Source organism: Streptomyces sp. NPDC126497, from assembly GCF_040302425.1.
GTDB lineage: Bacteria > Actinomycetota > Actinomycetes > Streptomycetales > Streptomycetaceae > Streptomyces.
In genome coordinates this window covers 1-56,585 of the sequence record NZ_JBEORT010000028.1, presented here as the reverse complement: position 1 = coordinate 56,585, position 56,585 = coordinate 1, and the positions used below count along the sequence as shown (strand labels likewise).

Below are 56,585 nucleotides of genomic sequence, written 5' to 3'. Positions count from 1 at the left end.
CGCGCTGACCACGGTGCTGCTGGCCCGCGCCGCGGCCCTGGCCCGGCCGGAACCGGCACCGGCTCCGGCCACCGCGGGCTGGAGCCGGCCCGAACGCATACCCCACCACCGCGACCCGCGGGGCCGATGGGCTCCGGGACGAGGGCGCTGACCCGAAGCCGAGAGGAAGGGGACCACGATGGACACCGAACCCCCCGATCCGCCGGGCGACACCGGCTCGGCACCGCCCCTGCTGCTGGCCGGTGAGCAGGAGGACCCCACCGAGCCGCACATCATCCGCAGCATCGACTGACACACCCCGGGGGGACTGGCCGATGACAGTGCCGACACACGCGCACCCCGTGTCCGCCGGCGTACGCCGCGTCACGCTGCTCCACGCGGGCATTCCGCTCTCCGGACTGCTGGCCGAACCGCGACACGGCCGGCCGCGCGCGGCGGTGGTGTGCCTGCACGGCGGCGGGATGAGCGCCGCCTACTTCGACGGCCAGGCCCACCCGGATGTCTCCCTGCTCGCGCTCGGGGCCCGCCTGGGCTACAGCGTCCTCGCCCTGGACCGCCCCGGCTACGGGGCGTCGGCCGTCACGACGCCGCAGGGCCAGACCCTGGCCGAGCAGTCCGCGACCCTGAGCGCCGCGCTGCGGGGCTTCGCCGCCGACCACGACATCGGGGCCGGGATGTTCCTCCTGGCGCACTCCTACGGCGGCAAAGTGGCGCTCACCATGGCCGCCGACATGGCCGAGGGCGAACTGATCGGCCTCGACGTCTCCGGCTGTGGGAACCGGCACGCCGCGGAGGCGGCGCGCTACGCCGCCGCGCCCGGGGGCAGGGTCGGCCACCGGCTGAACTGGGGACCACTGCACCTCTACCCACCGGGCACGTTCCGTGCGAGTGCGTCCGTGGTCGCGCCCCTGCCGGAACGGGAGCGGCTCGAGTGGAGCAGCTGGCCGGAGCGGTACGGCCGGCTCGCCCCCCGCCTGCGGCTGCCCGTGCGGCTGACCTTCGCCGAGCACGAGGCCTGGTGGCGCCACGACGATGCGGCGATCACCGACCTGACGCGCTCGCTCGCCGTGCCGCACACCGTGGACCGCCTGCCGGGCGCGGGTCACAACATCAGTCTCGGCTGGTCGGCCCGCACGTACCACCTGCGGGCCCTGGCGTTCTTGGAGGAGTGCCTCGCCCGGCACGGGACGGGCTCCTTGCTGCCGTTGTAGGTCACTTCAACTGCGGCCGTCCGAAAGGGATTTGACGAGTCGATCTCCGACTGTCACGCTTCTTCGGACAGCACAGGTGTGTCTTCTTCCCCGTGCTGCCCCCGTCGGCCGCATCTCCGCCGCCGACGGTCCTTCCCGCTGGGCGCAGCCCTTCGCCGTCGGCCTCGGACCGTGCCGACGGCTGCGTGCCTCAGCCCCGTCCGAACGCCCTGCCGTGTGCGGTGCGCATTCATGCCCTATTCAGGAGGACTCACGTGGCCACTCGACGTACCGCACTCGGTGCCGGACTGGGCGTGGTCGGTGCGACGCTGGTGACCGGCGCCGCACTGACCCCGGTCGCCACCCGACAAGCTGCGGCCGCCGAGCCCGCGGGCGCCGTGGTGAAGGCGTCGGACGACGCCATGACCGTCTCCGACAGGTTCAGCGTCGCCATGCCCGTTCCGCCCGTGCTCCGGCCGGTCTCGACCGCGGGGGGATGGGACGTGTACGACGTCACCATGCGTCCCGCCGAGTGCGAGATCATCCCCGGCGTGCGCTCCAGCGTGCTCACGTACAACGGAAGCTTCCCCGGCCCCACGATCATGGCGCGGTCGGGGCGTCCCGTGATCGTCCGCCAGCGCAACGCGCTGACGATGCCCACCTCCGTCCACCTGCACGGGGCGTCCGTCGCCCAGGAGCACGACGGCGCCCCGATGGACACGATCGCCCCGGGGGCGAGCCGCACCTACTTCTACCCCAACCGGCAGCCGCACGCGTCGCTCTGGTACCACGACCACGCCCACCACATGGAGGCCGAGCACGTCTACCGCGGCCTGTCCGGCTCCTACCTGCTCACCGACTCCGTCGAGCAGGCGCTGCCCCTGCCCTCCGGGGCCTACGACGTCCCCATCGCCATGAGGGACGTGCACATCGACGGCGAGGGCAACCTCGCCTACACGATGGGCGACCCGGAGCGGACGACCATCCTCGCCAACGGGAAGGCGTACCCCTACTTCCGGGTGGCCGCCCGGAAGTACCGCTTCCGGCTGCTGAACTCGGCCAACATCAGGGCCTTCGACCTGCGTCTCTCGGACGGTTCGGAGATCGTCCGGATCGGCTCCGACGGCGGGCTGCTGCCGCGTCCGTACACCACCGACAGGATCTTCCTGTCGGCCGGTGAGCGTGCCGACGTGGTGATCGACTTCTCCCGGTACCCCGTGGGCACCGGGATCGTCCTGGAGAACAGCGCGCCTCCGGGGGACCTGGCGAAGATCGGGCAGGTGCTCCGGTTCGAGGTCGACCGCACGGCGCGCGACGACAGCGAGATCCCGGCCGTCCTGCGCTCCCTGCCCCGGCTGCCCGAGCCCACCGGGGAGCGCACGATCAAGCTCACCATGCAGCCGCCGAACGCGTTCATCGACGACAAGGTGTACGACCCCGACCGGGTCGACGCCTTCGTGCGCCACGGCGCCAGCGAGGTGTGGACCGTCGTCAACGCCAATGAGGTGTTCCCGCACAACTTCCACATGCACCTGGTGCAGTTCCGGGTCCTGGAGCGCAACGGCCAGACCCCGCCCCCCTCCGACGCGGGTCTCAAGGACACGGTCAACCTGATGCCGGGGGAGACGGTCAAACTGCAGGCCACGTTCGACACGTACCGGGGTTCGTACGTCTACCACTGCCACATGCTCGACCACTCCGCCATGGGCATGATGGCCACCATGAAGATCGGTTAGGTGGTCCGCGGACCATCGGCGGACCGTGCGACACCCGAGGCCCGCGTCCTGACGGACGCGGGCCTTTTTTTCATGGAGGGGCGGGTGGAGGACCGTTCACCCCGTGGAGGGGCGGCCACCGGCCGTGCGACCCGGCGGGCGGGACGACGGGGCCCCGGCCGACGCCCCGGTCACTTGGCGTCCGCGTAGCACTCCACCACCGCCGTCGTGAACGGGAACCGCACCGGTGTCTGTCCGAAGGTCAGCCGGCCGGCCAGGTCCGCGGCCTCCCGGATCGCCGCCACCACCGTCTCCGCCTCCTCCTCGGGACAGTGCACGATCACCTCGTCGTGCTGGAAGAAGACCAGCTCGGCCGCCATGCCGCTCAGGGTCCGCCGCAGCGCGGCGAGCAGCAGCAGGGCCCAGTCGGCGGCGCTGCCCTGCACCACGAAGTTGCGGGCGAAGCGGCCGCGGGCGCGGGCGTCGGTCGAGGCGTGGCCCGGCACCCACGGGCGGGCGTCGGACTCCTGTTCCTCCTCCGCGACCGGGATGCCCGCCTCCTCCGCCGCGTCGTCCGTCGTACGGACGGCCGGCGGGCAGGTGCGGCCCAGCCAGGTCCGTACGAGCCGGCCCTCCTCGCCCGCGCGGGCGGCCTCGTCGACGTAGGCCACCGCCCGGGGGAAGCGGCGGCGGAGCGCGGCGAGGTTCTTCAGGCCGTCGCCGGAGGTCTGGCCGTAGACCGCGCCGAGGACGGCGAGTTTGGCCTGTGCGCGGTCGCCGGAGAAGGCGCGGTCGGACACCGACTGGTACAGGTCGCCCTCCCGGCCCGCGACCTCCATCAGACCGGGGTCGCGGGAGATGGCCGCCAGGACGCGCGGCTCCATCTGGTCGGCGTCGGCGACGACGAGCCGCCAGCCGGGGTCGGCGACGGCCGCGCGGCGGATCACCCTGGGGATCTGCAGGGCACCCCCGCCGTTGGTGACCCAGCGGCCGGTCACCGTCCCGCCGGCGAGGAACTCGGGCCGGAAGCGGCCGTCGCGCACCCAGTCCTGGAGCCAGGACCAGCCGTGGGCGACCCAGATCCGGTACAGCTTCTTGTACTCGACCAGGGGCGTGACGGCCGGGTGGTCGACGGACTCGATCTCCCAGCGGCGGGTCGAGGTGATCCTGACGCCGGCCTGCGCGAACGCCTTCACCACGTCGGCCGGCAGGTCGGGCCGGACCCGGCGGCCGAAGGCGGCGGACACCTCGTCGGCGAGCTCGGCGAGCCGGCGCGGCTCCCCGCCGCCCGCGTACCGCTCGCCCAGCAGGTCGCGCAGCACCGCGCGGTGCACGTCCGCCCGCCAGGGCAGTCCCGCGCGGTTCATCTCGGCGGCGACCAGCGTCCCCGCGGACTCGGCGGCCGTCAGCAGCCGCATCCGGTCCGGGTGCGCGGTCCGGTCGGTGCGCCGCTGCTGCTCGGCGTAGACCGCGAGGAGGTCCGTCAGCGGCAGCCGGACGCCCCGGGGCTCGAAGAGGGAGGGCTGGGCGCCCGGATCGGCCTGGCGCTGCGGCGGGTCGGGCGGTACGGGGCCGCCGCGCAGCCGGGCCAGCGCGGCCGCGGCCGAACGGGGTTCCCCGTGCCGCCCCTCGTGGCCGAGGAGGAGGGTCTCGGCGGCCTCGACGTCGTAGGCCCGCTCCACCCGCACCCCCGTGGCGAGCAGGCGCGGGTAGACCTCGGCGGTGGACCGCCACACCCACCGCGTGACCCCGGGACGGCTCCGTACGGCCTCGGCGGGGTCCGCCTCCCGCAGCACGGGACCGGCGGGCAGCCCGTCGGGGCCGAGGGGGGCGACGTCCACGCCACCGTCCTCGGCCGGAGCGAGCGCCCACCGGCCGGTCATGCCGCGAGTGTGGCAGGGGGGTCTGACAACGCCCCCGGTCAGCCCTCCCGGCCGGGCTCGTCCTCCGTCCGGGTCTCGACGTACTGCGCCAGCACCTCGGCGACGTACCGCTCGGTGGCGGACTTGGTGACGCCGAGGCCGTTGAGGAGGCCCTCGCCGTTCTCGTGCTCCAGCAGGGCGAGCAGGATGTGCTCGGTGCCGATGTAGTTGTGGCCGAGGCGGAGGGCCTCGCGGAAGGTGAGTTCCAGGACCTTCTTGGCCGCCGGTCCGTACGGCACCAGCTCGGGGGCGTCCTCGACGGCCGGCGGGAGCGCCGCGCGGGCGGCCGCGCGGACCGCCTCCACGGTGACGCCCTGCTCGGTGATCGCCTTGACCGCCAGGCCCTGCGGCTCGGCCAGCAGGCCGAGGACCAGGTGTTCCGGGAGACCCTCGGCGTTGTGCGCGGCCTGGGCCTCGCCGTGCGCGGCCATGACCGTGTTGCGGGCGCGGGGCGTGTAGCGGTCGAAGCCCTGGCTCGGGTCGAGGTCGTTGCCCTCCTTGGGCACGAAGCGCTTCTGGGCCGCCTGCCGGGTGACGCCCATGCTCTTGCCGATGTCCGTCCAGGAGGCGCCCGAACGCCGGGCCTGGTCCACGAAGTGGCCGATCAGGTGGTCGGCCACGTCGCCGAGGTGCTCACCGGCGAGCACCGCGTCCTGGAGCTGTTCCAGGGGCTCCTCGTGGACCTTCTTGATGGCCGCGATGAGGTCGTCGAGACGCACGGATGACTTGATGGTCGGGTTCGTCGTCATGTGTCAACCGTAAGTTGACAGTCGGAGGGTGTCAACTCGCAGTTGACACCTGTGGGTGAATTCCCGGGACGTGGCACGATCGGCCCGTGAGTACGTCCAGCACCGTCGACCGGGCCTTCCGGGCCGCCCTCTACGACACCGGCGACGCCGCCCTCGACGCCGGCGCGTCCCTGCTCGCCGCCGATCCGGCGGCCGACGCCGAACTCGACCGACGGGGCGAGGAGTTCGTGGCGACCGCCTGGCGGCGCGGCTGGCAGCCCGCCGACGTGGTGCGGATCGTCCGGCGCGAGCTGGACGACGTCCACGTACGGCTCGTCTCCGCGCTGATCCGCGCGCAGGCGCCGTGCGACGACCGGCCGCGCGGGCCCCGCTGGAAGGCGCAGCTCGACGGGCTGAGGACGGACGGCGCCCCGCGCGGTGACCGCTTCTCGCACGTCACGGCGGTCCTGGAGCTGTACCGCCTGCTGCTGCGCCTGCCCGTCCTCGAACCCCTCGACGAGACGGCCGCGCCGGGCCCGCGGGACCGGCGGCCGGAGTCCCGCGTGCTCGGCCGCGTCCGCGCGCTGCTGGCCAAGGCGGAGGCGACCGGGTTCCCGGAGGAGGCGGAGGCGCTCAGCGCCAAGGCGCAGGAGCTGATGGCGCGGCACAGTCTCGACGAGGCGCTGCTCGCCGCCCGGGAGCCCTCGGCGGAGGCGCCGGGAGCCTGCCGGATCGGGGTGGAGCCGCCGTACGAGCAGGCCAAGGCGGTGCTGCTGGACGCGGTCGCCGGCGCGAACCACTGCCGGGCCGTGTGGAACGAACCGCTCGGCTTCTCCACCGTGGTCGGCTTCGCCCCCGACCTGGAGGCGGTGGAACTCCTCTACACCTCACTGCTCGTGCAGGCCACCACGGCGATGGCCGGGGCGGAGGCCGCGCAGCGGGCGGGTGGACGCAAGCGGACCAAGACCTTCCGGCAGTCCTTCCTCGCCGCCTACGCGCACCGCGTGGGGACGCGGCTCGCGGCCGCCGCCGAGACCCGGGTGAGCGACGACCTGCTCCCGGTCCTCGCCTCCCGCGCGGTGGCGGTCACCGAGCGGACGGACCGCCTCTTCCCGGAGACGACGACCACCCGGCTGCGCGGGGTGAGCGACGCGGCGGGCTGGGAGGAGGGCGCCCGCGCGGCGGACGACGCACAGGTCGGGTCCCGGCCGCGCCTCCCCTGAGCGGTCAGTCCCCCGCCTGCTGGTAGGCGCTCACGGAGATCCTGTGACCGGCCGGGCCGCCGGCCGCGACCGGGCCGTACGTCCAGCGGAAGCTCCGGGCGCCGGAGAGCTCGACCCGCAGGTCCTCGGCGTCGAAGGCGCCGTCGCCGGCCGTGCCGCGTTCGTAGGTGAGGGTGAACGACGCGGAGTCGCCCTTGGCCAGGGTCAGCTTCTGGGCCGTGGCGCCCTCGGTCGGCGGCACCTCGACGGCGACGGAGTCACCGGCGCCGACCAGCCGCACCTCGGGGAAGCCGTCCAGGGTGCAGGTGGCGCTCCGGTTGGTGAAGCCGACGGGGACCTCGCCGGTGTCCCCGGCGGCCGGCGCGATGCTCGCGGGTCCGACCTCCATGCTCACCGTGTCGACCGAGCAGGTGGTGCTCTCCCGCTTCCCGTCGCCGCCCCCGTCCCCGCCCGCGCCGCCGCAGGCGGCCAGCAGGAGGAGCGCGGCGAGGGCGGCGGGGACGGCGGCCGGCGTGGTGCGCATGACGGGTCCTCTGGGTCCGTGGAGGTCTTCACCGGCCATCATCACGCACCCGCCGCCGGTCCGTCCCGGGGACACTCCTCAGGAGCCCGATCCCACCGCCGGCAGCCCCGTCGGGAGCGAGCCGCCCTCGGCCCTGGTGTACGTCTCGGTGCCGAGGGCGCCCTCCCAGGTGACCTTCAGGGAGTCCTCGCCGACGCGGTCGACCGTGCCGCTCGCCCGGTCCTCGGTGCCGTCGTCGCACTTCAGACGGATCGAGTGGGTCCGGGCCCGCTCCCGCGCGGTGCCGCTGCACACGGGACCGCCGGTGGCGAAGAGGGCGGCGTCCCCACCGTGGACCATCAGGGCCACGGCCTTGCCGTCGGCCGTGGTGAGCCAGCTGCCCTCCAGCGCGCCAGCCGGGGCCGTGCCCGCGGCGGAGCCCCCGGTGCCGCCACCGGAGTCCGCGCTCGCCGCGGCGGACGGGGTGGGGCCGGCCGCGGAGCCGTCCGGGTCGCCGGAGCCGTCCCCGCTGCACGCGGTCAGCGCGAGCGCGCCGGCCAGGCCCACGGCCGCGGCTGCGACCCGTGCGCGTCGGGAGCGCCGGGAGCGCGACCCGCGCGATGACGGCGATACGGGCTGGTACGTCACCGGAACCTCCGAAGTCACTGCGGGCCCCCGCTGCGGCCGGCCCCGTCGGCCGGCCGGCCGCCGCCAGCTAACAGGACCCGCCCGGCGCCCCACCAGCCCCCGTGACGCACCTCGCACCGTGGGGGTGAGGCGCGCGACGGACCGGCGCGGGCCGGCGTGGGGGCCGCGGGGGGGCGCACGAGGGAACACAACGGCCTCCGCGTGCGTCTCTCAGGGGGCGGGGTCCGGGTGAAGCGTCCTCCGGAGCGGGGGACGTGGGGCCGGCAGGGCTGTGATGAGGGGAACACCCCGCGTGCACGTGCATCTGCTCATGCATTTGCACTTGAACAAAGCTATGATCCCGGTCAGTTGACCACTGCATCAATGGCCACACCAGCCAGTGCACCAGCGGGGAGCGACCTGTGGACCACGACGTGTACGACGGTGACGTGTACGACGGTGCCGACGCGTCCGGCGTGTACAACGGCATGGCGGCCACCAGGCTGGACGGTGTGGCCTGGCAGAAGAGCCGGCACAGCAACTCGCAGGGTTCCTGCGTGGAGTTCGCCCGGCTGCCCGGTGGCGAGGTGGCCGTGCGCAACTCCCGCTTCCCCGACGGCCCCGCGCTCGTCTACACCCGCGCGGAGATCGAGGCCATGCTGCTGGGCGTGAAGGACGGCGAGTTCGACCACCTGGTCGTCGGCTGACCGGCACTCCGGTCCGGGGACGCGTCCCCGGGCGCCCGGGAGGAGCCGTGCCTCCGGGGGACCGGAGCACCCGGGGCGGCGTCGACGCGCGTAGAACCGCGGCGCCGGGAAACGCCGCGGTCCGTCATGTGCCGGGACGGGAGCGGCCTGCGGGACACGCCAGCCGGAACAGGGCCCAGACCACCTTGCCGCCGAGCGCGCCGGCCACCGGGTGCCAGCCCCAGCCGTCGCTGAAGGAGTCGACCAGGAACAGCCCCCGCCCCGACTCGGCCGAGAAGTCGTCCGACGCGCGGGTGACGGGGCCGTCGTCACTGGGGTCGCGCACCGCGCACACCAGCCGCTCGGACCACCGCATCAGGTGCAGCCGCACCGGCGGGTCCGGCGCCGTCGGCCGCGGGGCGCCGGCCGGCAGCGCGTGCCGCAGGGCGTTGGTGACCAGCTCGGAGACGACCAGGCACACGTCGTCGAAACGGTCGTCCAGGTCCCACTGGCCGAGTGTCCCGCGGGTGAACCGCCGGGCCTCGCGGACCGCTTCGTAGCAGGCGGGGAGGGCGCAGGAGGCGGCGTCGGAGGCGGCCGCGAGGTTCAGCGGCGGAAGGCCCTGCCGTAACGGCTCGAGCATGGTCGATCCATTCGTCCCCATGCGAGGCACTCCCGGGAATTCGCGGTCGTAGCGAGGCGGCGGTGGTGCGGGGACCATGGTTTCGGATGCGTACAGCAGATGCAAGGGCAGATGCACGTGCAGCTGACCGAAATCAGCCCTCCCGTGGAGGTTTGTTGGTCAATTTTTCCGTCATCCTTCTGTTCCCTTCCGGCTGGTCCCTTGCCTCCTCCTTGTTCCTTCCTTCCCGCTCCGTGCCCGTTCCGTGCTCCTTCCCGACCGGGCCCCCGGCCGGATCCCGTTTCCGTAACCGGGTGAGTACTGCTCGAAGTGTTTTAGTGGCAGACTGCGGGCCCTGAGGACGTTGGGGAGGCTGGCGAACGTGAGCGCGGGAGAGCCGGGATCGGTGGTGCGGCGCATGCTGCTCGGATCACAACTGCGGCGACTGCGTGAGGCGCGGGGGATCACGCGCGAGGCGGCGGGTTATTCGATCCGCGCCTCCGAGTCGAAGATCAGCCGGATGGAGCTGGGCCGGGTGAGCTTCAAGACCAGGGACGTCGAGGACCTGTTGACGCTGTACGGCATCACGGACGAGCAGGAGCGCGCGTCGCTGGTCTCCCTCGCCAAGGAGGCCAACGTGGCGGGCTGGTGGCACAGTTACTCGGACGTGTTGCCGAGCTGGTTCCCCACGTACGTGGGCCTGGAGGGCGCCGCCTCGCTGATCCGGGTCTACGAGGTGCAGTTCGTGCACGGCCTGCTGCAGACCGAGGAGTACGCCCGCGCGGTGGTGCGGCGCGGCATGAAGGGGGCGAGCGAGGAGGACGTCGAGCGCCGGGTGACGCTGCGCCTGGAGCGGCAGAAGTACCTGGTCTCGGAGAACGCCCCCGAGTTCCACGTCGTCCTCGACGAGGCCGCCCTGCGCCGGCCGTACGGCGACCGCGCGGTGATGCGCGGCCAGCTCCAGCACCTCATCGACGTCTCCGAGCGGCCCAACGTCCGGCTGCAGGTGGTGCCGTTCAGCCTCGGCGGACACTCCGGCGAGTCGGGCGCGTTCACCATCCTCAGTTTCCCCGAGTCCGACCTGTCGGACGTCGTGTACCTGGAGCAGCTCACCAGCGCGCTGTACCTCGACAAGGCCGAGGACGTGGCCCAGTACGAGAAGGCGCTCAAGGAGCTCCAGCACGACAGCCCGGGCCCCGCGGAGAGCCGGGACCTCCTGCGGGGGCTGCTGCACATGTCCTGAGGAACCCTCAACTCGCATGAAACACAAGTACGATGACGCGTGATCAGACCGTGCGGTCGATCAGTGCTCCGCTGATGCGGCGAGGGATTGAGGGATCACATGCCGTCGTACTTCACCGACCTGGCTCAGCAGTACATCGACGGTGAGTGGCGCCCGGGCACCGGCTCCTGGGACATCATCGACTTCAACCCGTACGACGACGAGAAGCTCGCGTCGATCACCATCGCCACGGTCGACGAGGTCGATCAGGCGTACCGGGCGGCCGCCCGTGCGCAGAAGCAGTGGGCGGCGACCAACCCGTACGCCCGCCGCGCGGTGTTCGAGAAGGCGCTCGCGCTGGTCGAGGAGCGCGAGGAGGAGATCACCGAGGCGATCGTCGCCGAGCTCGGCGGCACGCGCCTGAAGGCCGCCTTCGAGCTGCACCTCGCCAAGGAGTTCCTGCGCGAGTCGGTCCACCTGGCGCTGCGCCCCGAGGGCCGGATCCTCCCCTCCCCGGTGGACGGCAAGGAGAACCGCGTCTACCGCGTGCCCGTCGGCGTCGTGGGCGTGATCAGCCCCTTCAACTTCCCCTTCCTGCTCTCCCTCAAGTCGGTCGCCCCCGCGCTCGCGCTCGGCAACGGCGTGGTGCTCAAGCCGCACCAGAACACCCCGGTCGTCGGCGGCTCCCTGATCGCCAGGATCTTCGAGGACGCGGGCCTGCCCGGTGGTCTGCTCAACGTCGTCGTCACCGACATCGCGGAGATAGGCGACGCCTTCCTGGAGCACCCGATACCGAAGGTCATCTCCTTCACCGGCTCGGACGCGGTCGGCCGCCACGTGGCCACCGTCTGCGCCTCCCTCTTCAAGCGCTCGATCCTCGAACTCGGCGGCAACAGCGCCCTGGTGGTCCTCGACGACGCCGACCTCGACTACGCCGTGGACGCGGCGGTCTTCAGCCGGTACGTCCACCAGGGACAGGTCTGCATGGCCGCCAACCGCGTCCTGGTCGACCGGTCGGTCGCCGACGCGTTCACCGAGAAGTTCGTCGCCAAGGTCAGGTCCCTCAAGGCCGGCGACCCGCGCGACCCGGAGACGGTCATCGGCCCGGTGATCAATTCCCGTCAGGCGGACGCCCTGTCCGGCGTGGTCGAGCAGGCCCTCGCCGAGGGCGCCACCGCCCTGGTCCGGGGCGGGCGCAGGAACAACCTGGTCGAGCCGTCCGTCCTCACCGGCCTGCCCGCGGACTCGGCCCTGCTGAGGCAGGAGGTCTTCGGACCGGTCGCCTTCCTCGTCCCGTTCGACGGTGAGGAGGAGGCCGTGCGCATCGTCAACGACACCCCGTACGGCCTGAGCGGCGCCGTGCACACCGGTGACGTCGAGCGCGGCGTGAACTTCGCCAAGCGGATCGACACCGGCATGTTCCACGTGAACGACGGCACCGTGCACGACGAGCCGATCGTCCCCTTCGGCGGCGAGAAGCACTCGGGCGTCGGCCGCCTCAACGGCGACACCATGCTGGACGCCTTCACCACGACCAAGTGGATCTCGGTGCAGCACGGCCGGAGCGGCTTCCCGTTCTGAGCGGACGGGGCGGCCGCCCGGGGCCGGCCCCGGGCGGCCTACGCTGGGCCCATGTCAGTGATCCGTCTCCTGGTGCTCGGCGCGGTGCGCCAGCACGGGCGGGCCCACGGGTACCAGGTGCGCAACGACCTGGAGTACTGGGGCGCGCACGAGTGGTCCAACGCCAAGCCCGGCTCGATCTACCACGCGCTGAAGCAGATGGCGAAGGAGGGGCTGCTGCACGCGCACGAGGTCGCCCCGTCCACGGCCGGCGGCCCGCCGCGCACGGAGTACGAGCTCACCGAGCGGGGCGCCGAGGAGCTCCTCCGGTTGCTGCGCCGGGCCCTGACCTCCTACGACCAGAAGCCGGACGTGCTCTCGGCGGGGCTCGGTCTCATGGTCGACCTCGAGCGTGCGGAGGTCCTCGAGCTGCTGGAACAGCGGATGCGTGCGATCGAGGAGTGGCGCCGGTCCGTCACCGAGTACTACACGCCCGAGGACGGTCCCGGGCAACTGGGCCACATCGGGGAGATCATGAACTTCTGGATCCACTCCGCCGACACCGGCGCCGAGTGGACCCGTGCCCTCATCGAGCGCGTCCGGGGCGGCGCCTACACCTTCGCGGGTGAGGGCGAGCCGTTCGTCGGCGTCCTGGCCGAGGGCGAGGAGAACCCGTACGGGACGGGGGAGCGCCATCCCGGGGACGACCGTTAATCAAGTTTGACCAGTGCGTGGCGGGGCATTACGCTCGGGCGGGTAGTCAAGTTTGACTAGCGAGGGAGGTCCAGTGGCCGACGCGGCGATCATCGTCGAGGGCGCGCGCAAGACGTACGGCGGAGGCGGAAGCGGCGGGAAGGACGGCGGACCCGCACTGGACGGGCTCGACCTGACGGTCGCGCGCGGCACGGTGCACGGGGTGCTCGGCCCGAACGGCGCGGGCAAGACCACCCTGGTGAGGATCCTGGCCACCCTGCTGCGGCCCGACGCGGGCCGGATCGAGGTGGCGGGACACGACGTCGTGCGCGAGGCGTACGCCGTACGGCTGCGCATCGGCCTGCTCGGCCAGCACGCGGCGCTCGACGAGGAACTCGGCGGCCGGCAGAACCTGGAGCTGTTCGGCCGGCTGCACCACCTGGGCGCGCGACGCGCACGCACGCGTGCCGACGAACTCCTGGAGCGCTTCGAGCTCTCCGGCACCGGAGGCAAGGCGGTCAAGCAGTACAGCGGCGGCATGCGCCGCCGTCTGGACCTCGCCGCCTCCCTGATCACCGAACCGGAGGTGCTCTTCCTGGACGAACCGACCACGGGCCTCGACCCGCGCGGCCGCGCGGAGGTGTGGGACTCGGTCCGCTCCCTGGTCGGCGGCGGTACGACGGTCCTGCTCACCACCCAGTACCTGGAGGAGGCCGACCAGCTCGCCGACCGCATCTGTCTGGTGGACGCCGGCCGGGTCGTCGCCGACGGCACGGCGGACGAGCTCAAGGCGGCCGTCGGCGGCGACCGCATCGACGTCGTGCTGCGCGACGCCGGGCAGCTGGGCGCCGCCGTCGCCCTGCTGCCCGTACCGGAGGACACGGTCACCGTCGACACCGACCGGCGGCTGCTGAGCGCCCCGGTCACCGACCGCATGACGGCCCTGGCCGGGGTCGTCCGCGCGCTGGAGGAGGCCGGCGTCGAGGCCGAGGACATCGCCCTGCGCAGGCCCACCCTCGACGAGGTGTTCCTGCGGCTGACCGGGCACGACCGAGCGAAGGAGGCCGCATGACCACCGCGGCGTACGCCCTGACCGACTCCTGGACCATGACCCGTCGCGAACTCGCCCGCTGGGGGCGGCAGCCGGTCGCGGTGGTGGTGAACCTGGTCTTCCCGGTGATGCTGCTGCTGATGTTCGGCTACCTGGTCGGCGGCGGCCGGGGCGTGAGCGGCGCGTACCTCGACTTCCTGGTGCCCGGCATGCTCGCGCTCACCATGGCCTTCGGCCTGGAGGGCACGATGGTCGCCGTCACCCAGGATCTGGACAAGGGCGTCATCGACCGCTTCCGCTCCATGCCGATGGCGAACGGCGCGGTCCTCGTCGGCCGTTCCGCCGCCGACATGCTCCAGTCGGCGCTCGGCCTGGCGGTGCTGCTCGCCGTCGCCGCCGCGCTCGGCTGGCGCGCCCACGGCGGCCCGGCCGGGTTCCTGGGCGCGGTGGGGCTGCTCCTGCTGTTCCGGTTCGCGATGCTGTGGATCGGCATCCACCTGGCGCTGGTGGCGGGCAGGCCGGAGCTGGTGCAGGCCGTGCAGATCCTGGTCTGGCCGGTCGGCTTCCTGTCCAACGCCTTCGCCGCCCCCCAGTCCATGCCCGACTGGCTGGGCACGGCCGTCCAGTGGAACCCCCTGTCCCACACCGCCACGGCCGTACGCGACCTGCTCGGCGCTCCCGGCGGCGAACCGGGCCACGTGGGGGCCGCCGTCCTGTGGCCCCTGGCACTGCTCGCGGTCTTCTTCCCGCTGGCGGTGCGCCGGTTCGCGCGGCTCAGCCGCTAGGGCCCGGCCGGCGGGCCGTGCCGGGGACGCGGGGCCCGGCACGCACGTCCGCGGCGTTGTCGTCGGTCGCCGGCTCCCCCGCGCCCGGCCGGACGCACCGGGTCCCGCCCACCCGGGCCATGAGGCACCGTCGGCTTCCCCCGACCCGATCCGCCGGACAGGCCCCGGGGCGTCAGTGGTGGAAGCCGGTGGCCGCGTCCCTGTCCCGGGTGAGGGGGCGCGGCTGCCGGCGCAGCTCCGGCAGCAGCCGGGTCAGGTCCTCGGCGAACAGGTCGGCGAGGTCCTCGGAGAAGCCGTTGCGGCACACCACCCGCAGTACCGACAGGTCCTCGCGGTTCGCCGGGAAGGTGTACGCGGGCACCAGCCAGCCCCGCTCGCGCATCCGCCGGGACACGTCGAAGACGTCGTACGCCGTCACGTCGCCGGCGGTCGTGAACGCGAACACCGGGAGCTGGTCGCCCCGGGTCAGCAGCCGGAAGTCGCCGAGCGCCCCGATCCGCGCGGACAGCCCCGTGGCCACGTCCCGCGCGGCCTGCTGCACCGCGCGGTAGCCGCCCCGGCCCAGCCGCAGGAACGTGTAGTACTGCGCCACCACCTGGGCGCCCGGCCGGGAGAAGTTCAGCGCGAAGGTCGGCATGTCGCCGCCCAGGTAGTTCACCCGGAAGACCAGCTCCTCGGGCAGCGCCTCCGCGTCCCGCCACAGCGCCCAGCCGACCCCCGGGTACACCAGCCCGTACTTGTGCCCCGAGGTGTTGATCGAGGCCACCCGCGGCAGCCGGAAGTCCCACACCAGGTCCTCGTCGAGGAAGGGCGCGACCATCGCACCGGACGCCCCGTCGACGTGCACGGGGACGTCGAGCCCGGTGCGCTCCTGGAGCGCGTCCAGCGCGGCGCACAGGTCGGCGATCGGCTCGTACGACCCGTCGAAGGTGGAGCCGAGGACGCCGACGACCCCGATGGTGTTCTCGTCGCACAGCCCGGCCGCGGCCTCCGGGTCCAGGTGGAAACGCTCGCCCTCCATGGGCACCTGGCGGGCCTCCACCTCCCAGAACGTGCAGAACTTCTCCCAGCAGACCTGGACGTTGACGCCCATGACGAGGTTCGGCCGGGCGTCCGGCGCGGGAGCGCGTCCGCTCCAGCGCCGCTTCAGCGCCATCCCGGCGAGCATGCACGCCTCACTCGACCCGGTCGTCGAACAGCCCACGGCCTCCGACGGGTCGGGCGCGTGCCACAGGTCGGCGAGCATCGCCACACAGCGCCGCTCCAGTTCGGCGGTGCGCGGGTACTCGTCCTTGTCGATCATGTTCTTGTCCCGGCACTCCGCCATCAGGGCCCCGGCCTCCGGCTCCATCCAGGTGGTGACGAAGGTGGCCAGGTTGAGCCGCGCGTTGCCGTCCAGCATCAGCTCGTCGTGCACGAGCCGGTACGCCGTCGAGGGCGCCATGGGGGCGTCGGGCAGCCGGTGCCTGGGCGGCGCCTCGGTCATGCCCCCGACCGGATCGGCCGGTCCCAGGAACGGGTTGACGTACACGGGGTGCTCGTCGCGCTGCGAGCCGGTGTGGAGCGGCACGGGTGACTCCTGATCTCGGGAACGACGGAGGAGGGGCGGGCGGGGAGGGGCGGGGGAGGGTCATCGCACGGCCGTCCCGTCGGCCCGGAGCTGCATGTGCGGGCGGCCGGTGACCAGCAGCCAGGCGGGCAGGGAGGCGACGCACAGCAGGGCGATCACCGACGGCGAGGCGACCAGGACGGCGGCGACGAACAGGCTCACCCAGCCCTGCCGGGTGACGGCCAGCAGGACGCCGAGCACTCCGGCCGACACGCCGACCGCCGGATGCACCCCCGGCACCAGCGCGTGCGCGCACAGTCCGAGCGCCGTGCCGACGAACACGGCCGGGAAGATCCGCCCGCCCCGGAAGCCGCAGGACGCGGCGACCAGCAGCGCGGCCAGCTTCACCACCGTCATCGTGGCGAACCCGCCCGCCGACCAGCCGCCGGGATCGCGCGCCAGCACCGCGATCTCGTCGAGCCCCTTGAACAGGGTCAGGTGCCCGCCCAGGGCCGCCAGGGCGCCCAGCACCACCCCGCCGGCCGGAAGCATCAGCATCGGGTGCCGCAACCGCGCGAACGCCCCGTGCACGAACGGGAAGGCGTACACGGCGCACAGGCCGAGCAGCGCGCCCGCCGGGGCCACCACGAGGGACGCCAGCAGGTCGCCCCAGCCGGGCCGTCCGAACGGCGGCAGGTGGAGGTCGAAACCCGGCCGCGACACCAGCGTGACGGTGAGCGCACCGGCCCCGGCGGCGGCCAGCGGCGCGAAGAGGCTGTCCCACAGCTGCCCCTTGACCCGCCGCCCGGCCAGCGCCTCGGAGATGACCAGTGCGGCCGCGACCGGCGTACCGAACAGCGCGCCGATCGTCCCGGCCTCCGCCAGCGCCGCCCAGTCGCGTTCCCAGGTCCGCGGGAAGACCCTGAGACCCGCCCAGACCGCCAGCGAGACGTTCACCGCGATGATCGGGTTCTCGGGACCCAGGCTGGGTCCGCCGGCCAGCACGAACGCGGTCGCCAGCAGCAGCCCCGGCAGCACCGCGGGCGGCAGCACGGGTGCGTCGAGACCGGTGGTCGCCGGATCGGGGCCCGCGTGGCCGGGTGCCTTCCACACCACCAGCCCGACGGCGATCCCGGTGGCGACGAGCACCACGAACATCCACGGCACGGAGTACCCGCCGATGCCGAGGGCGTCCGGTACGTCCTGCCAGAGCACGTCCTGCAGCTCCTCGGCCGCCGTGCTCACCCCCACCAGGACCAGGCTCGTCACCACCCCCACGAGCAGGGCGGGGACGATGGTCGGCACCAGGGCGCGTGCCGGGGCGGCGGGAGGTGCCTGCTGTGCGCTGTCCTGGGCCACGCGCACACGATAAACGGGCAAGTCGGGCAAATCGATTACCGGCTTGCACCTCACGTGGCGTGAGGACCCAGGCTGGGGCGCACACCCGGAAAGGAGCGGAAGTGAGCTACTCCGTGGGACAGGTCGCCGGGTTCGCCGGCGTCACCGTGCGCACCCTGCACCACTACGACGCGATCGGCCTGCTCGTCCCGAGCGAGCGCAGCCACGCGGGGCACCGGCGCTACGGCGACGCCGACCTCGACCGGCTGCAGCAGATCCTGTTCTACCGCGCGCTCGGCTTCCCGCTCGACGAGGTCGCCGTCCTGCTCGACGACCCGGACGCGGACCCCCGCGCGCACCTGCGCCGGCAGCACGAACTGCTGACCGCCCGGATCGAGAAGCTGAGGAAGATGGCGGCGGCCGTGGAACACGCCATGGAGGCACGCACGATGGGAATCAACCTCACGCCCGAGGAGAAGTTCGAGGTGTTCGGGGGCGACCCGGACCAGTACGAGGACGAGGTGCGCGAACGCTGGGGCGACACCGACGCCTATCGGCAGTCGAAGGAGCGGACCGCGTCCTACACCAAGGAGGACTGGAAGCGCGCCACCGAGGAGTTCGACGCCCTCCACCGGCGCATGGCCGACCTGATGGACGCCGGGTCCGCGGCCGACTCCGCGGAGGCCATGGACGTCGCGGAGGAACACCGGCGGTTCATCACGGGCGCGTACTACGACTGCGGGTACGAGATGCACACCTGCCTGGGCGAGATGTACGTCTCCGACCCGCGCTTCACCGCGATGTACGAGAACGTCCGCACCGGTCTGGCCGTCTACCTGCGCGACGCGATCCTCGCCAACGCCGCGCGGCACACCTCCTGAGCGTCGTGGCCCGGCTCACACCCGGGCCACGACCTGCGGATCCCTCCCGGGCCACGGCTTCCGGCTTTCTCCGGGACGGGTCACAGGGCATGCTGGGTACCCCCCGCGGAACCCGGGCCCCGACGGCTGCGTTCATAATTTGGGCAGCCAGCCCCCGCCCCGACCCCCAGCTGCAGGAGCCACATCCCCGTGACCACGCTTGCGCTCGGCCCTGAGTGGCTGAGCCCGGACTACCTGATCGAGACCTTCAGCCTCCCCGGCATCCTGTTGATCGTCTTCGCGGAGTCCGGACTCTTCGCGTTCCTGCCCGGTGACTCCCTGCTGTTCACGGCGGGTCTCTTCGTGGCCGAGGGCACCTACATCAGCCAGCCGCTGTGGCTGGTGTGCACGCTGATCGTGCTGGCCGCCGTCATCGGCGACCAGGTCGGATACATGATCGGCAAGTTCTTCGGGCCCAGGCTGTTCAGCCGGCCGAACTCCAAGCTCTTCAAACAGGAGAACCTGGAGAAGGCCCACGAGTTCATGGAGAAGTACGGTCCCAAGGCGATCGTGCTGGCCCGCTTCGTCCCGATCGTGCGCACCTTCGCCCCCATCGTGGCCGGCGCCGGCCGGATGAAGTACCGCACCTTCCTCACCTACAACGTCATCGGCGGTGTCGCCTGGGGCACCGGCGTCACCCTCGCGGGCTACTGGCTCGGGCAGATCGAGTTCATCAAGACCAACGTCGAGGCGATCCTCATCCTGATCGTCTTCGTCTCCGTGGTGCCGATCCTCATCGAGTACCTGCGCGAGCGCGGGAAGAAGAAGCGCGCCGCCGCCGAGATCCCGGCCGCCGCCCCGCAGCAGCCGCAGTACCCCCAGCAGCCCCAGCAGCCCCAGCACATGGTCATGGACGACGCCACGACCCAGCTGCGCCGCATCACCCCGGCCGCACCCCAGCAGCCCCGGCGGCAGCACTACGGCGACCAGGGCCACCCCCAGCAGCCGTACGGCAACCAGGGGTACCCGCAGCAGCAGCCCCAGCAGCCGTACGGCGACGAGCACTACAACCAGCAGCAGCCCTACAACCGCGGCTACTGAAGCGCACCGCGGGGGCGCGGGGCCGCGTCGACGTGCGGCTCCGCCGCGCGGGCGCGACAAGCTGCCGCCGGCCCGCGGCCGCCACCGCACCCGAGGCTCCGAGCCGGACGGCACCGGGACCCGGACGGCGCCCGCGCCCGGACCTCCGCGCTAGGGCCTCTCGTTTGGATCATGTCGGCGTCGCGGGGCTTGGCACGCGCATCTGCCGCGTTGTCATCAGTTGCCAACGCTCCGCGTTGGCGCCCTCCTCCGCCTTGCATCTGCACGCACCAAGCCCCGCTCGGGTCGGCCACGACGCACCGTCGGTCGCGGCCGACCTGATCCAAACGAGAGGCCCTAGAAGCCCCGCGTCCGCTTGGCCGCCCGCCGCTTCTCCGCGGACCCGATCCGCAGGAAGATCCGCGAGATCTCCGACCCGAGGTTCACCCCGATCGCGATGGCCATGGCCAGGGCCACGGCCTTCGTGAGGGACGTCAGCCCCGAGTCGACCTCGTTCTGGGCGATGCCCAGCAGACCGAAGTACGTGGCGGAACCGGGCAGCAGCGGTCCGATCGCCGCCGTGGTGTACGGCAGCGCGGACGCGAACCGGTACCGGGCCAGCAGTTGCCCGAACAGACCCACGAGGCCCGCCGCCGCGGTCGTGGAGACCACCGGCGAGATGCCGCCCGTGTAGTGCATCGCGCCGTACACCGCCCAGGCGACCCCGCCGTTCAGGGTCGCCATCAGCACGGTCGAGCGTTCCTGCTGGAGCAGCACCGCGAAGGCCAGGGACAGCAGCATCGACGCGGCGATCTGCCACAGCGGGTCGTCGGAGACGCCGAGCGCCGCGTCCGGGTTCAGCCGGGCGCCCAGCTGCACGCCGAAGTACAGCACCGTCAGCACCCCGGCCACGATGCCGACGAAGAAGTACAGGACCTCCAGCAGGCGCGCGGACGCCGTGATGTAGAAGCCGGTCAGGCCGTCCTGCACGCCGGCCACCAGCGCCCGTCCGGGCAGCAGGGCGAACAGCCCGCCGGTGATCACCGCGGACGCCTTCACGTCCACGTGCGCCAGCGTCAGCGCCACCCCGATCGCGGCCGGCGGCATCGCGGCCACCGTGAACTGGTAGAACTCCGGCAGCCCGCGCCCCGCGCACAGCCAGGCCAGCCGGTCGCCGAGCATCGCGCCGATCGCGGCCGCCACGAACACCGGGAGGCCACCGCCGACGAGCACCGAGGCCGCGCCCGCCAGCAGTCCGCTCGCCGCGGTCAGCGCCCAGCCGGGGTACGGGTGCCGGTTGCGGCGGATCTCCGCGAGCCGCCGGTAGGCCTCCTCCAGGGAGACGTGCGTCTCGTCGTCGCTGAGGTCGTCCACCAGCTGGTAGACGGCCGCCAGCCGGGTGTAGTCGGGGCTGCGGCGCCGCACCGTGCGCGACGCGGTCACCGGGTCGTCGACCAGGGAGGGCTGGTGGGAGATCGACAACAGGGTGAAGGTGACGTTGGGCTCGCAGCGGTCCAGGCCGTAGGAGCGGCACACGGCGAACATCGCCGCCTCCACGTCCTCGGCGCCCTCGCCGCCCGCCAGCAGCAGCTCGCCGATGCGCAGGGTCAGGTCGAGCACGCGTGGCACGGCGGGACCGGCCTCGTCGTGCCGCTGCACCGGTTCCGGGGCCGGCCGCTCGGTCACCGGCATGCGCAGCATGGTGCGCATCCGGTCCTGCCACGGCACGTCCTTGGCCAGGCTGACCAGCGGGATCCCGCTCGCCGGGGTGAACGCCGCGGTCTGCTTCGCGCTGTAGGTGCTCGGCGTGCTGAACGCCGACCCCTCCGTCCCGTCCGGGGGCTGCGGGGCCACGTCCAGCCCCGCCGGGAGGGCGAACTCGGAGGTCGTCTCGGACTCCGTACCGGTCCTCGGGACGGCCAGCCCCTCGGGGACGGCGAACTCGGACGTCGTCGACGACTCCGGCTCGGCCGGCGCCGCGACACCGGCGGGAGGCGCGAACACGCTCCTCGCCTCGTCCGGCTGCGGCTTGCGGCCCTCCGCGTCCGTCACCTGCTCCGCTCTCCCTTTACGACACCGTCCATGGGACCGTCCGTAAACCTGCCCCGTACAGCCTCAGTATGCGCACGCACGACAGAACGGGCCGCACGCGCGCGTGCGGCCCGTTCTGCGTCGCGCAGCGGGAGGACTCAGTGGCCGCCCGTCTCCTTGAAACGCTTGTAGGACCGCTCGATCTCCGCCTCGGCGTCCACCCGGCCCACCCAGTTGGCGCCCTCGACCGACTTGCCCGGCTCCAGGTCCTTGTAGACCTCGAAGAAGTGCTGGATCTCCAGGCGGTCGAACTCGGACACGTGGTGGATGTCGCGCAGGTGCTCCACGCGCGGGTCCGTCGACGGGACGCAGAGCAGCTTGTCGTCGCCGCCGGCCTCGTCCGTCATGCGGAACATGCCGATCGCGCGGCAGCGGATGAGGCAGCCCGGGAAGGTCGGCTCGTCCAGGATGACCAGCGCGTCCAGCGGGTCGCCGTCCTCGCCGAGGGTGTTCTCGACGAAGCCGTAGTCGGTCGGGTAGGCGGTCGAGGTGAAGAGGCGGCGGTCCAGGCGGATACGACCGGTCTCGTGGTCCACCTCGTACTTGTTCCGCGAACCCTTCGGGATCTCGATCGTGACGTCGAACTCCACCGGACGCTCCTCCATGATCAGCACATAGTTCTGGTGGTTAAGTGTCCCTCACGCAGGTGGGTGATCGCGAAAGGGGCTGGTGGTCGTGCCAGAGCTGAGGCCTTGGCGGGCCGCGGGACCGCACGTCGTGCGGATCGCGGACGCCGTACGGCCGCGTCTCGCGCGGGCCGCGGGGACCGTACGGCCGCGTCTGGCGCGCCTCGCCGCGGCCGCCGGGCCACGGTTCGCGCGGCCGGACCGGCCGGGGGCACCGCGGGTCCCACGGGGCGCGCGGCCGAAGACCCGGCGGTTCGCCGCGACCGCCGCCACCGCCGGTCTGGCGCTGGCCGCGGGTGTGGTGACCGCCGCAGGTCCCTGGGACTCCTCGGGTCAGCGTACGGCCGAGCGGGACCGGGCCGTGGCCCTGCAGGCCGCGCGTGGCGCAGATCACGGCGGCGCCCCCGCCCGCGCCGGCACGCCGCCCCGCGGGCCCCGGGGCGTCCCGCCGGCCGCCTCCGTGCTCACCGGCCTCGGCTCCACCGCCGCCACCGTGAAGTCGGCGCCCGGCGGCAAGGCCCTCGGCACCGTCCTCGACCCGCTGCTGAAGAACCCGGCGCTCGGCCGCCTCTCCGCCGCCGTGGTCGACGTGGCCACCGGCGAACGGCTCTACGGCGCCGGCTCCGGGGACGCGCTCGTCCCCGCCTCGACCACCAAGATCGCCACCGCCGTCGCCGCGCTCTCCGCGATGGGCGCCGACCACCGCCTCACCACCCGCACGGTGTACGAACCCGACACCGGGGAGGTCGTCCTGGTGGGCGGCGGCGACCCCACGCTCACCGCCCGCGAGGAGGCCGGGGGGTCCGCGAGCCTGCGCGACCTCGCGGAGCGGACCGCCGCCGCGCTGGCCGGACGGGGGGTGCGGGAGGTGACGCTGTCGTACGACACGACCCTCTACGAGGGCACCACGACCCACCCGATCGGGGTCAACCCGAACATCGCCGCCGTCACCCCGCTGATGGTCGACGAGGCCCGCACCGACGGCTCCACCAGCGGACCGGCCCCGCGGGCCGCGGACCCGGCGGCCGCCGCCGCGCGGACCTTCGGCGACCTGCTGGGGAAGCACGGCGTGAAGGTCACGCCCCCCGGCCCCTCGAAGGCCACCGCCCGCGCCGCCACCCTCGCCGCGGTCTCCTCGCCCCCGCTGTCCGCGCTCGTCGAGCGGATGCTGACCGACAGCGACAACGACCTCGCCGAGGCCCTCGCCCGCCACACCGCCCTGGCCACCGGCGGGAGCGCCGACTTCGCGGGCGCCGGCGAGGCGGTCACCGCCCGCCTGAAGCACCTCGGACTCCCCCTGGAGGGCGCCGGCGTCGAGATCAAGGACGGCAGCGGTCTCGACCGGCGCGGCAGGCTCACCGCGGACCTCCTCACCGCCCTGCTGGTCGAGGCCGGCGCCCCGGACCGTCCCGGGCTGCGCCCCGCCCTCACCGGCCTGCCCGTCGCCGGCTTCACCGGCACCCTGGCCGGCCGCTACGCCGACGGGGCGGCGGGCACCGTACGCGCCAAGACCGGCACGCTCACCGGCGTGAACACACTGGCGGGCACCGTCGTCGACAAGGACGGCCGCCTGCTGGCCTTCGCCTTCCTGGCGAACGGCACCACCGGACCGGCGGCGGCCCAGTCCGCCCTCGACAGGGCGGCCACGGCCCTGTCGGCGTGCGGCTGCCGCTGACCTTCGAAGCGGGCGGACCCAAAGGGGCGCGGGGAACCGCGCACGGGGGGCCGGGCGCGAAGCCCCCGGGGGCGATGGGGACACCTCCCGCTCGAGCGAAGCCGGGAGGGGGGAGGGAAGGGGCGGCGGGGACGGAGAACCGGGAGGCACACCGAACGCCCCGCACCCGTCCGCCGCGCCCCCGGGGCCGGTGCCCGGCCGCCCCCCCCCGGGGCACCTCGGTCACCTCGCCGTCCTGCCCGAAACCGGGGCACTCACGTACCGTTGACGCATGACGAGCATCGGCGGTGCTGCCTCTTCCGGGATGATCGACTGGAATCTCGCGGTCGCGACCGCGACCCGGCTCATGCGACCGGGCCCCGACGTGAGCCGCGACGAGGCCCGGGCCGTCGTCGCGGAGCTGCGCCGGCACGCGAAGTCCTCGGAGGAGCACGTCCGGGGCTTCACCGGTCTGGGCACCGAGGAGACCCACGACACGCCCCTCCTCGTCGTCGACCGCCCGGGCTGGGTCCGGGCCAACGTCGCCGGCTTCCGCGAACTGCTCAAACCGCTCCTCGACAAGATGCAGGAGCGGCGCGGGACCAGCCCCGGCAACATGGTCCTCGGCGCCGTCGGCGGCAAGGTCACCGGTGTGGAGCTGGGCATGCTGCTGTCGTTCCTGGCCTCCCGCGTCCTCGGCCAGTACGAGACCTTCGCCCCCGCCACCCGCGACCTCCCGGCCGGCGCGAACGGCGGCGGCCGGCTGCTGCTCGTCGCCCCCAACATCGTCCACGTCGAACGCGAACTCGACGTCGAACCGCACGACTTCCGCCTGTGGGTGACCCTCCACGAGGAGACCCACCGCACCCAGTTCACCGCCGTGCCCTGGCTGCGGGACCACCTGGAGGGCGAGATCCAGTCGTTCCTGGGGGAGACCGACGTCGACCCCATGACCCTCCTGGAGCGGATCCGCGAGACGGCCCAGTCCCTCGTCGGCGGCCGTCCCGAGGGCGAGGAGGGCGACGAGGGGCGCTCCCTCGTCGAGCTGGTGCAGACCCCCGCCCAGCGGGAGATCCTCGGCCGGCTCACCGCCGTGATGTCCCTGCTGGAGGGCCACGCCGACTTCGTGATGGACGGCGTCGGCCCCGCGGTCGTGCCGAGCGTCGCCGAGATCCGCGAGAAGTTCCAGCAGCGTCGCGCCAAGGGCGCCTCCCGCCTCGACACGGCCCTGCGCAAGCTGCTCGGCCTGGACGCCAAGCTCCGCCAGTACCGCGACGGCGAACGCTTCGTGCGCGCCGTCGTGGACGAGGTCGGCATGGACGGCTTCAACCGGGTGTGGACCTCGCCCAACACGCTCCCCACCAAGGCGGAGATCGCCAAACCGGCGGACTGGGTCACACGGGTGCACCGCAAGCCGGAAGCCTGAACCCCGCGCCCCGTCATGCGCCGCGCACGGCCGACGGCAGACGGACGCCCCTCCAATCACCCGTCCGAGGGACCGTGAGTCCGGAGTAGGCGTGCAATGCTCGGGGAACGGCCCGGTTCTGTCACCATCTACACACTCTGAGTGACCGGATCTCGGGTTCACCCCCCGACAACTTCATGAAGGGAACCGGACATGGGTCCCCATCCTGCGGTCGCGGCGATACGCCTGGCGGTCCGCCGCGTCCTGAACGACATCCTCGACGACCACGGCCGAGCCCCCGGCCGTCCCCCGGTGCACACGCGGCCCCCCTCCCCGCTCGTGCTCGTGGCCTGCTCCGGCGGCGCCGACTCCATGGCGCTCGCCTCCGCCCTCGCCTTCGAAGCCCCCCGCCTGGGCGTCCGCGCCGGCGGCGTCACCGTCGACCACGGCCTCCAGGCCGGCTCCGACCTGCGCGCCGCCGACGTCGCCTCACGCCTGCGCGAGCTCGGCCTCGACCCCGTCGAGTCCGTCGCGGTCACCGTCGGCCGCGACGGCGGGCCCGAGGCCGCCGCCCGTGACGCCCGCTACGCCGCCCTGGACGCCGCCGTCGAACGGCACGGCGCCGCCGCCGTCCTGCTCGGCCACACCCGCGACGACCAGGCCGAGACCGTCCTGCTCGGTCTCGCCCGCGGCTCCGGCATCCGCTCCCTGTCCGGAATGGCCGCGGTCTCGGGGGCCGGCGGCCGTTACCGGCGCCCCTTCCTCCGGCTCGACCGGCAGACCGCCCGCAAGGCCTGCATGGTCCAGTCCCTGCCCGTCTGGGACGACCCGCACAACGCCGACCCCGCCTACACCCGCTCCCGGCTCCGCCACGAGGGACTGCCCGCCCTGGAGAAGGCCCTCGGCAAGGGCGTCGTCGAGGCCCTCGCCCGTACGGCCCAGCTCTCCCGCGACGACGCCGACGCCCTCGACGCGTGGGCCGGCCGGGCCGAGGCCGGCGTCCGCGACGCCGACGGCCGCCTGGAGTGCGCGGCCCTGCAGGCCCTGCCGCCCGCCGTGCGCCGCCGTGTGCTGCGGCGCGCCGCCATCGAGGCCGGCGCGCCGGCCGGTTCGCTGTTCGCCCGGCACATCGAGGAGGTCGACCGGCTGATCACCGGTTGGCGCGGTCAGGGGGACATCAATCTCCCCGGCCGGGTCGTGGCCCGTCGGCAGGGTGGCAGACTGGTGATTCGGCAGGGCTGAATCCGGACCCCACCGACCCGTACGAGTCGCGGGGCGGACCGGACCGGCCGGTGGGACGACCGAAAGTGATGCGGGTGGACGCGAACGACATGGGTGCCGACCTCGAGAAGGTGCTCATCACCAAGGAAGAGATCGACGCCAAGCTGGCGGAGCTGGCCGCGAAGATCGACGCGGAGTACGAGGGCAAGGACCTCCTGATCGTCGGCGTGCTCAAGGGCGCGGTGATGGTGATGGCCGACCTCGCGCGGGCGCTGTCCACCCCCGTCACGATGGACTGGATGGCCGTGTCCTCGTACGGGGCGGGCACCCAGTCCTCCGGTGTGGTGCGGATCCTCAAGGACCTCGACACCGACATCAAGGGCCGGCACGTCCTGATCGTCGAGGACATCATCGACTCCGGACTGACCCTGTCCTGGCTGATCTCCAACCTCGGCTCGCGCGAGCCCGCCTCCCTCAAGGTGTGCACGCTGCTGCGCAAGCCCGAGGCCGCCAAGGTCGCCATCGACGTGGAATGGGTCGGCTTCGACATCCCCAACGAGTTCGTCGTCGGCTACGGCCTCGACTACGCCGAGAAGTACCGCAACCTCCCGTTCGTCGGTACGCTCGCGCCCCACGTCTACGGCGGCTGAACCCGGGGACCCGGTCCGCCGTGCGTGATCGGGAACCCCGGCGGGCTCCGCGGCGTTGGAGCATGCATGGACGCGATTGCCGGCTGTCCCCCGCAGCTTCGGGGGACAATGCTGGGGTACCGTCCGAAGAACAGCCTTTATCAAACTCACTATGGCAGGAGGGACGGGGCGGCACCGCTCCGTATGGATGGACGTGAAGCGATACTTCCGTGGGCCGGTCATGTGGATCGTGCTGGCCGTCCTCGCCGTGGTCGTGTTGATGCAGGTCGTCGGCTCGTCCGGCGGCTACAAGACGGTGGACACCGGCGAGGTCGTCCAGGCGATCAACGAGAACAAGGTCGAGTCGGCCAAGCTGACCACCGGTGACGAGCAGACCATCAAGGTCCAGCTCAAGGACGGCGTCGAGGTCAAGGACAGCTCGAAGATCCAGGCGAGCTACATCGGTGACCAGGGCGTCACCATCGCCAACACGCTGCAGGACAAGTTCCAGAACAAGCAGATTCCCGACGGCTACACGGTCTCGCCGTCCAAGCAGAACCCGTTCGTGAGCATTCTGCTGTCCCTGCTGCCTTTCGTTCTCATCGTGGTCGTCTTCCTGTTCCTGATGAATCAGATGCAGGGCGGCGGCTCCCGCGTCATGAACTTCGGCAAGTCCAAGGCGAAGCTCATCACCAAGGACACCCCGAAGACGACGTTCGCCGACGTCGCGGGATCGGACGAGGCGGTGGAGGAGCTCCACGAGATCAAGGAGTTCCTGCAGGAGCCGGCGAAGTTCCAGGCCGTCGGGGCGAAGATTCCCAAGGGCGTCCTGCTCTACGGCCCGCCCGGTACCGGCAAGACCCTGCTCGCGCGTGCCGTCGCGGGCGAGGCCGGGGTGCCGTTCTACTCGATCTCCGGTTCCGACTTCGTCGAGATGTTCGTCGGTGTCGGCGCCTCCCGGGTCCGTGACCTGTTCGAGCAGGCCAAGGCCAACGCCCCGGCGATCGTCTTCGTCGACGAGATCGACGCGGTCGGCCGTCACCGCGGCGCCGGCCTCGGCGGTGGCCACGACGAGCGCGAGCAGACCCTGAACCAGCTCCTCGTCGAGATGGACGGCTTCGACGTCAAGGGCGGCGTGATCCTCATCGCCGCGACGAACCGGCCCGACATCCTCGACCCGGCGCTGCTGCGCCCCGGCCGCTTCGACCGCCAGATCGCGGTCGACCGCCCGGACATGCAGGGCCGCCTCGAGATCCTCAAGGTGCACCAGAAGGGCAAGCCGGTCGCCCAGGACGTCGACCTGTCGGCCGTCGCCCGCCGCACCCCCGGCATGACCGGTGCCGACCTGGCCAACGTGCTGAACGAGGCCGCGCTGCTGACCGCGCGCAGCGATCAGAAGCTGATCGACAACAAGATGCTGGACGAGGCGATCGACCGTGTGGTCGCGGGCCCGCAGAAGCGGACCCGGATCATGTCGGACAAGGAGAAGAAGATCACCGCGTACCACGAGGGCGGACACGCCCTGGTCGCGGCGGCCTCCCCGAACTCCGACCCCGTCCACAAGATCACGATCCTCTCCAGGGGCCGTGCCCTCGGCTACACGATGGTCCTGCCGGACGAGGACAAGTACTCCACCACCCGCAACGAGATGCTGGACCAGCTCGCCTACATGCTGGGCGGCCGCGCGGCGGAGGAGCTCGTCTTCCACGACCCGACCACCGGTGCCGCCAACGACATCGAGAAGGCCACCGGACTGGCCCGCGCGATGGTCACCCAGTACGGCATGACCGAGCGGCTCGGCGCCATCAAGTTCGGCGGCGACAACACCGAGCCGTTCCTCGGCCGTGAGATGGCTCACCAGCGGGACTACTCGGAAGAGGTCGCCGCGCTGGTCGACGAAGAGGTCAAGAAGCTCATCGAGACCGCGCACAACGAGGCGTGGGAGATCCTCGTCGAGAACCGTGACGTCCTCGACAACCTGGTCCTGGCCCTCCTGGAGCGGGAGACGCTGGGCAAGGAGGAGATCGCCGAGATCTTCGCGCCGATCGTCAAGCGTCCGCCCCGGCCCGCCTGGACCGGTTCCTCCCGCCGTACGCCGTCCACCCGCCCGCCGGTCCTCTCCCCCAAGGAGCTGGCCCTGACGAACGGGGCGAACGGCGCGACGCCGGCCATCACCACCGCCAAGAGCACCGTGGCGGACCCCGCCCCGGCGCCGGAGCGGACCCCGGAGGAACGCCCCGAGAGCTGATCCCGAGGCTCCCGGCGGCCCCGCCGGGCCCGGAATGGATGCCGCGCCCCCCTGGTTCTAGCCTGGGGGCGCGGCATTTTCGCTCACCCGCAGTTGAGACGCGTGCCCCTCACGCGCGAAGGCACAGGAACGAGGCACCCATGACCGACCCCGTGACGCTGGACGGCATAGCCCCCATCGGCGAGTTCGACGAGAAGCGGGCCCAGAACGCCGTGCGTGAGCTGCTGATCGCGGTCGGCGAGGACCCCGACCGGGAGGGCCTGCTGGAGACACCGGCGCGGGTGGCGCGGGCGTACCGGGAGATCTTCGCGGGGCTGTGGCAGAAGCCCGAGGACGTGCTGACGACGACGTTCGACCTCGGCCACGACGAGATGGTGCTGGTCAAGGACATCGAAGTCATGAGCAGCTGTGAGCACCACCTGGTGCCGTTCGTCGGGGTCGCCCATGTCGGCTACATCCCCTCGGTCGACGGCAAGATCACGGGCCTGTCGAAGCTGGCCCGGCTCGTGGACGTCTACGCGCGGCGCCCGCAGGTGCAGGAGCGGCTCACCACTCAGATCGCCGACTCCCTGATGCAGATTCTGGAGCCGCGTGGGGTGATCGTCGTCGTCGAGTGCGAGCACATGTGCATGACGATGCGGGGAGTGCGCAAGCCCGGGGCGAAGACCATCACCTCGGCCGTACGGGGGCAGCTGCGCGACCCCGCCACCCGCAACGAGGCGATGAGCCTGATCATGGCGCGCTGACGCTGACGCGGGCGCGCCCCGCGCCCTACGCGGCCGGCGCCGCGTCCGGTCCGCCGTCGTTGTCGTCGTCCTCCGGGAGCTTGCAGACGTGCTCCAGGAAGAGGGCCGCCGCTATGACGGCGATGCCCGCCAGGACCGAGAACCCGGCGTAGACGGCCTGGTCACGGCGGGCCGGGATGTCCAGGAACTCCAGCAGGAAGACGCCCGTGCCGCCGTACATGCCGGCGACCAGCGCGGCGACCAGGGCGCTGGCCTGCCCGAACACGACCGCGCGGGCCGCCATCAGCGGGTCGACCCCCTTGGCGCCGGCCTGCCGCTCGCGCTGGTCCCTGAGGCGGGCGCGGAGGGAGAAGGCGGTGGCCGCGAGGACCACCGCGATCAGGGCCAGGACGATGGGCGCGGCCACCGGAACGCTCGGAAGGGTCCCCAGGGAGTTCCACAGGCGGGCGCCGGCCCAGGACAGGATCCCGGCGACGACGAAGACGCCGGCCAGCACCCTGATGCGCAGCTCTTTCACGGTGTCCCTTCGCGTTCCCCGGACGGTGCCCCGGAATGTGGTCGTGTCGACCTTAACGGCTACTCGGGCAGCCGGAGTTCCAGGTCGGTGCGGGGCGTGACGCCCTCGCGGGTGACCGCCCCGAGGAGATCGGCGACCGGGCCGCGGCCGGGGAGCTCCGCCTCGGGGTCGACGTCGTGCCAGGGGGCGAGCACGAAGGCGCGCTCGTGGGCGCGGGGGTGGGGGAGGGTGAGCCGGGGGTCGTCGGAGCGGAGGTCCGCGTAGGCGACGATGTCCACGTCCAGGGTGCGCGGCCCCCAGCGCTCGTCCCGGACCCGGTGGAAGGCCTCCTCGACCGCGTGCGCCCGCTCCAGCAGGGAGGACGGGGGCAGGGTGGTCCTGAGGACCACGACCGCGTTGAAGTACGAGGGCTGGCTGCCGGGCTCGACGCCCCACGGCTCCGTCTCGTACACGGGGGAGACGGCCTTGACCCGGATGCCCGGGGTGTCCTCCAGGGCGTCGACGGCCCCCTGGAGGGTCTCCAGGCGGTTGCCGAGGTTGGCGCCGAGGGAGACGACGGCCCGCTTCGGGTTCTGCAGGGTGGTGTCGGCGGCGTCGACCCGCTCGACCACGGAGGCGGGGACGGGCTGGACGGTCGGGTCGGTGTGGCCCTCGGCGGACGGCCTGGTCATACGCGGCTCCGGGTGATGGTGACGGTCACGTCGTCGAAGGGCACGGTGATCGGCGCGTCCGGCTTGTGGACGCAGACCTCGACCTCCCGCACCGCGTCGTGTTTGAGGCAGACCTGGGCGATGTGCTCGGCGAGCGTCTCGATGAGGTTGAACGGCTCGCCCCGGACGACCGCCACGACCTCCTCCGCCACGACGCCGTAGTGCACGGTCTTCGTCAGGTCGTCGTCGGCCGCGGCCGGCCGGGTGTCCAGGCCGAGGACGAGGTCCACGATGAAGGTCTGGCCCTCCTCGCGTTCCTTGGGGAACACACCGTGGTACCCGCGGGCCTTCAGGCCGCGCAGCGCGACACGATCCACACGAATCACTCCTGCAGTCGTCGGTCCGGTCGGTCGGTGCCCGTGCGGACGGCACACCGGCCTGCAGTCGAATCTACCCGCGGACACCGGTGGTCCGGGGTGCGGGCACGGGCCGGCGGCCGGGACGCCGCCTTCCGTCCACCCCGGGGAGGCCGGGGGTCCACGGGGCGGCGGCGCCTGCCCGCCCCGCCATGATCCCAGCCGCCTCCGGTGAGGAGCGGGAGGCTCTCGGGCCGTCGCTCAGGCCGGGGTGTCCTCGTCCTCGTCGTCGTCCTCCTCCTCGGCGAGGACCGGGGAGGCGTGGTGGGACCAGAGCTTCCAGCCGTCGGCGGTGCGCCGGAACACGTTGGTGGCGACGACGAGCTGGCCGACCAGGGGGCCGAGCTCCTCGCCGGCCTCGGGGGCGGGGCCGCCGCTGAGGATGTTCTCGGTGCAGGTCACCAGGGCGGTGTCGCCGGTGACGGAGACATGCGTGTCGGTGAGGAAGAACTGGATGTAGTCGGTGTTCGCCATGATCAGGGCGTACGACCTGAGGACCTCGCCGCGTCCGGTGAGCACGGGCCAGCCGGGGTGCACGCAGGAGACCACGCCGGTGTCGGCGGGGTCGTGGTACGACTCGTCGACGCCGAGGTCGCCGGGGGCCAGCCAGAGCGAGGCGACCTCTTCGAAGTCGCCCCTCTCGAGCGCCTCGTAGAAGGCGGTGTTGGCGGCCTCGACCTGCTCGACGTCGGTGTGGGGTGCGCTCACCGGGTTCCCTCTGCGCCGTGCGCGGTGGTTCCGGGGGCCGTGGTGTCCGCCGTGCGTGCCCGCGCGACGGCGCGCACGACCCGTACGGCGTCCGCGGTGGCGCGCACCTCGTGGACGCGGACCGCCCAGGCGCCGGCCTGCGCGGCGAGGGCGGAGACGGCGGCGGTGGCCGCGTCGCGCTCCCGCGCGGGCGGCGGCGCGCCGTCCGGGCCGGCCAGGACGCGGCCGAGGAACCGCTTGCGGGAGGCGGCGACGAGGACCGGGTGGCCGAGGGCCAGCACACGGTCCAGGCGGGCGAGGAGGGCCAGGTCGTGGTCGGCGTCCTTGGAGAAGCCGAGGCCGGGGTCGACGATCACGCGGTCGGCGGCGATGCCGCCCTCCAGGACGGCCTCCACGCGCGCGCGCAGTTCGTCGGCGACCTCCGTGACCACGTCGGTGTACACGCCTTCGATCCTGCCGCCCTCCAGGAAGCCGCGCCAGTGCATGACGACGAAGGGGGCGCCGGCGGCGGCGACGACGGGGATCATGGCGGGGTCGGCGAGTCCGCCGCTGACGTCGTTGACCAGGGAGGCGCCGGCCGCGAGGGACTGTTCGGCGACGGAGGCGCGCATGGTGTCGACGGAGACGGTGACGCCCTCGGCGGCGAGGCCGCGGACCACGGGGATGACGCGCCTGAGTTCCTCGGCCTCGTCGACGCGGGTGGCGCCGGGCCGGGTGGACTCGCCACCGACGTCGACCAGGTCGGCACCCCGGGTCACCAGGTCGAGACCGTGTTTGACCGCGGTCGTCGTGTCGAACCAGCGGCCGCCGTCGGAGAAGGAGTCGGGGGTGACGTTCACGACTCCCATGACCGCGCAGCGGTCCCAGGGAGGAAGGCCCGCGACCTGGCGGCGTCCGCTGTGGTTGCTCATACGTTCAGCGTAGGCCCAGCAAGGGGCCGGGGTGCGCCCCGGGCCGGTCGGGGAACCCGGCCCCCGCAAGGCGCCGTGGCCCGCCGCGCGGCACGGCGCGGTGGGCGGCGACGGGACACCCGGAGTTCACCGGCGGAGTTCACCGGTCGGTTCACGGGGCAATAAACGATCTTGATAATTGGGTCGTACGCCTATTCGCGCGTGCCGTGCGTTCCCTGATGCTCCGTGAAAGTCTCGGTGTGGCTTTGTTTTTACGGTGCGGGGCACCATCATTCGCCTACGCGCGGTAAGTTTCTGGCCATGCCACGTGGACGTCACCGTCATTCACCACCCCTGCACAGGATGCTGCCCCCGTCGGCGATCGCGGGCGTGTCCGCCGTCTGCGCCCTGGGTCCCTGGGTGTTCACGCAGCCGATGGTGCTTCGCGTCCTGGCCGCGGCCGCCGCGGTCACGGCGATCGCCGGTGCCGTCGTCATGCGGTACTGGGACACCCAGGCGGGCAAACGCGTCGCCGATCTCACGCGCGCGCGTGCGAGCGACGAATGGCGTTTCGAGGAGCGCGTCGCCGAACTGGAGTCCGACCTCGAGGAGTCGCGCGAGCTGCGGACGAAACTGGAACAGCGGTTGCGGGCCAGGCGCGCGGAACTCGCCGGGCTGCGCAACGAGCACGCGGCTCTGCTGCGGCGGTACGCCGCCTCCGAGGTCGACCGGGCGAGCGTCCTGGAGGAACGCCGGGTGCTCGAGATAGAGGCCACGGTCCCGGACCGCGCGCTGGCGGCGGGACCGTCGGTGGCGTCCGACGACGCGGCGGGGCCGCAGCGGGCGGCCGGAGCGGTGGGGCGGGACGGGGCCGCCGCCGGGGAGGAGCCGGCGGCCCCGCCGGTCTTCTCGCCGGAGGGGTCCGAGCTGTTCCTGCGCGCCGGCGCGGCGCTGGCGCGGCTCGCCGACGACTCCGGCGCCGCGGAGGACTCCGGCGTCCCGGAGGACGGCGCCGGCCCGGCCGCACGGGCCGGCGAGGCGCCCGGACCGGCCGGTGAGGACACCCGGACCGGTGACGCGCCGAAGGGCGAGGACGCCTCCGAGGGCCCCGAGGACGACGGCCCCGAACCCACCCGGAAGCCCGGGCCGGAGCAGGCGCGGGAGGACGGGACCGAGGGGCGGACCGGGGCCGTCGGCGAGCACGGGCGCACGACCGCCTCCCCCGGGCCGGCCGCTCCCGCGGACCGGTCCGCGCGGCAGTCCTCCGGGCACTTCGCCGTGCCGACGGCGGTGGCGGTCGCACCGCCGACCGCGCCGGCGCGGCAGCCGGTGTCCGAGGGCGGCTTCGACTTCTTCGGGACGAAGAAGGAGACGGACGGCGCCGCCCTGGACGCCGTGCAGAACGAGGACCTCGCCGACGTCGTCGGCCAGGAGGCGCTCGCCCTGCACAAGGCGGAGAGCGAGGAGCGGTCCGAGTCCGCCGACGAGGAGGCGCGCGGCGTCGGCCGGGTCATCGACCTGACGGCCCACGACGAGACGGAGCACATCGACGTCGAGGGCCTGCGCAGCGCGGCCTCCTGACCCCCGCCCACACGCCCGACGGGCCCCGCGCACCCCGCGCGGGGCCCGTCCGGCGTTCCGGCGCGCGCGGCTCAGGCCATCCAGCGGTCCGGGCGGGCGTCCCTGCGGCCGGTGCGGGAGCGCTCCGCCTGGGAGCGCAGGAGGTCCGCCGCCTCCGCGGCGTCCCTCAGGCGGGCCGTCACCGACTTGTTGGCGCCGGTGTCCACGTGGACGTCCGCGACGCCCCGGGCCCGCTGCCAGGGGCCCTGGGCCAGCCGCACGCTCTGCACCTTGGCGTGCGGCACCAGGGACAGGCTGCGGCGCAGCAGCCCGCGGCGGGCGGCGAACACCGCGTCGGTGACGGCGAGCCCGTAGCCGCGCCACCACACCGGAACGCACCACCGCGCGCGGCGCGGCGGCGGGACGAGCGCCTCGCGCGGGGGCACGCTCACCCCGGGCAGCACCCGCGCGACGACCGACTCGGCGAGCTCGCGCGGGGCGACCGGCAGCAGCAGGGAGTTGGACGACCCCGCCACGTCCAGTTCCACCCGCACCCAGCCCCGCCGCCGCCACAGCAGCGGCTCGACCAGCCGTACCGTCTGCACGCGCCCCGGCGGCACCGTCTCGTGCGCCCGGTCCAGCAGTCCGTGGTCGATGCGCAGCCCGTCGGGCGACTCGCCGAGCGTCCAGTCGTACTCGGCGACGAACCGGCCCACGCTGCTCGCGCCCGCGGCGCCGAACAGCGGCACGGCCGCGGCCAGCACCGTCCACAGGCTGTGGGTGGCCGTCCACAGCAGCGGCACCACGACGCCGGCGACGAGGAGCCAGCCCCAGGTCGCCCCGGTCAGCAGCAGGGAGACGGCGAGGACGCCCGGCGGCACCCGCAGCATCTCCCGGGACGGCGCCTCGCCCACCTCGTGCGCCGTCTCCGGCGCGAAACCCGCCGCCCGCGCGAGGAGTTCCGCGCGCAGCGCGCGCGCCTCGTCGGCGCCCAGGAAGGCGAGCTCGTCCTTCTTGTCGGTCCCTATGACGTCGAGTCTGAGCTTCGCCACGCCCGCGACCCGCGCGAGCAGCGGCTGGGTGACGTCGACGGCCTGGATCCGCTCGAGCCGGATGTGCGCGGTGCGCCGGAACAGCAGCCCGGTCCGGATGCGCAACTCGCTCTCGGTCACCGCGAAGTGGGTGAACCACCAGGTCAGGAAGCCGTAGAGGGCGGCGGCCGGGAGCAGGACGGCGAGCCCGATCAGCAGGTGGGCCGTCGTCAGCCGGGTCAGCTGGCGCTGCGTTCGGTCGGGGTCGTGCAGCGCCCACCCGATCAGCACCGCGACGGGCGCCCACGCCCGCCTGAGCGGCGTGACGGGGTGCAGCCGCCTCTCGGTCACGGGCGGCCGCCCGGACGCCTCCCCGGGCACGCCGGGGGCCGTCACAGCCCCGCCGATCGGGCCTCGCCGAGCTCGGTGAGCCGGTCGCGCAGCCGCTCCGCCTCGGCCGGGTCCAGACCGGGGATGGTGGCGTCGGTCGCCGCGGCCGCCGTGTGCAGCTGCACGCTGGCCAGCCCGAAGTGCCGTTCCACGGGCCCGGAGGCGACCTCGACCAGCTGCATCCGCCCGTACGGCACGACCGTCTCCTCACGCCACAGCACGCCCCGGCTGATCAGCAGGTCGTCGGCGCGCTCCGCGTACCGCCAGGAACGCCAGTTGCGCCCCAGCATCACCCAGCCCCAGACCGTCAGGCCCAGTGGCACGACGGCGAAGGCGGCCCAGCCGGGCCCCGCCAGCAACCCCGGCACCAGTGCGGTCGCCAGGGTCAGCAGCCCCAGCCACACCACCAGCAGCAGCCGTCGCATCCTCAGCAGCCCCGGCGGCAGCGCGATCCACACCGGCTCCCCGTCGCCCGGGGCCGCCGGCCCGCCCGCTCCCGCTGTCCCCGTGTCGTGCGGGCTCCCCGTCTCCATGGGCCCAGCGTACGTAGGGGAGACTGGGTGCATGACTCCTACGACGGAGACCATGGTCGGTATCGGCGGCGCGGCGGAGAGCACCGACATGGTGCTCAACATCGGGCCCCAGCACCCGTCCACGCACGGCGTGCTGCGGCTGAGGCTCGTCCTGGACGGCGAGCGCATCGTCCGCGCGGAGCCGGTGATCGGTTACATGCACCGGGGCGCGGAGAAACTGTTCGAGGCCCGGGACTACCGGCAGATCATCATGCTGGCGAACCGTCACGACTGGCTGTCGGCGTTCTCCAACGAGCTGGGCGTGGTCCTCGCCGTGGAGCGGATGCTCGGCATGGAGGTCCCCGAGCGCGCGGTGTGGCTGCGCACGCTGCTCGCGGAGCTGAACCGGGTGCTCAACCACCTGATGTTCCTCGGCTCCTACCCGCTGGAGCTGGGCGGCATCACGCCGATCTTCTACGCCTTCCGGGAGCGCGAGGAGCTCCAGCACGTCATGGAGGAGGTCTCCGGCGGGCGCATGCACTACATGTTCAACCGCGTGGGCGGCCTCAAGGAGGACCTCCCCGCCGGGTGGACCGCCCGCGCGCGCGACGCGGTCGCCGACGTGCGCTCCCGCATGGACCGCTTCGACGACCTGGTGCTCGGCAACGAGATCTTCCGCGGCCGCACGCGCGGCGTCGGCGTGCTGTCCCCCGAGGCCGTGCACGCGTACGGCGTGAGCGGGCCGATCGGGCGCGCCTCCGGCGTCGACTTCGACCTGCGCCGCGACGAGCCCTACCTCGCCTACGGCGAGCTGGGCGACGTCCTGAAGGTGGTGACCCGGGAGGAGGGCGACTGCCTCGCCCGCTTCGAGTGCCTCCTGGAGCAGACCCACAACGCCCTCGACCTCGCCGACGCCTGCCTCGACCGGCTCGCCGAGCTGCCCCCGGGCCCGGTCAACCAGCGGCTCCCGAAGGTCCTCAAGGCGCCCGAGGGACACACGTACGCGTGGACCGAGAACCCGCTCGGCATCAACGGCTACTACCTGGTCAGCAAGGGCGAGAAGACGCCGTACCGGCTGAAGCTGCGCTCGGCGTCGTACAACAACATCCAGGCGCTCACCGAGCTGCTGCCGGGCACGCTGGTCGCGGACATGGTGGCGATCCTGGGGTCAATGTTCTTCGTCGTCGGCGACATCGACAAATAGGTCCCCCGCGTCCGCGAGCCCCACCGGCTGCACCAGCCACCCGAAGTCGCCGAGGCCGCCCGGCGCGGTGAGTTCGGCGGCCTCGCCGGCGCCCGCGAGGGCGCGCACGTACCCGGCCGGGTCGGTGGAGGCCAGCGTGAGCGGGGGGCGCGCGCCGCTGACCCCCAGGGCGCGCAGGGCGTCCCGCTGCGACAGCAGGCGCGCGCCGGGGAGCGCGCAGGCCGCGGCGCACGCGTCCAGGGCGACATGGGCGGTGAGGTCGCACGACCCGTCCGGCACGGGCCTCGTCTCCCGCCCCTCCCGGAACGCCGTGAGCGTCCCGAACGGCGGCCGCGCGGCCGCCGTGTGCGCGTAGTCCACGGCGACGGCGAGCCCCCGCGCGAGCGTCCCGGCCGCCGCCGCCCAGGCCCGGTCCCGGGGCAGCCCGATCTCCGCGCGCAGCCCTTCCCCGGTCCCCAGCGGCCACCACCGCGCCAGCCACTCGGCCTCCGCGCCGGTGACCGGCTCCCCGAGCAGTTCCGTCCCGTCCTCCCGCACCCGCACCAGCCGGGGCACGCCGGACGGGTCCACCTCGGCGACGTCGACGGGCACGTTGTCCAGCCACTCGTTGGCGAAGAGCAGCCCGGTGACCCCCTCCGGGGGCTCGCGCCGCCACTCGATCCGGTGGTCCAGCCCGGCAGGCCGGCCGGCGAGCTCGACGGCGTACGCGCGCACGCGCGGCGCCACGCCGGCCGGCAGCGCGGCGAGGACGCCGGTGACCAGTTCGCCCCGCCCGGCCGCCATGTCCACGAAGTCGAGCGACGCCGGCCGCCCCAGCGCCTCGTCGACCCGGCACAGCAGCCGCGCCACGGCGCCCGCGAACAGCGGCGAGGCGTGCACGGACGTACGGAAGTGTCCGGCCGGGCCCGCGCCGGCCCCGCGGTAGAAGCCCCCGGGACCGTACAGGGCGTCCCGGGCCGCCGCCCGCCAGCCCCGCGGGCCGGTCCTCCCGGCCTCCGCCGTCACCGGTCCCGCCCGCCCGCCCGCACCGTCGTCACCGGCCCAGGTTAAACGCACGGACGTGCCGGACCTCCACCTTGCGGAGTACACGTGCCGACCGGGGATCGGCCCTCCGGTTGACTCCCGCACACATGTCGCTTCCCTACGCTGGGTTACGTGCAGCGCCTCTATGACTTCCTCCGCAGACACCCGACGTGGGTCGACGGCTTCTGGGCCGTGGTCCTGTTCGGGATTTCCGTGTTCAGCGGACCGACCGTGGAGGAGCCGCAGGGGACGGACCTGCCCGCCCTCATCGTGCCGGTCGCGCTGCTGCTGTCGCTGGTCGTCGCGCTGCGCCGCCGGATGCCCGAGCGGATGCTGGTCCTCGCCCTCGTCGTGGGCCTGGGGCAGCTGGTCGCGGACGTGGCGACGCTGCCCGCCGACTTCGCCCTGCTGGTGATCGTCTACACGGTCGCGGCGGTCGGCGCCCGCTGGGCCTCCCGCCTCGCGCTGACCGCCGGACTGTGCGCGGCCCCCCTCGCGCAGCTGCGCTGGCCCGACGAGAGAGTGGGAGTGGCGGCCAACCTCGCCATCATGATCTTCCAGGCCGTGCCCTTCGCCCTCGCCTGGGTGCTCGGCGACTCCATCCGCACCCGCCGCGCGTACTTCGCGCAGCTGGAGGAGCGGGCCGCCCGGCTGGAGAAGGAGCGCGAGGCGCAGGCCAAGGTCGCGGTCGCCGCCGAGCGCGCCCGGATAGCGCGCGAGCTGCACGACGTCGTCGCGCACAACGTGTCGGTGATGGTGGTGCAGGCCGACGGCGCCGCCTACGTCCTCGACGCCGCCCCCGACCAGGCGAAGAAGGCCCTGGAGACGATCTCCTCCACCGGCCGCCAGGCCCTCGCCGAGATGCGCCGCCTGCTGGGCGTGCTGCGCACCGGTGAGCACCAGGAGGCCGGGGAGTACGTGCCGCAGCCCGACGTGCAGCAGATCGAGGACCTCGTCGGCCAGTGCCGGGAGTCCGGGCTGCCCGTGGACTTCAAGGTGGAGGGCACCCCGCGCCCGCTGCCCAGCGGTCTCGAGCTCACCGCGTACCGGATCGTGCAGGAGGCGCTCACCAACACCCGCAAGCACGGGGGCCCCGACGCGGGCGCCAGCGTGCGCCTGGTGTACTTCGACGACGGTCTCGGCCTCCTGGTGGAGGACGACGGCAAGGGCGCCCCGCACGAGCTGTACGAGGAGGGCGGCCTCGACGGCCAGGGCCACGGTCTGATCGGCATGCGCGAGCGGGTCGGCATGGTCGGCGGCACCCTGGACGCGGGACCGCGCCCCGGCGGAGGATTCCGCATCAGTGTGCTGCTGCCGCTCAAACCCGCGCACTGACGCCCACGCACGCCCCCTGTTGACACCTGTCACACCCCCCGCGACGACTCGACGACCGAACGGAAGAGGCCCCGATGACGATCCGCGTGATGCTCGTCGACGACCAGGTGCTGCTGCGCACCGGGTTCCGGATGGTGCTCGCCGCCCAGCCGGACATGGACGTCGTGGCGGAGGCGGGCAACGGCGTCGAGGCCCTGGAGGCGCTGCGCTCCACCGCCGTCGACGTGGTGCTGATGGACGTCCGCATGCCCAAGCTCGACGGCGTGGAGACGACCCGCCGGATCTGCGCGGACGCCGATCCGCCGAAGGTGCTGATCCTCACCACCTTCGACCTCGACGAGTACGCCTTCTCCGGGCTCAAGGCGGGCGCGTCCGGCTTCATGCTCAAGGACGTGCCGCCGGGCGAGCTGCTCGCCGCGATCCGCGCGGTGCACAGCGGGGACGCGGTGGTCGCCCCGTCCACCACCCGCCGGCTCCTGGACCGGTTCGCGCCGATGCTGCCCAGCACCGGCGAGCAGCCCGAGCACAAGGAGCTGGAACGCCTCACCGGGCGCGAACGGGAGGTCATGGTGCTGGTCGCGCAGGGCCTGTCCAACGGCGAGATCGCGGCCCGGCTGGTGCTCTCCGAGGCGACCGTGAAGACCCACGTGGGCCGCATCCTGACCAAGCTGGGCCTGCGGGACCGGGTGCAGGTGGTCGTCCTCGCCTACGAGACGGGGCTGGTACGGGCCGGCGGACACGGCTGAACCGGCGGCCGCGCGCCGGTAGGGTCGGCGCATGCTGCTGTGGATCAACGGGCCCTTCGGGGGCGGAAAGACACAGACCGCACACGAGATACGGCGCCGCCTGCCGGGCAGCGTCGTCTGCGACCCGGAGCACATCGGATTCGGCCTGCACCGCACGCTGCCGCCCGGGCTGCGCGGCGACTTCCAGGACCTGAGGGCCTGGCGGCAGGGCGTCGTCGAGGTCCTCGACCTCGCCCTGACCGGGCACGACGGCGTGGTGATCGCCCCCATGACCGTCACCGACTCCGGGCACTTCGCCCAGACCGTCGGCCGGCTGCGCGAACTCGGCCACGACGTGCGCCACTTCACCCTCCTCGCCGAGCGGGAGACGGTGCTGCGGCGGCTGCGGGAACGCGGTCTCGGGCACCTGGTGGGCGGTGGGCGGGCCCTACGGCGGGAGAGCTGGGCCGTCGAGCGGCTCGACCACTGCCTGGAGCGCCTCGCCGGTCCGGAGTTCGCCGAGCACCTGTGGACCGACCGCACCACGGTGCCGGGGACGGCCGACCGCATCGCCGTCCTGGCCGGGCTGACCCTGCGCCCCCACCACGGGGGCCGGCTGCGCACCCGGCTGCGGCAGACGGGCGTGGCCATCCGGCACATCCGCTTCCACTGACCGCACGCACGGTACGCCGGCGCGGCACCGCCCCGGCCCCCCTCGCCCTACTCCGCGCTCCCCCCGGTCAGCCGCCGCGCGAGGTCCTCCGCCGCCGCCCGTACGTCGTCGGCCGTCCACTCCAGTCCCGCCGCCCGCACGTACACCTCCGTGCAGGCCACCCCCGGCCCCTTCGGGTCCCAGCCGTTGGCGAAGAGCATCGCCCCCGTCTCCCCGGCCGCCGCGATCGCCGCCTCGGCGACCACGTCCGCGTCGTACGGCAGCCACACCTGGAAGTCGTGGGTGTGCGGCACCTCCGGACGGACGCGGAACCAGGGCAGCCCCCCCGCCTCCAGGCCCTCGCGCAGCGCGGCGGCCACCACGCGCGCGTGCCGGACGTACTCCGGCAGCCGGGGCAGTTCCCGGTCCAGGCCGATCAGCGCGGACAGCGCGGTGGGGAACTGCTGGAAGACGTTGCCCCCGTACCGGTGCCGCCAGGCCCGCGCCTCCTCGACCAGGGTGGCGGGACCGGCGAGGGCGGCGCCGCCGTAGGCGTCGAGCGACTTGTAGAACGACACGTAGACGCTGTCCGCGAGGCCCGCGATCTCCTCCAGCGGGCGGCCGAAGTGCTCGGTGCACTCCCACAGCCGCGCCCCGTCGACGTGCACCACCGCCTCGCGTTCCCGCGCCGCGGCCACCACCCCGGTCAGCTCCTCCCACGTGGGCAGCACGAAACCGGCGTCCCTGAGCGGCAGTTCCAGCATCAGCGCGCCGAAGGGCTCCTCGAGGCCGCGTACCTCCTCGGCGGTGGGCAGCCGGGGCTCGCTCGTCGTCCGTACCGGCCGCAACCCGCTGACCTGGCTGAACGCGTGCCGCTCATGCACCTCGGGGTGGCTGAGCGGATGCAGGGCCACCGCGGGGTTCCCGGTACGGCCCGCCCAGCAGCGCAGCGCCACCTGCTGGGCCATCGTGCCGGTCGGGAAGAACGCGGCGGCCTCGGTGCCGAGCAGCCCGGCGACCCGCTCCTCCAGGGCCTCCACGACACCGTTGCCGTAGACGTCGGAGGCCTCGTCGAGGTCGTACACGCTCCCCGCCGCCTCCAGCAGGGCCAGCCGCTCCGAGAGGGGGGCGAGGAAACCGAGGCGCGCGAGCGCGCGCGGGGCGCCGCGCCAGGCGGCGATCCGCCGTTCGCGCAGCGTCGGCCGCGACGCGTCGTCCGCCCCCGGCCCCGGCGGCCGCCCGGATCCCGCCGCCGTGCCGTCGCCGCCGTCCGTCGTCTCATTCATGCCCGTGATCATCCCGCACCCCGCCCGCGCGGGCACCCCCCTCCCCTCCCCGTACGCGCGCCCACCGCACATTTCCGCACGCGCGTCCGTCACGGCGGCGCACGGAAACCCACACCCTGTGGACAACCGGCCGTCACCGGAACCGATCGCGTTAACATGACGAGAAATCGTCCGGTACCCCGAGCGGACTGGAACGGGAAGGCCGCCGTCGCGTGAACACAACCCCACAGCCCGATCCCCGAGGCCGTCCCGCGCGGCTCACCGTCGGCGTCGTCGGCGCCGGACGCGTGGGCCCCGCCCTGGCCGCGTCCCTCCGGCTCGCCGGACACCGCCCGGCGGCCGTCTCCGCCGTCTCCGACGCCTCCCGCAGGCGCGCCGAGCAGCTGCTCCCCGGCGTACCGGTGGTGCCGCCCGCCGAGGTCCTCCAACGGTCCGAGCTGGTGCTGCTGACCGTCCCGGACGACGCCCTGCCCGAGCTGGTCTCCGGACTCGCCGACACCGGCGCCGTGCGGCCGGGCCAGCTGCTCGTGCACACCTCCGGCCGCTACGGCGCGAGGGTCCTCGACCCCGCCCTGCGGGCCGGCGCCCTGCCGCTCGCCCTGCATCCCGCGATGACGTTCACCGGCACCCCCGTCGACGTGCAGCGCCTCGCCGGCTGCTCCTTCGGCGTCACCGCCCCCGAGGAGCTGCGGCTGGCCGCCGAGGCCCTCGTCATCGAGATGGGCGGCGAGCCGGAGTGGATCGCCGAGGAGAACCGCCCGCTCTACCACGCGGCCCTCGCCCTGGGTGCCAACCACCTGGTCACCCTGGTCGCCCAGTCCATGGAGCTGCTGCGCACCGCCGGTGTCGGGGCCCCCGACCGGATGCTCGGCCCGCTGCTCGGAGCCGCCCTGGACAACGCCCTGCGCTCCGGCGACGCGGCCCTCACCGGACCCGTGGCGCGCGGCGACGCGGGCACGGTCGCCGCGCACGTCACCGAGTTGCGCCGGCACGCCCCGGGGGCCGTCGCCGGCTACCTGGCGATGGCCCGCGCGACCGCCGACCGCGCCCTCGCCCACGGCCTGCTGAAGCCGGAACTCGCCGAGGACCTCCTCGGGGTGCTGGCCGGCGGAGCCGACGGCACCGGAAGCACCCCGGGGGAGGACCGATGACCGGCGCCCCCCGGCACCCCGCCCACCCCAGCCGTACGACGACGCGCGCGTCCCGGAACGGAGCCGCCCGATGACCGCCACCCTGCTGCGCACCGCCGCCGAACTGCACGCGCGTCCGCGTACCGGCCGCCGCGCCGTCGTGATGACCATGGGCGCCCTGCACGAGGGCCACGCCACGCTGATCCGCACCGCGCGGGAGATCGCCGGCCCCGACGGCGAGGTCGTGGCCACCGTCTTCGTCAACCCGCTGCAGTTCGGCGCGGGCGAGGACCTGGACCGCTACCCGCGCACCCTGGACGCCGACCTCGGGCTCGCCGGGCGGGCGGGCGCCGACGCCGTCTTCGCCCCCTCCGTGGACGAGGTCTACCCGGGCGGAGAACCCCAGGTCCGCGTCAGCGCCGGCCCCATGGGCGAACGCCTGGAGGGCGCCGCCCGCCCCGGCCACTTCGACGGCATGCTCACCGTCGTCGCCAAACTGCTCCACCTCACCCGCCCCGACACCGCGCTGTACGGCCAGAAGGACGCCCAGCAGCTCGCCCTGATCCGCCGCATGGTGCGGGACCTGAACTTCGGCGTCGAGATCGTCGGCGTCCCCACCGTCCGCGAGGAGGACGGGCTCGCCCTGTCCAGCCGCAACCGCTACCTCTCGGCCGCCGAGCGGCGCACCGCGCTCGCCCTGTCCCAGGCCCTGTTCGCGGGCCGCGACCGGCACGCGGCCCAGCAGGCGCTGCGCGCGCGGGCCAGCGAAGTGCCCGCCACGCGTGCGCGCGCCGAGGCGCTCAGCGCCATCGGGGAGTCCCGCGCGGCGGCCGCCGCGCACGCCGTCGCCACCACCGCCGGCGGCCCGGCGGCCGTCCGCGCCGCCGCCCGGCTGGTCCTCGACGAGGCCGCCCGCCTCACGCCGCCCCTCGAACTGGACTACCTGGCCCTGGTCGACCCCTCCGACTTCACCGAGATCGGCGACGACTTCACCGGCGAGGCCGTCCTCGCGGTGGCCGCCCGGGTGGGCGCCACCCGCCTGATCGACAACCTCCCCCTGACCTTCGGAAGCTTCGGAGCCGCCTCGTGACCACCACAGGCATACGACTGCACGCGCCCGCGCCCGGGTGGTCCATCGACGCGGACGTCGTGGTCGTCGGCTCCGGCGTCGCCGGGCTCACCGCCGCCCTGCGCTGCGAGGCCGCCGGCCTGACCACGGTGGTCGTCACCAAGGCCCGCCTGGACGACGGCTCCACCCGCTGGGCCCAGGGCGGCATCGCCGCGGCCCTCGGCGAGGGCGACACCCCCGAACAGCACCTGGACGACACCCTGGTGGCCGGCGCGGGCCTGTGCGACGAGGAGGCGGTCCGCCTCCTCGTCACCGAGGGCCCCGACGCCGTACGCCGCCTCATCGCGACCGGCGCGCACTTCGACGAGTCGACCGACGGCGGCCTGGAACTCACCCGCGAGGGCGGCCACCACCGCCGCCGCATCGCCCACGCGGGCGGCGACGCCACCGGCGCGGAGATCTCCCGCGCCCTGGTCGAGGCGGTCCGCGCGCGCGGGCTGCGCACCATCGAGAACGCCCTCGTCCTCGACCTCCTCACCGACGCCGACGGCCGCACCGCCGGCGTCACCCTGCACGTCATGGGGGAGGGCCAGCACGACGGCGTGGGGGCGGTCCACGCGCCCGCCGTGGTCCTGGCCACCGGCGGCATGGGCCAGGTCTTCTCGGCGACCACGAACCCCGCCGTCTCCACGGGCGACGGAGTGGCCCTCGCCCTGCGCGCGGGGGCCGAGGTGAGCGACCTCGAGTTCGTCCAGTTCCACCCCACCGTGCTCTTCCTCGGACCCGGGGCGGAGGGCCAGCAGCCGCTGGTCTCCGAGGCGGTGCGCGGCGAGGGCGCCCACCTGGTGGACGCCGACGGCGTGCGCTTCATGCAGGGGCGGCACGAACTCGCCGAACTCGCCCCCCGGGACATCGTCGCCAAGGGCATCATGCGCCGCATGCGGGAGCGGGACGCCGAGCACATGTACCTCGACGCCCGGCACTTCGGCGCCGAGATGTGGGAACACCGCTTCCCCACGATCCTCGCCGCCTGCCGCGCCCACGGCATCGACCCGGTCACCGAGCCGATCCCGGTCGCCCCGGCCGCCCACTACGCCTCCGGAGGCGTCCGCACCGACTCCCACGGCCGCACCACCGTGCCCGGCCTGTACGCGTGCGGCGAGGTCGCCTGCACCGGCGTGCACGGCGCCAACCGCCTCGCCTCCAACTCCCTCCTCGAGGGACTGGTCTACGCCGAGCGCATCGCCGCCGACATCGCACGGGCCGGAACCCTCCACCCACGCGTGCCGCAGCCGCTCCCCGCGTCGGAGCGCCCCGCGTACCCCCTCCTCCCCCCGGAGGCCCGCTTCACCATCCAGCGGACCATGACCCGGGGAGCGGGCGTGCTGCGCTCGGAGGCGTCCCTCTCCGAGGCCGCCGACCGCCTCCACCGGCTCCACGCCGACGCGCGCGACGCCCTCGACGAGAACGGCAAGACCGCCGAGCCCGGCGTCGACACCTGGGAGGCCACCAACCTCCTGTGCGTGGCCCGCGTCCTGGTCGCCGCCGCGCGGCAGCGCGAGGAGACCCGCGGCTGCCACTGGCGCGAGGACCGTCCCGAGCGGGACGACACGACCTGGCGCCGCCACATCGTCGTACGGCTCAATCCGGACCGGTCGCTGGCGACGCGCACCACCGACACCACGGACTTCCCCCCGACCCTCACCCAGGCCCAGGAGCAGTGACAGCAGTGACCACCCCCGACCTCCCCCTCGTTCCCTCCGGCGGCTGCGGCGACGGCTGCGCCTGCGGCGCCGACGAGGAGACCTACCTGGAGTGCGGTCTCGACCCCGCGCTCGCCCAGCTCCTGGCCGACGCCGGCCTCGACCCCGTCGAGGTCGAGGACATCGCCAACGTGGCCCTCCAGGAGGACCTGGCCCACGGCGTGGACGTGACGACGGTCGCGACCATCCCGGAGGACGCCGTCGCCACCGCCGACTTCACCGCGCGGGAGGCGGGCACCGTGGCCGGCCTGAGGATCGCCGAGGCGGTCATGTCGGTCGTCTGCACGGAGGAGTTCGAGGTCGAACGCCACGCGGAGGACGGCGACCGCGTCGAGGCGGGCCAGACCCTGCTCTCCGTCACGACCCGCACCCGCGACATCCTCACCGCGGAGCGCAGCGCCCTGAACCTCCTGTGCCGCCTGTCGGGCATCGCGACCGCCACGCGCGCGTGGGCGGACGCCCTGGAGGGCACCAGGGCGAAGGTCCGCGACACCCGCAAGACCACGCCCGGCCTGCGCGGCCTGGAGAAGTTCGCCGTGCGCTGCGGCGGCGGCGTCAACCACCGCATGTCCCTCTCGGACGCGGCCCTGGTGAAGGACAACCACGTGGTGGCGGCCGGCGGTGTCGCCGAGGCCTTCACCGCGGTCCGCGAGCGCTTCCCCGACGTCCCGATCGAGGTCGAGGTCGACACCCTGGACCAGCTCCGCGAGGTCCTGGACGCCGGCGCCGACCTGATCCTGCTGGACAACTTCACCCCCGGCGCGTGCGCGGAGGCGGTGGCCCTCGTCGACGGCCGCGCCGCCCTGGAGGCGTCCGGCCGCCTCACCCTGGCCAATGCCAAGGAGTACGCGGACACGGGCGTCGACTACCTGGCCGTGGGCGCCCTCACCCACTCCTCGCCGATCCTCGACATCGGCCTCGACCTGCGCGCGGCGGAGTAGGACCGGCCATGCTGCTGACGATCGACGTGGGCAACACGCACACCGTCCTGGGCCTCTTCGACGGCGACGACATCGTCGAACACTGGCGCATCTCCACGGACGCCCGCCGCACGGCGGACGAGCTCGCGGTCCTCCTCCAGGGCCTCATGGGCATGCACCCGCTGCTGGGCGACGAGCTGGGCGACGGCATCGACGGCATCGCGATCTGCGCGACGGTCCCGTCCGTCCTGCACGAACTCCGCGAGGTCACCCGCCGCTACTACGGGGACGTGCCGGCGGTGCTGGTCGAGCCGGGCGTGAAGACGGGGGTGCCGATCCAGTTCGACAACCCCAAGGAGGTCGGCGCCGACCGGATCATCAACGCGGTCGCGGCGAACGAGCTGTACGGGGGCCCGGCGATCGTCGTCGACTTCGGTACGGCGACGACGTTCGACGCCGTGTCCGCGCGCGGGGAGTACGTCGGCGGGGTCATCGCCCCCGGAATCGAGATCTCGGTCGAGGCGCTCGGGGTCAAGGCGGCCCAGCTGCGGAAGATCGAGGTGGCCCGGCCCCGGAGCGTGATCGGCAAGAACACGGTCGCGGCGATGCAGTCGGGCATCGTGTACGGCTTCGCCGGTCAGGTGGACGGGGTGGTCAACCGGATGGCCCGGGAACTGGCGGACGACCCCGACGACGTGACGGTGATCGCCACGGGCGGGCTGGCGCCGACGGTGCTGGGCGAGAGCTCGGTCATCGACGAACACGAGCCGTGGCTGACGCTGATCGGACTCCGGCTGGTGTACGAGCGCAACGTGTCACGCCTGTAGGGCGCGGGCACCCCGTGCCGGCGCGGGCCGCGCCACCGGGTGCCCCGCGTCGGTGCGGGGCCGGGGTGTTCCGCGACCCGGCGCCTGCGGAGTGCCTCCCCGCTCCCGGCTTCGCCCGAGCGGGGATCCCCCTCGCCCCTGCGGCACGACCGCCCGCGGCCGACGCGGCGGAGGCCGACGGCGTTGTGACGCCCGCGGCGCGGAGGGGCCGGGGCGGGGTGGCCGCCCGCAACGGCCGGCGCGTCCGCGCCCCGCCCCCCTCCAACGGGCGCGGACCGCGCCCGTTGGAGGGCGGACACCCCCGACGCGGCCCCGCCCCCCACACCGGTCCCGGGCGCCGCGCCCGCCGTCAACCGGCCGGCTGAGTGACATCCCGCGCCACGCCTGCGCCGCCACGAGGCATTTGTCCGATTAGCGCGTACCGTCGGGGCATGCCCACGCCCTACGGATCCCGCGGCGGCATGGCGTTCGGCGCGGAGGAGCTGCGCGTGCTCCGTCGCGCCCTCGCCCTCGCCCTGCACCCCGTCCCCGCCTCGGCCGACGACCTCCAGGACTGCCTCCACCTCGCCTCGGACCTCGACGAGGCGACACGGGAGAGCGCCCGGCTGCGCGCCTTCCTCCTGGCCGACCTCGGTCGCTACCGTGCCGCCCTCCCCGGCACCGCCGCCGGCTACCTCACGCTCCTGGAGGAGGCGCTGGGCGCCGGATACCGCCCCCGCCCCGACGACCTGGCCGCCCTGCGGGCCCTGCGCGGCAACCCCACCGCCGCCGTCCTGCTGCACCTCTGCCGACGCGCCCTCCTCCTGGCCCTCCCCGGCGGCCGCGCGACCACCGAGGACCCGCAGAAGCAGGACCCGGACCGGAGGCCGCCGGCGGCCCCCCGTCCCGCTCCGGCCCCCGGGCCCGCCCGCCCCGTCCCCACCCCCGGCGAGGTCTTCCCGCGCCGCAAGCCCGTCCCGCCCCCGCCGGACCAGCACCTGGCCGTCGGCTGACGCCCCCGCTGCCCTACCCTGGAACCATGGACTACGTCTCCGCGCTCCTCCCCCCGGTCGTCATGGCCGTCTTCTTCATCGCCGTGATCCGGGTGATCGTGAAGACCCAGGGCGGCGCCAACAAGGCCAAGGAGGACGCCGCGGTCGACGCGGCCCTCGCACGGGCGCAGGGCGAGCCCGCCCCCAGGACCGAGGCCTGAGATCCCCGGCCCCACGCGGCCGCACCCCTGGCGTACGACCCGAGGTCGTACGCCCTTTTTCTTCGCGTTTGCCGGTGATCATGCCCGCTCGGCACGCGATCGGCCTGATTCGCCACTATTGTTCTGAGCTGTGCCTCGCCCCTTGGGAGAACTCGAAGACGCGGTCATGACGCGGGTGTGGAAGTGGAACCGCCCGGTGACCGTTCGGGAAGTCCTGGAAGATCTTCAGAAGGAACGGTCCATCGCGTACACCACGGTGATGACCGTTTTGGACAATCTCCATCAGAAGGGTTGGGTGCGCCGAGAGGCGGAAGGCCGGGCCTATCGATATGAGGCGGTCTCCACGCGTGCCGCCTACGCCGCCGCGCTGATGAACGAAGCGTGGTCGCAGAGTGACAACGCCGCCGCCGCTCTCGTCGCGTTCTTCGGCATGATGAGCGAGGAACAGCGACGGGCTCTCACCGACGCGGTCCGCATCGTCCAGCTTCCGGAAACCCCCGCCGCGGAGAACCCCGCCTCCGAGGAGAACCCCGGCTCCGCCGAGGACCACGGCGGACGATAGCGTCCCCACATGTCCGCAGACAGCCCCGAAGTGCCAGCAAAAGCCATCACGGTCCGACGGGCCCGCACCAGCGATGTCCCCGCAGTACGCCGGCTCCTTGACGTCTACGTCCGCGGGGGCATCCTGCTCGACAAAGCGACGGTGACGCTTTACGAGGACATCCAGGAGTTCTGGGTGGCGGAACGGGACGACAACGCGGAGGTGGTCGGCTGCGGCGCCCTGCACGTGATGTGGGAAGACCTCGCGGAAGTCCGCACTCTCGCCGTGAAGCCCGGTCTGAAGGGCGCGGGCGTCGGGCACCGGCTGCTGGAGAAGTTGCTGGAGACCGCCCGCTGGCTCGGTGTTCGCCGCGTTTTCTGTCTGACCTTCGAAGTGGACTTCTTCGGCAGGCACGGCTTCGTGGAGATCGGGGAGACCCCCGTCGACACCGATGTGTACGCGGAGTTGCTCCGCTCCTATGACGAGGGCGTCGCGGAGTTCCTCGGTCTCGAACGCGTGAAACCGAACACCTTGGGCAACAGCCGGATGCTTCTGCATCTGTGATCTGCGCCCGGTGCCCTATGTCCGAAACGCGCATGTTTCCGTGCCGGCCGCGGGCGGCCGGTCTCTGCCAGGGGTTTGTGTTTTTACGGCAAAAGCGGTTTGCTTTCCGGAGTACTGCAGTACTCCGGTACTGCATATAACAAGGGGCGGCGATACGGCGGACGCCGGCACACCCCGGCCCTCAAGTTATCGATGAAAGGAAATCCGGTGGCACAGAAGGTTCAGGTCCTTCTTGTCGACGACCTCGACGGTGGCGAGGCGGACGAGACCGTGACGTTCGCGTTGGACGGCAAGACGTACGAGATCGATCTCACCACCGCCAATGCGGACAAGCTCCGCGGCCTTCTCGAGCCTTACGTGAAGGGCGGCCGTCGTACCGGAGGCCGTGCTTCGGGCGGGCGCGGAAAGGCGCGCGCCTCTTCCGGCGGCAGCCAGGACACCGCGGCCATCCGCGCCTGGGCGAAGGAGAACGGTTACGAGGTCAACGACCGCGGCCGTGTCCCCGCGACCATCCGCGAGGCCTACGAGAAGGCCAACGGCTGACCGTCGGTCCGTACGGTGGCGGGCGTGCGCACACGCCGCAGCCGGGCCCGGTGGACCTGCGTCGCCACCGTGTTCACCAGCCGCACGAGGTCCGGGGGGCCGCCACGGTCCCCCCTCGCACCACCCCTCGTGCCCATCGCCGACAGCGTCGGCAGCGGGGCCTCGGCCCCGCGACCCGGCTCGGGGGGCCGCAGCCACACGGCGGCCCCCTGTGATCCGTCACGGCCCGGGGGGAGCGGCCGGGCGGTGCGGCCGGGACCGCCACCGGAGCCGGCGGCGGGAGGCCGGGGAGCGGTCATGAGGCCGTCCGCGCCGAGCGCCACCAGCTCCAGCTCCAGCGCGCCCCAGTCCAGCCACTCCAGCAGTCCGGGCAGCTCCTCGGCGCTGCCCGCTGCCACCAGCAGCCGCATCCTGCCCTCCCCGAGGGCCACCGGGAACCCCCGACCGAGCGCCCCCGAGCGTCCCAGGTGCTCCAGCGCCGCGCGCCCCGCCTCCGCCGGCACGTCCAGGACGTCGAAGCGCACCCCCGTCACCAGCCGTACCGGCGCCCCGGGCGCGGTGGGCCATCCCAGTGCGTCCTCGTACCAGCGCCGCACCGCGTCGTCGCCCGGCACGAACGGTGGACGGGGGGACGGCGCTGCGGGGGCGACGGTGCGGACCATGCCCGGGGCAACCGACCGGACCCCCCGAGGGTTACGCGGAGTGCCCGGACGTGAGCGCAGGGTGCCGGATCCGGAGGCGCGCGGTGGTGCGGGGAGGTGCGAGGTTGTTCGCCCGTAGCGGAGGAAACCCGTGCACTCGGCATGGACCGTCCGTGGCAGCGGGTAAGACATCCCTAGTGGGAGGGGTCGACACGCAGGGCGGGACGGCTCCCGTTCGCCACGGGCGTACTGGCGATGGGGGTAACTGCCTGGCCTGCGGGAACATCGTCTCGCACCATCGGGTTGGAGCAGATGTCGGCGTGAGCGGGGTCAGGAGGCCATCGACGGTGTCGGCAGTTGGAATGAGCGGTCCCCGCTCGCGGGACTAAGCTGCGGAAGGACAGGGAGGGGAAGTTCCCCCCACTGCCTGACCGCTCTGAGGAGCGATTAACGATGTTCGAGAGGTTCACCGACCGCGCGCGGCGGGTTGTCGTCCTGGCTCAGGAAGAAGCCCGGATGCTCAACCACAACTACATCGGCACCGAGCACATCCTCCTGGGCCTGATCCACGAGGGTGAGGGTGTCGCCGCCAAGGCCCTTGAGAGCCTCGGGATTTCGCTCGAGGCGGTCCGCCAGCAGGTGGAGGAGATCATCGGCCAGGGCCAGCAGGCCCCGTCGGGTCACATCCCCTTCACCCCCCGTGCCAAGAAGGTCCTGGAGCTGTCGCTCCGCGAGGCCCTTCAGCTGGGCCACAACTACATCGGCACGGAGCACATCCTGCTCGGCCTGATCCGCGAGGGCGAGGGCGTCGCCGCCCAGGTCCTGGTCAAGCTGGGCGCCGATCTGAACCGGGTGCGGCAGCAGGTCATCCAGCTGCTCTCCGGCTACCAGGGCAAGGAGACCGCCACCGCCGGCGGTCCTGCCGAGGGCACGCCCTCCACGTCCCTGGTCCTCGACCAGTTCGGCCGGAACCTCACCCAGGCCGCCCGTGAGTCCAAGCTCGACCCGGTGATCGGGCGCGAGAAGGAGATCGAGCGGGTCATGCAGGTGCTGTCCCGCCGTACCAAGAACAACCCGGTGCTGATCGGTGAGCCCGGCGTCGGCAAGACCGCCGTCGTCGAGGGCCTCGCCCAGGCCATCGTCAAGGGCGAGGTGCCCGAGACCCTCAAGGACAAGCACCTCTACACCCTGGACCTCGGCGCCCTGGTCGCCGGCTCCCGCTACCGCGGTGACTTCGAGGAGCGCCTGAAGAAGGTGCTCAAGGAGATCCGCACCCGCGGCGACATCATCCTGTTCATCGACGAGCTGCACACGCTGGTCGGTGCGGGTGCCGCCGAGGGCGCCATCGACGCCGCGAGCATCCTCAAGCCGATGCTGGCCCGCGGCGAGCTGCAGACCATCGGTGCCACCACGCTGGACGAGTACCGCAAGCACCTGGAGAAGGACGCGGCCCTGGAGCGCCGCTTCCAGCCCATCCAGGTCGCGGAGCCGTCCCTGCCGCACACGATCGAGATCCTCAAGGGACTGCGCGACCGGTACGAGGCGCACCACCGCGTCTCCATCACCGACGAGGCCCTGGTGCAGGCGGCGACGCTCGCCGACCGCTACATCTCGGACCGCTTCCTGCCGGACAAGGCGATCGACCTGATCGACGAGGCCGGCTCCCGGATGCGCATCCGCCGGATGACCGCGCCGCCGGACCTGCGCGAGTTCGACGAGAAGATCGCCGGCGTCCGCCGCGACAAGGAGTCCGCGATCGACTCGCAGGACTTCGAGAAGGCCGCCTCCCTGCGCGACAAGGAGAAGCAGCTCCTCGCCGCCAAGGCCAAGCGGGAGAAGGAGTGGAAGGCCGGCGACATGGACGTCGTCGCCGAGGTCGACGGCGAGCTGATCGCCGAGGTCCTCGCCACGGCGACGGGCATCCCGGTCTTCAAGCTCACCGAGGAGGAGTCCAGCCGTCTGCTCCGCATGGAGGACGAGCTGCACAAGCGGGTCATCGGCCAGAACGACGCCGTCAAGGCGCTGTCGAAGGCGATCCGCCGCACCCGTGCGGGTCTGAAGGACCCGAAGCGTCCCGGTGGCTCGTTCATCTTCGCCGGCCCGTCCGGCGTCGGTAAGACCGAGCTGTCCAAGGCGCTCGCGGAGTTCCTCTTCGGCGACGAGGACGCGCTGATCTCCCTCGACATGTCGGAGTTCAGCGAGAAGCACACGGTCTCGCGCCTCTTCGGTTCGCCCCCCGGCTACGTGGGCTACGAGGAGGGCGGCCAGCTGACGGAGAAGGTGCGCCGCAAGCCGTTCTCGGTCGTCCTCTTCGACGAGGTCGAGAAGGCCCACCCGGACATCTTCAACTCGCTGCTGCAGATCCTGGAGGACGGTCGCCTGACCGACTCCCAGGGCCGGGTCGTGGACTTCAAGAACACGGTCATCATCATGACGACCAACCTCGGCACCCGGGACATCTCCAAGGGCTTCAACCTGGGCTTCGCCGCCGCGGGCGACACGAAGACCAACTACGAGCGCATGAAGAACAAGGTCCAGGACGAGCTCAAGCAGCACTTCCGGCCCGAGTTCCTCAACCGCGTCGACGACGTGGTCGTCTTCCCGCAGCTCAGCCAGGAGGACATCCTGCGGATCGTCGACCTGATGATCGACAAGGTGGACGAGCGCCTGAAGGACCGGGACATGGGCATCGAGCTCTCCCAGTCCGCCAAGGAGCTGTTGTCCAAGAGGGGCTACGACCCCGTGCTGGGCGCCCGGCCGCTGCGCCGGACCATCCAGCGGGAGATCGAGGACTCGCTGTCGGAGAAGATCCTCTTCGGCGAGCTGCGTCCCGGTCACATCGTGGTCGTGGACACCGAGGGCGAGGGCGACGCCGCGACCTTCACCTTCCGCGGTGAGGAGAAGTCGGCCCTGCCCGACGTCCCGCCGATCGAGCAGGCGGCCGGCGGGTCCGGTCCGAACCTGAGCAAGGACGCGTAAGCGCCCACGGCGACCGAAAGGGGCCGGTGCCCGGAAGGGCACCGGCCCCTTCTCCGTGTCCGCGTCAGGACAGCTGACCGTCGTAGTCCGGCAGCTTGAAGGTCTTCTCGGCGTGGCCGCCCGACAGGTCGGTGGCGCTGTTGCCGATGTTGGCGATGATCGTGTAGCCCTTCTCCTCGATGCGGACGCGCTGGGCCGTCTTGTACTCGGCCACGTTCCGGAACAGGTCGAGGAAGCCGCGCACGTAGAGGCCGGAGGACTCGTAGCCGGCGTGGTCGAGGTTCCACTCGGTGGGCGCGTGGATGAGGCCCGGACGGGCGGTCACGAAGAACACGGCGACGCCGTGCTCCTGGGCGTACTCCGCGACCTCCAGGACCGGCTCGTTGGCGGGCTGCGGGAAGCTGAAGCCGAAGTCGGTCTCCAGCGCGGTGTTGTCGACGTCCAGGACGATCGCCTGCTTCTCGCCCGGGCCGGTGTCCCCGATCCGCTGCTTCAGATACGGCAGGGCCTGGTCCATGACCGCCCGGCAGTCCCGCTGCCAGGTGTCGTAGTCGACGTCCGCCGCGACGGCGGACACCGCCGGGGAGACGGCGGGCGGATCGGAAGGGGCGGCCTCGGCCGGTGCGGCCAGGGCCACCAGGGCGGCCGCGGAGACGGCGGTGACCGATACGCGGACCGGCCAGGGGCGTCGGCTTCTCATGTCGTGGGGGTCCTCTCACGTCCGTGACGCTGCCAACATGTCGTGTGCATGCTCGTCTGCGAGGGTGACGCGAGGTGAACCGTAGGGTTACCGGACGGTAGGCGACTAGAGGCCTGCGCCACATTTATGGAATGGCCGAACCCGTTCGTCGGTGACATGCCGCACAGGCGCTTTGCCCGGTACTAGACGGAATAGTAGTCACAGCACTTACACAAAGCGGGCATGTGGCCCGATTTTCTGATCGATCGGCTCTAAATGGAGGGTTTCGCCCCATAGGAGGGGTCTGTCAAGAGATGTGCATCTCAGTGGATACCTACGGCTTCCCTTCGTAGGTCACACCTTTGCACCGTTATGTCCGGAGGGGCTACCAATGAATCACCACCGAGGCGCGGACCCGTCCGCCGGGTGGTTTTCCTCTGTCCCCCTCCTGATGAGGTGTGTATGTCCCAGCGCGTCACGTCCCGTTCCTTCCGCACGTCCCAGATCCGCACCCGTGCGACCGTGCTGGCCGCCGGACTGGGGGCCTCGGTCGTGATGGGGGCCGGGGTCGCGGCCGCCGCCGACACCACGGCCGCATCCGGCGCCGCCGGCGCCGTCCAGGCGCAGGCCGTCGCCCAGGCCAAGGCCGCGAAGGCCCAGGCCGCCCAGGCCGAGAAGGCCGCCGAGGCGAAGGCCGCCGAGGTGAAGAAGGCCGCCCGGGCCGCCGCCGAGAAGCAGGCGTCCTGGATCGACCCGGTCAAGAGCTACAAGCTGTCCGCGAGCTTCGCGCAGAACGGCGGCATGTGGGCGCACAAGCACAGCGGCCAGGACTACGCCGTCCCGACCGGCACCACGGTCATGGCCG

General features: G+C 73.0%; 54 protein-coding genes and 1 pseudogene (1 of these 55 running past the window's edge). 35 read left to right on the top strand and 20 right to left on the bottom strand.

The window, feature by feature from the left end; genetic code table 11:
* From ABTY20_RS15180 to ABTY20_RS15165, 3 genes are all read left to right on the top strand, one after another.
* Positions 1–151, top strand: partial view of an acyl-CoA carboxylase subunit epsilon gene (locus tag ABTY20_RS15180; RefSeq protein ID WP_502991811.1) — the 3' portion only. Its footprint begins 107 nt before the window's first position; only the last 151 of its 258 coding nucleotides appear in the window; its start codon lies beyond the left edge, outside the window; its stop codon occupies positions 149–151.
* A gap of 163 nt (positions 152–314) precedes the next feature.
* Positions 315–1,211: an alpha/beta hydrolase family protein gene (locus tag ABTY20_RS15170; protein WP_351997456.1), complete on the top strand. Its 897-nt coding sequence runs from the start codon at positions 315–317 to the stop codon at positions 1,209–1,211.
* Between the two features lie 254 nt (positions 1,212–1,465).
* A complete protein-coding gene (locus tag ABTY20_RS15165) occupies positions 1,466–2,926 on the top strand; it encodes a multicopper oxidase family protein (RefSeq protein WP_351997455.1) in 1,461 nt (486 codons plus the stop codon).
* 170 nt (positions 2,927–3,096) lie between these two features.
* Here the strand turns inward: ABTY20_RS15165 and ABTY20_RS15160 are convergent, their stop codons facing one another.
* Together ABTY20_RS15160 and ABTY20_RS15155 are read right to left on the bottom strand one after the other, a co-directional pair.
* The gene (locus ABTY20_RS15160; protein WP_351997454.1) at positions 3,097–4,788 is read right to left on the bottom strand and encodes a bifunctional 3'-5' exonuclease/DNA polymerase; all 1,692 of its coding nucleotides are present in this window, start codon (positions 4,786–4,788) and stop codon (positions 3,097–3,099) included.
* A gap of 38 nt (positions 4,789–4,826) precedes the next feature.
* Positions 4,827–5,576 carry a Clp protease N-terminal domain-containing protein gene (locus ABTY20_RS15155; RefSeq protein ID WP_351997453.1) on the bottom strand — a complete coding sequence of 250 codons (750 nt, stop codon included), beginning with the start codon at positions 5,574–5,576 and terminating at the stop codon, positions 4,827–4,829.
* An 86-nt stretch (positions 5,577–5,662) separates the two neighbouring features.
* Between ABTY20_RS15155 and ABTY20_RS15150 the strand changes: the two genes are divergently transcribed.
* Positions 5,663–6,778: a DUF2786 domain-containing protein gene (locus tag ABTY20_RS15150; protein ID WP_351997452.1), complete on the top strand. Its 1,116-nt coding sequence runs from the start codon at positions 5,663–5,665 to the stop codon at positions 6,776–6,778.
* A gap of 4 nt (positions 6,779–6,782) precedes the next feature.
* Here ABTY20_RS15150 and ABTY20_RS15145 read toward each other — a convergent pair whose 3' ends face one another.
* Complete coding sequence (locus ABTY20_RS15145) at positions 6,783–7,301, bottom strand: DUF4232 domain-containing protein (RefSeq protein ID WP_351997451.1); 519 nt, start codon at positions 7,299–7,301, stop codon at positions 6,783–6,785.
* A gap of 78 nt (positions 7,302–7,379) precedes the next feature.
* Positions 7,380–7,847 (bottom strand): hypothetical protein, encoded by a 468-nt coding sequence (locus ABTY20_RS15140; protein ID WP_351997450.1) that lies wholly within the window; start codon positions 7,845–7,847, stop codon positions 7,380–7,382.
* Between the two features lie 482 nt (positions 7,848–8,329).
* On the opposite strand from ABTY20_RS15140, the gene ABTY20_RS15135 reads away from it, so the two are divergent.
* On the top strand, positions 8,330–8,614 hold the full coding sequence (locus ABTY20_RS15135) for a DUF397 domain-containing protein (RefSeq protein ID WP_030828063.1): 285 nt from the start codon (positions 8,330–8,332) through the stop codon (positions 8,612–8,614).
* 124 nt (positions 8,615–8,738) lie between these two features.
* Here the strand turns inward: ABTY20_RS15135 and ABTY20_RS15130 are convergent, their stop codons facing one another.
* A complete protein-coding gene (locus tag ABTY20_RS15130; RefSeq protein ID WP_351997449.1) occupies positions 8,739–9,236 on the bottom strand; it encodes an ATP-binding protein in 498 nt (165 codons plus the stop codon).
* Between the two features lie 385 nt (positions 9,237–9,621).
* On the opposite strand from ABTY20_RS15130, the gene ABTY20_RS15125 reads away from it, so the two are divergent.
* From ABTY20_RS15125 to ABTY20_RS15105, 5 genes are all read left to right on the top strand, one after another.
* Complete coding sequence (locus ABTY20_RS15125) at positions 9,622–10,458, top strand: Sco1979 family transcriptional regulator (RefSeq protein ID WP_502991812.1); 837 nt, start codon at positions 9,622–9,624, stop codon at positions 10,456–10,458.
* A gap of 99 nt (positions 10,459–10,557) precedes the next feature.
* Positions 10,558–12,018, top strand: a complete 1,461-nt coding sequence (locus ABTY20_RS15120) for an aldehyde dehydrogenase family protein (protein WP_351997448.1) — start codon at positions 10,558–10,560, stop codon at positions 12,016–12,018.
* Between the two features lie 51 nt (positions 12,019–12,069).
* Complete coding sequence (locus ABTY20_RS15115) at positions 12,070–12,711, top strand: PadR family transcriptional regulator (protein WP_351997447.1); 642 nt, start codon at positions 12,070–12,072, stop codon at positions 12,709–12,711.
* Between the two features lie 73 nt (positions 12,712–12,784).
* On the top strand, positions 12,785–13,762 hold the full coding sequence (locus ABTY20_RS15110; RefSeq protein ID WP_351997446.1) for an ATP-binding cassette domain-containing protein: 978 nt from the start codon (positions 12,785–12,787) through the stop codon (positions 13,760–13,762).
* Complete coding sequence (locus ABTY20_RS15105) at positions 13,759–14,526, top strand: ABC transporter permease (protein ID WP_351997445.1); 768 nt, start codon at positions 13,759–13,761, stop codon at positions 14,524–14,526. The genes ABTY20_RS15110 and ABTY20_RS15105 overlap by 4 nt, the downstream gene beginning before the upstream one ends.
* 172 nt (positions 14,527–14,698) lie before the next feature.
* Here the strand turns inward: ABTY20_RS15105 and gad are convergent, their stop codons facing one another.
* Positions 14,699–16,096 (bottom strand): glutamate decarboxylase, encoded by a 1,398-nt coding sequence (gene gad / locus ABTY20_RS15100; RefSeq protein ID WP_351997444.1) that lies wholly within the window; start codon positions 16,094–16,096, stop codon positions 14,699–14,701.
* A 60-nt stretch (positions 16,097–16,156) separates the two neighbouring features.
* The gene (locus tag ABTY20_RS15095; RefSeq protein WP_351997443.1) at positions 16,157–17,434 is read right to left on the bottom strand and encodes an ion channel protein; all 1,278 of its coding nucleotides are present in this window, start codon (positions 17,432–17,434) and stop codon (positions 16,157–16,159) included.
* A gap of 101 nt (positions 17,435–17,535) precedes the next feature.
* Here ABTY20_RS15095 and ABTY20_RS15090 point away from each other — a divergent pair, with 101 nt between their 5' ends.
* Both ABTY20_RS15090 and ABTY20_RS15085 read left to right on the top strand, forming a co-directional pair.
* Positions 17,536–18,294 (top strand): MerR family transcriptional regulator, encoded by a 759-nt coding sequence (locus tag ABTY20_RS15090; RefSeq protein WP_351997442.1) that lies wholly within the window; start codon positions 17,536–17,538, stop codon positions 18,292–18,294.
* Positions 18,295–18,483: 189 nt separating this feature from the next.
* Positions 18,484–19,374, top strand: coding sequence for a DedA family protein (locus ABTY20_RS15085; protein ID WP_351997441.1), 891 nt, complete (start codon positions 18,484–18,486; stop codon positions 19,372–19,374).
* Positions 19,375–19,710: 336 nt separating this feature from the next.
* Here the strand turns inward: ABTY20_RS15085 and ABTY20_RS15080 are convergent, their stop codons facing one another.
* Both ABTY20_RS15080 and ABTY20_RS15075 read right to left on the bottom strand, forming a co-directional pair.
* The gene (locus tag ABTY20_RS15080) at positions 19,711–21,405 is read right to left on the bottom strand and encodes a threonine/serine exporter family protein (RefSeq protein WP_351997440.1); all 1,695 of its coding nucleotides are present in this window, start codon (positions 21,403–21,405) and stop codon (positions 19,711–19,713) included.
* 137 nt (positions 21,406–21,542) lie between these two features.
* Positions 21,543–22,034 carry an inorganic diphosphatase gene (locus ABTY20_RS15075; protein WP_030828087.1) on the bottom strand — a complete coding sequence of 164 codons (492 nt, stop codon included), beginning with the start codon at positions 22,032–22,034 and terminating at the stop codon, positions 21,543–21,545.
* A 79-nt stretch (positions 22,035–22,113) separates the two neighbouring features.
* On the opposite strand from ABTY20_RS15075, the gene dacB reads away from it, so the two are divergent.
* The 6 genes from dacB to folE all read left to right on the top strand — a co-directional run bounded on the left by dacB (position 22,114) and on the right by folE (position 29,973).
* Positions 22,114–23,745: a D-alanyl-D-alanine carboxypeptidase/D-alanyl-D-alanine endopeptidase gene (gene dacB, locus ABTY20_RS15070; RefSeq protein ID WP_351997439.1), complete on the top strand. Its 1,632-nt coding sequence runs from the start codon at positions 22,114–22,116 to the stop codon at positions 23,743–23,745.
* Between the two features lie 271 nt (positions 23,746–24,016).
* Positions 24,017–25,150, top strand: a complete 1,134-nt coding sequence (locus ABTY20_RS15065) for an Rv3626c family coenzyme F420 biosynthesis-associated protein (protein WP_351997438.1) — start codon at positions 24,017–24,019, stop codon at positions 25,148–25,150.
* Positions 25,151–25,342: 192 nt separating this feature from the next.
* On the top strand, positions 25,343–26,371 hold the full coding sequence (gene tilS, locus ABTY20_RS15060; protein WP_351997437.1) for a tRNA lysidine(34) synthetase TilS: 1,029 nt from the start codon (positions 25,343–25,345) through the stop codon (positions 26,369–26,371).
* Positions 26,372–26,439: 68 nt separating this feature from the next.
* Positions 26,440–27,000 (top strand): hypoxanthine phosphoribosyltransferase, encoded by a 561-nt coding sequence (gene hpt / locus ABTY20_RS15055; RefSeq protein WP_351997472.1) that lies wholly within the window; start codon positions 26,440–26,442, stop codon positions 26,998–27,000.
* 187 nt (positions 27,001–27,187) lie between these two features.
* On the top strand, positions 27,188–29,227 hold the full coding sequence (gene ftsH, locus ABTY20_RS15050) for an ATP-dependent zinc metalloprotease FtsH (protein WP_351997471.1): 2,040 nt from the start codon (positions 27,188–27,190) through the stop codon (positions 29,225–29,227).
* Between the two features lie 140 nt (positions 29,228–29,367).
* Positions 29,368–29,973, top strand: a complete 606-nt coding sequence (folE, locus tag ABTY20_RS15045; protein ID WP_351997436.1) for a GTP cyclohydrolase I FolE — start codon at positions 29,368–29,370, stop codon at positions 29,971–29,973.
* A 25-nt stretch (positions 29,974–29,998) separates the two neighbouring features.
* Here folE and ABTY20_RS15040 read toward each other — a convergent pair whose 3' ends face one another.
* From ABTY20_RS15040 to folP, 5 genes are all read right to left on the bottom strand, one after another.
* Positions 29,999–30,490: a DUF3180 domain-containing protein gene (locus ABTY20_RS15040; RefSeq protein ID WP_351997435.1), complete on the bottom strand. Its 492-nt coding sequence runs from the start codon at positions 30,488–30,490 to the stop codon at positions 29,999–30,001.
* A 59-nt stretch (positions 30,491–30,549) separates the two neighbouring features.
* A complete protein-coding gene (folK, locus tag ABTY20_RS15035) occupies positions 30,550–31,161 on the bottom strand; it encodes a 2-amino-4-hydroxy-6-hydroxymethyldihydropteridine diphosphokinase (protein ID WP_351997434.1) in 612 nt (203 codons plus the stop codon).
* A complete protein-coding gene (gene folB, locus ABTY20_RS15030; RefSeq protein WP_351997433.1) occupies positions 31,158–31,517 on the bottom strand; it encodes a dihydroneopterin aldolase in 360 nt (119 codons plus the stop codon). The genes folK and folB overlap by 4 nt, the downstream gene beginning before the upstream one ends.
* Positions 31,518–31,757: 240 nt before the next feature.
* Entirely contained in the window at positions 31,758–32,264 is a 507-nt protein-coding gene (locus ABTY20_RS15025; RefSeq protein WP_351997432.1) for a nuclear transport factor 2 family protein, read from the bottom strand.
* Complete coding sequence (folP, locus tag ABTY20_RS15020) at positions 32,261–33,175, bottom strand: dihydropteroate synthase (protein ID WP_351997431.1); 915 nt, start codon at positions 33,173–33,175, stop codon at positions 32,261–32,263. The genes ABTY20_RS15025 and folP overlap by 4 nt, the downstream gene beginning before the upstream one ends.
* Positions 33,176–33,475: 300 nt before the next feature.
* Here folP and ABTY20_RS15015 point away from each other — a divergent pair, with 300 nt between their 5' ends.
* Positions 33,476–34,735, top strand: a complete 1,260-nt coding sequence (locus tag ABTY20_RS15015) for a hypothetical protein (protein ID WP_351997430.1) — start codon at positions 33,476–33,478, stop codon at positions 34,733–34,735.
* Positions 34,736–34,806: 71 nt separating this feature from the next.
* Here ABTY20_RS15015 and ABTY20_RS15010 read toward each other — a convergent pair whose 3' ends face one another.
* Together ABTY20_RS15010 and ABTY20_RS15005 are read right to left on the bottom strand one after the other, a co-directional pair.
* Complete coding sequence (locus ABTY20_RS15010) at positions 34,807–36,141, bottom strand: PH domain-containing protein (protein WP_351997429.1); 1,335 nt, start codon at positions 36,139–36,141, stop codon at positions 34,807–34,809.
* Positions 36,138–36,668: a PH domain-containing protein gene (locus ABTY20_RS15005; RefSeq protein WP_351997428.1), complete on the bottom strand. Its 531-nt coding sequence runs from the start codon at positions 36,666–36,668 to the stop codon at positions 36,138–36,140. The genes ABTY20_RS15010 and ABTY20_RS15005 overlap by 4 nt, the downstream gene beginning before the upstream one ends.
* A gap of 31 nt (positions 36,669–36,699) precedes the next feature.
* Between ABTY20_RS15005 and ABTY20_RS15000 the strand changes: the two genes are divergently transcribed.
* Entirely contained in the window at positions 36,700–37,851 is a 1,152-nt protein-coding gene (locus tag ABTY20_RS15000; RefSeq protein WP_351997427.1) for an NADH-quinone oxidoreductase subunit D, read from the top strand.
* On the opposite strand, the gene ABTY20_RS14995 is transcribed toward ABTY20_RS15000, so the two are convergent.
* Entirely contained in the window at positions 37,816–38,856 is a 1,041-nt protein-coding gene (locus tag ABTY20_RS14995; RefSeq protein ID WP_351997470.1) for an SAM-dependent methyltransferase, read from the bottom strand. The two genes, ABTY20_RS15000 and ABTY20_RS14995, sit on opposite strands and share 36 nt — an antisense overlap.
* A 150-nt stretch (positions 38,857–39,006) precedes the next feature.
* Between ABTY20_RS14995 and ABTY20_RS14990 the strand changes: the two genes are divergently transcribed.
* The 3 genes from ABTY20_RS14990 to ABTY20_RS14980 all read left to right on the top strand — a co-directional run bounded on the left by ABTY20_RS14990 (position 39,007) and on the right by ABTY20_RS14980 (position 41,607).
* Positions 39,007–40,209, top strand: coding sequence for a sensor histidine kinase (locus tag ABTY20_RS14990; RefSeq protein ID WP_351997426.1), 1,203 nt, complete (start codon positions 39,007–39,009; stop codon positions 40,207–40,209).
* Between the two features lie 74 nt (positions 40,210–40,283).
* Entirely contained in the window at positions 40,284–40,955 is a 672-nt protein-coding gene (locus ABTY20_RS14985) for a response regulator (RefSeq protein ID WP_351997425.1), read from the top strand.
* A gap of 31 nt (positions 40,956–40,986) precedes the next feature.
* A complete protein-coding gene (locus ABTY20_RS14980) occupies positions 40,987–41,607 on the top strand; it encodes an AAA family ATPase (protein WP_351997424.1) in 621 nt (206 codons plus the stop codon).
* Between the two features lie 47 nt (positions 41,608–41,654).
* On the opposite strand, the gene ABTY20_RS14975 is transcribed toward ABTY20_RS14980, so the two are convergent.
* Positions 41,655–42,884 carry a threonine aldolase family protein gene (locus ABTY20_RS14975; RefSeq protein ID WP_351997423.1) on the bottom strand — a complete coding sequence of 410 codons (1,230 nt, stop codon included), beginning with the start codon at positions 42,882–42,884 and terminating at the stop codon, positions 41,655–41,657.
* Positions 42,885–43,084: 200 nt separating this feature from the next.
* Here ABTY20_RS14975 and ABTY20_RS14970 point away from each other — a divergent pair, with 200 nt between their 5' ends.
* From ABTY20_RS14970 to ABTY20_RS14925, 10 genes are all read left to right on the top strand, one after another.
* Positions 43,085–44,023, top strand: coding sequence for a Rossmann-like and DUF2520 domain-containing protein (locus ABTY20_RS14970; RefSeq protein WP_351997422.1), 939 nt, complete (start codon positions 43,085–43,087; stop codon positions 44,021–44,023).
* A gap of 70 nt (positions 44,024–44,093) precedes the next feature.
* Entirely contained in the window at positions 44,094–45,092 is a 999-nt protein-coding gene (panC, locus tag ABTY20_RS14965) for a pantoate--beta-alanine ligase (protein ID WP_351997421.1), read from the top strand.
* On the top strand, positions 45,089–46,795 hold the full coding sequence (locus tag ABTY20_RS14960) for an L-aspartate oxidase (RefSeq protein ID WP_351997420.1): 1,707 nt from the start codon (positions 45,089–45,091) through the stop codon (positions 46,793–46,795). Before panC ends, ABTY20_RS14960 begins: the two co-directional genes overlap by 4 nt.
* Positions 46,796–46,800: 5 nt before the next feature.
* Complete coding sequence (nadC, locus tag ABTY20_RS14955; RefSeq protein WP_351997419.1) at positions 46,801–47,775, top strand: carboxylating nicotinate-nucleotide diphosphorylase; 975 nt, start codon at positions 46,801–46,803, stop codon at positions 47,773–47,775.
* Between the two features lie 8 nt (positions 47,776–47,783).
* Entirely contained in the window at positions 47,784–48,581 is a 798-nt protein-coding gene (locus ABTY20_RS14950; RefSeq protein WP_351997418.1) for a type III pantothenate kinase, read from the top strand.
* Between the two features lie 431 nt (positions 48,582–49,012).
* The gene (locus ABTY20_RS14945; protein ID WP_351997417.1) at positions 49,013–49,573 is read left to right on the top strand and encodes a hypothetical protein; all 561 of its coding nucleotides are present in this window, start codon (positions 49,013–49,015) and stop codon (positions 49,571–49,573) included.
* Positions 49,574–49,599: 26 nt separating this feature from the next.
* Complete coding sequence (locus tag ABTY20_RS14940) at positions 49,600–49,773, top strand: hypothetical protein (protein WP_351997416.1); 174 nt, start codon at positions 49,600–49,602, stop codon at positions 49,771–49,773.
* A gap of 166 nt (positions 49,774–49,939) precedes the next feature.
* Complete coding sequence (locus tag ABTY20_RS14935; protein WP_502991809.1) at positions 49,940–50,335, top strand: BlaI/MecI/CopY family transcriptional regulator; 396 nt, start codon at positions 49,940–49,942, stop codon at positions 50,333–50,335.
* 9 nt (positions 50,336–50,344) lie between these two features.
* Positions 50,345–50,878 (top strand): amino-acid N-acetyltransferase, encoded by a 534-nt coding sequence (locus ABTY20_RS14930; RefSeq protein WP_351997414.1) that lies wholly within the window; start codon positions 50,345–50,347, stop codon positions 50,876–50,878.
* Between the two features lie 207 nt (positions 50,879–51,085).
* Positions 51,086–51,421: a histone-like nucleoid-structuring protein Lsr2 gene (locus ABTY20_RS14925; RefSeq protein WP_351997413.1), complete on the top strand. Its 336-nt coding sequence runs from the start codon at positions 51,086–51,088 to the stop codon at positions 51,419–51,421.
* Here ABTY20_RS14925 and ABTY20_RS14920 read toward each other — a convergent pair.
* Positions 51,400–52,083 carry an SCO3374 family protein gene (locus ABTY20_RS14920; protein WP_351997412.1) on the bottom strand — a complete coding sequence of 228 codons (684 nt, stop codon included), beginning with the start codon at positions 52,081–52,083 and terminating at the stop codon, positions 51,400–51,402. The two genes, ABTY20_RS14925 and ABTY20_RS14920, sit on opposite strands and share 22 nt — an antisense overlap.
* Before the next feature lie 432 nt (positions 52,084–52,515).
* Here ABTY20_RS14920 and ABTY20_RS14915 point away from each other — a divergent pair, with 432 nt between their 5' ends.
* Complete coding sequence (locus ABTY20_RS14915) at positions 52,516–55,041, top strand: ATP-dependent Clp protease ATP-binding subunit (protein ID WP_351997411.1); 2,526 nt, start codon at positions 52,516–52,518, stop codon at positions 55,039–55,041.
* Positions 55,042–55,105: 64 nt separating this feature from the next.
* Here the strand turns inward: ABTY20_RS14915 and ABTY20_RS14910 are convergent, their stop codons facing one another.
* Positions 55,106–55,741, bottom strand: a complete 636-nt coding sequence (locus tag ABTY20_RS14910) for an HAD family acid phosphatase (protein ID WP_351997410.1) — start codon at positions 55,739–55,741, stop codon at positions 55,106–55,108.
* 441 nt (positions 55,742–56,182) lie between these two features.
* Here ABTY20_RS14910 and ABTY20_RS14905 point away from each other — a divergent pair.
* Positions 56,183–56,585 (top strand): annotated as a pseudogene (locus ABTY20_RS14905) (M23 family metallopeptidase); the annotation flags it as partial.

What these genes read in the sequence shown, in the direction of transcription:
- ABTY20_RS15170 (WP_351997456.1), top strand. Translation starts at nt 315, where the DNA reads ATGACAGTGCCGACACACGCGCACCCCGTGTCCGCCGGCGTACGCCGC.
- ABTY20_RS15160 (WP_351997454.1), bottom strand. Translation starts at nt 4,788, where the DNA reads ATGACCGGCCGGTGGGCGCTCGCTCCGGCCGAGGACGGTGGCGTGGAC.
- ABTY20_RS15155 (WP_351997453.1), bottom strand. Translation starts at nt 5,576, where the DNA reads ATGACGACGAACCCGACCATCAAGTCATCCGTGCGTCTCGACGACCTC.
- ABTY20_RS15145 (WP_351997451.1), bottom strand. Translation starts at nt 7,301, where the DNA reads ATGCGCACCACGCCGGCCGCCGTCCCCGCCGCCCTCGCCGCGCTCCTC.
- ABTY20_RS15130 (WP_351997449.1), bottom strand. Translation starts at nt 9,236, where the DNA reads ATGCTCGAGCCGTTACGGCAGGGCCTTCCGCCGCTGAACCTCGCGGCC.
- ABTY20_RS15120 (WP_351997448.1), top strand. Translation starts at nt 10,558, where the DNA reads ATGCCGTCGTACTTCACCGACCTGGCTCAGCAGTACATCGACGGTGAG.
- ABTY20_RS15115 (WP_351997447.1), top strand. Translation starts at nt 12,070, where the DNA reads ATGTCAGTGATCCGTCTCCTGGTGCTCGGCGCGGTGCGCCAGCACGGG.
- ABTY20_RS15105 (WP_351997445.1), top strand. Translation starts at nt 13,759, where the DNA reads ATGACCACCGCGGCGTACGCCCTGACCGACTCCTGGACCATGACCCGT.
- ABTY20_RS15065 (WP_351997438.1), top strand. Translation starts at nt 24,017, where the DNA reads ATGACGAGCATCGGCGGTGCTGCCTCTTCCGGGATGATCGACTGGAAT.
- tilS (WP_351997437.1), top strand. Translation starts at nt 25,343, where the DNA reads ATGGGTCCCCATCCTGCGGTCGCGGCGATACGCCTGGCGGTCCGCCGC.
- hpt (WP_351997472.1), top strand. Translation starts at nt 26,440, where the DNA reads ATGCGGGTGGACGCGAACGACATGGGTGCCGACCTCGAGAAGGTGCTC.
- ftsH (WP_351997471.1), top strand. Translation starts at nt 27,188, where the DNA reads ATGGACGTGAAGCGATACTTCCGTGGGCCGGTCATGTGGATCGTGCTG.
- folE (WP_351997436.1), top strand. Translation starts at nt 29,368, where the DNA reads ATGACCGACCCCGTGACGCTGGACGGCATAGCCCCCATCGGCGAGTTC.
- folK (WP_351997434.1), bottom strand. Translation starts at nt 31,161, where the DNA reads ATGACCAGGCCGTCCGCCGAGGGCCACACCGACCCGACCGTCCAGCCC.
- folP (WP_351997431.1), bottom strand. Translation starts at nt 33,175, where the DNA reads ATGAGCAACCACAGCGGACGCCGCCAGGTCGCGGGCCTTCCTCCCTGG.
- ABTY20_RS15015 (WP_351997430.1), top strand. Translation starts at nt 33,476, where the DNA reads ATGCCACGTGGACGTCACCGTCATTCACCACCCCTGCACAGGATGCTG.
- ABTY20_RS15005 (WP_351997428.1), bottom strand. Translation starts at nt 36,668, where the DNA reads ATGGAGACGGGGAGCCCGCACGACACGGGGACAGCGGGAGCGGGCGGG.
- ABTY20_RS15000 (WP_351997427.1), top strand. Translation starts at nt 36,700, where the DNA reads ATGACTCCTACGACGGAGACCATGGTCGGTATCGGCGGCGCGGCGGAG.
- ABTY20_RS14985 (WP_351997425.1), top strand. Translation starts at nt 40,284, where the DNA reads ATGACGATCCGCGTGATGCTCGTCGACGACCAGGTGCTGCTGCGCACC.
- ABTY20_RS14980 (WP_351997424.1), top strand. Translation starts at nt 40,987, where the DNA reads ATGCTGCTGTGGATCAACGGGCCCTTCGGGGGCGGAAAGACACAGACC.
- ABTY20_RS14975 (WP_351997423.1), bottom strand. Translation starts at nt 42,884, where the DNA reads ATGATCACGGGCATGAATGAGACGACGGACGGCGGCGACGGCACGGCG.
- panC (WP_351997421.1), top strand. Translation starts at nt 44,094, where the DNA reads ATGACCGCCACCCTGCTGCGCACCGCCGCCGAACTGCACGCGCGTCCG.
- ABTY20_RS14950 (WP_351997418.1), top strand. Translation starts at nt 47,784, where the DNA reads ATGCTGCTGACGATCGACGTGGGCAACACGCACACCGTCCTGGGCCTC.
- ABTY20_RS14945 (WP_351997417.1), top strand. Translation starts at nt 49,013, where the DNA reads ATGCCCACGCCCTACGGATCCCGCGGCGGCATGGCGTTCGGCGCGGAG.
- ABTY20_RS14940 (WP_351997416.1), top strand. Translation starts at nt 49,600, where the DNA reads ATGGACTACGTCTCCGCGCTCCTCCCCCCGGTCGTCATGGCCGTCTTC.
- ABTY20_RS14935 (WP_502991809.1), top strand. Translation starts at nt 49,940, where the DNA reads ATGACGCGGGTGTGGAAGTGGAACCGCCCGGTGACCGTTCGGGAAGTC.
- ABTY20_RS14930 (WP_351997414.1), top strand. Translation starts at nt 50,345, where the DNA reads ATGTCCGCAGACAGCCCCGAAGTGCCAGCAAAAGCCATCACGGTCCGA.
- ABTY20_RS14920 (WP_351997412.1), bottom strand. Translation starts at nt 52,083, where the DNA reads ATGGTCCGCACCGTCGCCCCCGCAGCGCCGTCCCCCCGTCCACCGTTC.
- ABTY20_RS14915 (WP_351997411.1), top strand. Translation starts at nt 52,516, where the DNA reads ATGTTCGAGAGGTTCACCGACCGCGCGCGGCGGGTTGTCGTCCTGGCT.
- ABTY20_RS14910 (WP_351997410.1), bottom strand. Translation starts at nt 55,741, where the DNA reads ATGAGAAGCCGACGCCCCTGGCCGGTCCGCGTATCGGTCACCGCCGTC.